A 54,042-nucleotide genomic window follows, 5' to 3' on the forward strand; every position below is an offset into this window, starting at 1 on the left:
TTGCTCCGGTGGATGCCGGCCAGCGGCCGGCACTACCCATCAGGGCAACCGCGGGTTGCCGAATTCGTCGCGCTCTTCGTTGGCGTCATACACCGGCGGCTGTGCAACGATGGGCTGCTCCTCCACCGTGGCGCGCAGCGGCGTCTCGGTGCCACGCACCAGTTCCACGCTGTCCTCGCCGCGCTGCAGGCGCAGCGCATTGGCCAGGCACTGCGCGGCCAGCGCGTGTTCGCCACGCTGGGCGAACACTTCACCCAGCGCTTCCCACGCCGGTGCACCGGCGCCCGCGGCGATGGCCTCGTGCAGGAACGCATCGGCGGCATCCCATTGCTGCTGGCCCAGGGCCACGCGGCCCTGTGCCAGGCGCAGGGCGGCCGAGTCATCGTGCACGTTGCGCCAGCGCGCCAGATTGGCCTGGCGGGTGGCCAGGCGCTCGGCGGGCAGGCGGCCATACAGCGCCACCAGATCGTCATTCCAACGCTGGTCCAGTGCCTGTTCCAGCGCCAGCAGCGCCGGCTCATCCCAGTCCAGCGCCACCGCACGGCTGGCATAGGCGCCCACCACGTCCGGGGTGGGGCGCAGCGCCTTCGGGGTGGCCTCCCACTGTGCGGCCAGCGCGTTGACGTCGGCCGCTTCCAGTAGCGCCTGTGCGGCCAGGCGTGCCTCCAGTTCGCTGTTCGCGTCGGCCGGCAGCACCTTGCTCTGGCGCAGCGCACCCAGCTGGCCATACGCTTCGTGCGCGCGGCCGGCCTGTGCCAGCGCTTCGGTACGCAGCCACAGGCCGCGCGGCGGCAGCGGCTGGATCGCCGCTACGTCCAGCGCGTTGATCGCATCGACCGGCAGATCGCGCGCCAGCAGCTGTTCGGCGCGCAGCAGTGCCTGCAGGGTGGCGTCACTTTCACCCAGGCGCTGCAGCAGCGCGTCTCCGGCGGGGCCGTCGGCCCGTGCCTGCGCGCTGCGCACGGCAGTGGCCAGTGCCACCGCGCTCACTTCCGGGTCCCTGGCGGCGCCGTCCAGCAGCTTCTCCGCACGCTGCCACTGGCCATGCTCGTAGGCCTGCAGGCCGTCGATCAGGCGCACCCGGCCCTGCTTGCGGCGGTAGCGGCCCCAGGCACGGAACGGTGCAGCGATCAGGCTCCACAGCAGCCACAGCACCAGCACTGTGATCACTGCCAGCAGCGCTACCTTCGGCAGGTTGCTGTGATAGTCGTAGCCGCCGTAGCGCAGGGTCACTTCGCCGAAGCGGTTCAGGTCATCGGCGCCGAGCCATTGCGCGGCGACCACGCCGATGGCCACGGCCAGCAACAGCACGACCAGGGATTGCAGGGGTTTCATGCGGGCTTACCTCCGGTCGGTCTGGGTGCGCAGTTGTTGCAGGGTGCTGCCAAGAACAGCGTCGCTGGCCTGCAGCGGAAGTTCGCGCAGGGCCTTCAGTTCAGCACGTTGTGCGCGCAGGGCCGGTGAATCCGGCCAGCGCCGCTGTGCCCACTGCTCCACGCGGTCCAATGCGGTGTTGCGGCCCGCGCTGTCGCCGCGCTCGATCGCGGCACGCGCCAAGGTCAGTTCCAGCTGCAGGGCATCGTCGGCGTTGCGCTTTTCGGCGGCCGTCAGCGGGCCGTTCTGGCGGCTCGGGGTGATGTCCACGAACGGTGCCAGCGTGGCCTGCCACCAGGGCTTGGCGGTGCTGCTGCCGGTCGTGCCGGTGATCTGCGAGGGCAGGCCCTGCAGCGCCCGGGCCACAGCATCCAGGCGCTGCAGCGACTGCACGCGCGGGCCGCTGCCCAGCGCATCCAGTGCCTCGCGCTCCTGCACCAGCGCCTGGCGCAGGTTCAGGCCGTCGGCGTCGGGCAGATCGGCCAGCGCGGTGGCGGCCTGTGCATACAGGCGGCGTGCGCCGTCCACGTCGTCGGCGTAGTTCAGGCGCTGCGCAGCCTGGGTCAGCAGCAGCTCGGCCTCATCGCGCTGCACCGCCTGGCGGCCCTGGTTGGCGCTGTCGGCCAGCTTGGCCAGGTTCTCTTCCAGCAAAGCGCTGCGCTGCGAGAGTCCCAGCATCTCGTCGCGCAGCACGCGGTTGGTGGTCGCCGCATCCTGCAGGCGCTGGCTGGTCGCGCGCTGGTCACGGCGCAGCGCATCCAGCGTGGCCTCCAGGCCCTTCAGCTGTACGGCCGTGGTCTGTGCCTGCGCTTCCTGTTCGCGCTGTTGCTGCTGCCAGACGTACCAGCCGGCATAGCCGCCCGCGCCGAGCACGACCACGGCGGCCAGCGGCAGCAGCCAGCGCACGGGTCGATGGGGCGGGGATGGCGGAGTATCGTTCATCGGGCTTCCTTGTCGGCAACGTCGCCGGTCGGGGGCCGGCAGGCCGCGTTGTGCACAGCATCACCGTTGCCGACGACAGCGGCAAGCGTGACCCACGTCCCTGTTCAGGTCGCTGCCGGGACGGTGAGCGTGGCGTGTGCGGCCGCCACCAGCTGCGCAGCGGTGGGGCCGGCGCTGCGTGTGATGCGCTGCAGGCCGAGCGCCTGCGCCTGTTCGCCGAGGCGGTCACTGGCAACCACCACGCGGGCAGACGCCCGCAGGCGCTGCTGCCCGGCCGGCGGAAGCTGTTGCCAGAAATGCTGCAGCGCTTCGCCACTGCTCACGGCCAGTACCCACGGCTGTGCTGAATGCGCCAATCGCGCCAGCGTTCGCGGGGGCAGTCGCAGCAGGCGACGCTGGTAGACGTCGGCACGTTCGATCGTGGCGCCCGCCGCCTGCAGCTGCGCGGCAATCAGGCCACGCCCGCCGGGGGCGGTCACCAGGCCGATGCGCAGGCCCTGTACGTCGGCCAGCACCGGCAGCGCCAGCAGCCCCTCGCTGTCCATCCGCTGCGGCGCGTGCACCTCGGTGATGCCGTGTGCCTGCAATGCGCGCGCAGTGCCTTCGCCCACGGTCAGCCACGGGCTGCACTGCACGTCGGCCAGCGGCAGCAGGGACGCGGCTGCGGCAACGGCGGCCGGGCTGGTGAATACCACCCGGTCGCAGTTCAGCGCGCGTTGCAGCTGGCGCACCACAGCCGTGCCATGCAGGCGCTGCAGGCGCCAGGGCGCCAGGGCCAGGACATTCCCGCCCAGCCCGGCAACGGCGCGGCGCAGCGCCACGTTCTGGCCCCGCGGGCGCAGCGAGATCAGGGTCCAGCGTGGGCCGGAACGGGTGGCGCCAGTGGGTATCGTATGGTCGACCATTGCCTGCATTATGCGGGCCCTTCGTTGTCGTGGTCGCTGCTCCGATGTCCGTTGATGCCCTGACTTCCTCGTTGGCCGCCCTGCAGGACGTGCTGGACTGCATGCCGGCGGTCCGCGCCATGCAGATCCAGCTCGACGGCTATGCCGATGGCGTGCTGCGCATCACCGCGCCGCTGGCGGCCAACGTCAACGACAAGGGCAACGCCTTCGGCGGCAGCCTGGCCTCGGTGCTGACCCTGTCCGGCTGGGCGCTGGTCAGCCTGCGCCTGCGCCTGGCCGGCCACGATGCCGAGGTCTATGTGGCCGACAGCAACCTGCGCTATCTGGCGCCGGTCTATGAGGACCTGCACGCCCACGCCGAAGCGGCCGAAGCCACCGGCTGGGACGCCTTCCTGAATACCTTCCGGCAGCGCCGCAAGGCCCGCATCAGCATCATCGCCACCCAGCCCGGTGCCGATGGCAAGCCCGCCGCCGAATTCAGCGGTCGCTTTGTTGCCTTCGCCAAAGGGTAGGATGGCAGGCAGACGTTCTGGGGAAACCACCGATGCGCCGCCTCATCCAGTTCCTGATGTATTCCCTGCTGCTGGTCAGCGCCGTGGCCTCGGCCGACGACCTCAGCCGCAAGCAGCGCAAGCTGCTGGAAGAGACCCAGGTCGCGTATGGCGCGACCATCCGCTGGGGCAGCATGGACGATGCCATCGGCTACCTCGACCCCAAGCTGCGCAAGGAAAAGCCGCCGACCGAGTTCGAGCTCAACCGATACGCGCAGCTGCGCGTGTCGTCCTATCGCGAGCGCAGCAGCGCCTCGCTGGACGGTGGCCTGGTCGAGCGCCGGGTCGAAATCGGGGTGATCAACCAGAACACCCAGGCCGAGCGCACCGTGGTCGTGGTCGAGCGCTGGCGCTGGGATCCGGAGGCCAAGCGCTGGTGGCAGACCGCCGGCCTGCCGGACCTGTGGAAGGGGCAGTGACGGGCCGCGTCCGGCTTGTGCGACAATCGGCGCCCGCTTAATCGACCCGTGACCTGAGTGAATTACGAAGAGTTGCTGGCCTTTGCAGGCCGAAACCCGATGCTGTCCGCGGCCCTGGTCGGCCTGACCGTGGCCATCATCGTCACCGAGATCCGCCGCCTGTTCCGGGGCTTCAAGGGCATCAAGCCCGCCGAACTGACCCAGCTGATCAACGCGGGCGGCACGGTGGTGGTCGACCTGTCGGCCAGCGGTGACTTCGAAAAGGGCCACATTGCCGGCAGCCGCAATGCCCAGGCCAGTGCCTTCGGCCCGGAAAACAAGCTGGTGGCCAATGCCAAGCAGTCGCCGGTGGTGCTGGTGTGCCGCAGCGGCAACGCTTCGGAAACCGCCGCCAAGGCGCTGAAGAAGGCCGGTTTCGAGAAGGTCTACGTGCTCGATGGCGGCATTCCCGCCTGGCAGCAGGCCGAACTGCCGCTGGTCAAGGGCCGCAACTGATTGCCGCAGGTGGCGGATCCGGCCTTGTCTGGGCCTGGTCCCGCCCCCATCGCAGTAGTTCGACCATCGTTTTCATTGCATTCACCTGGAGTTACTGGAAATGTCCGAAGAGATCACCAACGGCGCCGCTGCGCCGGTCGATGCCGCTACCGGCCCCGCTTTCACCGTCGAGAAGATCTACGTCAAGGACGTCTCCTTCGAGTCGCCGAACGCGCCGACCATCTTCAATGACCAGGTGCAGCCGGAGCTGCAGCTGAACCTGAACCAGCAGGTGCAGCGCCTGGGTGAGAACGCCTTCGAAGTCGTGCTGGCCGTGACCCTGACCTGCCAGGCCGGTGAGCGCACCGCCTACGTGGCCGAAGTGAAGCAGGCCGGCGTGTTCGGCCTGGTCGGCCTGGACCCGCAGTCGATCGACGTGCTGCTCGGCACCCAGTGCCCGAACATCCTGTTCCCGTACGTGCGCCAGCTGATCAGCGACCTGATCCAGGCCGGCGGCTTCCCGCCGTTCTTCCTGCAGCCGATCAACTTCGAAGGCCTGTACGCAGAAACCCTGCGCCAGCGCCAGGAGCAGGGCGACGCACCGTCGCTGGCTGACTCCGAGCCGGCCGGCAACGCCTGATTCCTGCCGCGACGTCACGGATGAGCACTCCCGCTGACAAGATCGCCGTGCTCGGCGCCGGTTCCTGGGGAACCGCGCTGGCCAGCCTGCTCGCACGGCACGGTCACCCGACCGTGCTGTGGGGGCGCGATGCTGCCGTGGTCGAGGCCATCGACCAGCGCCACGAGAATCCGCGTTACCTGCCGGGCATCCCGCTGCCGGACAGCCTGCGTGCTACCACCGACCTGGTGTCGGCGGTGGAGGGCGCGGCCTGGATCCTGGTGGTGACGCCGTCGCACGCGTTCGGCGAGACCGTGCGTGCGCTGGCGCCGCTGCGTCCTGCCGGTGCCGGCGTGGCCTGGGCCACCAAGGGCTTCGAACCCGGTTCGGGCCGCTTCCTGCATGAAGTGGCGCGCGAAGTGCTGGGTGAGGACGTGCCGTTGGCCGTCGTCACCGGGCCGTCGTTCGCCAAGGAAGTCACCCAGGGCCTGCCGACCGCGATCACCGTGCACGGCGACGTGCCCGAGTTCGCGCAGACGGTGGCCGAGGCGATGCATGGCCCGGCGTTCCGCGCCTACACCGGCGACGACATGGTCGGTGCCGAGCTGGGCGGCGCGATGAAGAACGTGCTGGCGGTGGCCACCGGCGTGGCCGATGGCATGCAGCTGGGCCTCAACGCCCGTGCCGGCCTGATCACCCGTGGTCTGAACGAGATGCTGCGCCTGGCCGCTGCGATCGGCGCCAAGCCGGAAACGCTGATGGGCCTGGCCGGCCTGGGCGATCTGGTGCTGACCTGCACCGGCGACCTGTCGCGCAACCGCCGCCTGGGCCTGGCCCTGGGCCGCGGCCAGACGCTGCAGGATGCCGTGCGCGAAATCGGCCAGGTGGTCGAGTCGGTGCAGACCGCCGACGAAGTGATGCGACAGGCGCGCCGCCATGGCATCGACCTGCCGATCTCCGACGGTGTGCGTGCCGTGCTGCATGGCGAGCAGACCCCGGAAGAAGGCTTGCGCGCACTGCTGGCGCGGGAACAGAAACCGGAGTATCCGGACACGCTGTTCAAGTGAATCGAAAAACCCCGGCCAGGTGCCGGGGTTTTTTTATGTGCGTGCCCTATCCACGCATGGCGTGGATCTACTGCCGAACCCGCTTCTGGTCGCTGCCAACCTTGGTTGGCGCCCGGCGGCAGCAATCACCGCGCCCGCGGCGGCGCGTTGCTGTTGTCCATGTCCGAAAAGATCAGCCACGGCCCATCACGCTCACGCTTCAGCGTGAGCGTGAACTTGCCGGTATCGCCCACGTTGTTGCCGTAGCTGTACGCACCGATGATGTAACCCGTGTTCCCTTCCACCGCATACGCCAAGGCACGCAGCCGCAACGGGCTGCTGCCCTGGCCGGCATACGCGGCCTCGATCGCGCTGCGTCCGCGCACGGGCGGCTGGTTGCTCTGCAGCACAAAGCCATCCTCGGCGAAGAGCGCAGCCAGTGCCCTGGCATCACCCCCGCGCCACGCCTGCTCGTAGTTGCGCAGCACACGGTCCAGCGGTGGGGGCAGGGCTGCGTCCGGGAGAGGCTGCGCAGGCTTCGCGTTTTCTGCATCGTGGGCAATTGCCGGCGATGCCAGCAGCAGGGCACTGCAGAAGATCATGGCGAGTCGTGTGCGGCGCATGCGTCCAGGCCCTGGCGATGATGGGAAGGCTTCAGACGCATCCTAGCGCGCCGCTGGTTAGAATCACGCGGCCGCCGATTCGGTGGATGCAGCGCAGATCAGACAAGGACACGCGATGAAGATGCGAATCACAGGGATGGCGATGATGGCCGCGCTGCTGGCAGCCTGCGGACAGGCACCGGAGAAGACTGGCGAGGCCGCGCCTGCTGCGGCGCCAGCACCAACCACCGAAGCTCCGGCCGCCACGGCCACGGTGGTCGAGAAGGAAACGTCCATCGAAGACAGCGTGGACCCCGCGGTGTGGGACAGCGAGGGCGAACCGGAAGACCCGGGCGCCGGCGGCGAACTGACCTGCGCGGACAATCCGCTGGCGACCCACTTCTTCACCCTGGTCGGCGGCAGTGCCGTGGACGACTGCGGCCGCAAGGACCCGAAGGTGCTGGCCGCGTTCGATGCGCTGATGAAGGGCACGCAGGACGCCGAATCCACTGACAAGGATATGCCGTCGCTGCGCAAGCGCCTGTTGAGCGGACCCAGCGGCCCTGGCGAGCTGGTAGTGCTACAGGGCGAGCCGTGGTGGTTCTACACCGCCTGCCAGGCCCACGACTGCCCCGGCACCGCGTTGGCGATGCTGTACTCACCCACGCAGGCGAAGATGGTCGGCCGTCTTACTGCGCGCTGCCGTGTGTGGTGGCTGGGCGAGCCGACGGCGGAACAGCGTGTGCAGATCGAACAGCGCCAGCCACTGCAGGATGCCGCGCTGAAGGAAGACAGCGCGCTTTGCGAGTGATGTGGCGCGCGCCGCAGCGCCGGGCCGTGCCCGGCGTTGCAGTGAGCGTTGTTCCCCGTGTCACCCTTCCGGGCGCATGCGTGCGCTGACCTGTGCGGTCAGCGACAGACTGGCCATCATCAGGCCCTCCATCACGCGGTCGCCCACGTACTCCTCGTCGGGACCGTTCTGGCGCACGCGCTCGGCAGCCAGCAGCATTTCCAGCGCCACGCGCAGGCCGGTCAATGCGCAATCCGCGTCGGCCAGCGCCATGCGGCGGCCCGGCATCTGATGACGTTCGGGCCAGGGTTGGCCGTCGGCGGCGGCGCCCTTGCCGATGCGGTCGAGGGTGGCGATGAAACCGAGAGGATCCTGCTGGTGCGGTGCTTCCGAAGGCGCGTCCGCGTTGGCGGGCACGTATTGCGTGCGTAGTCGGGAGGATTCGGGTGTGCTCATGGCAATGCTCCGTGCAGGACAGACGGCAGCCGCCACGCAAAGGTGGCGGGCGGAGACGTGGCTCGAAAACCGGGCGCTTGTTGAAACCGGCAGGCACAGGGCCTCCACGCTCCGCCCGCCATAGCCGGCAGACGGATTGCCCGCCGGCGCCACGAGGGGTGACGCCGGCGGGCAAGCGTTGTTAAACAAGCGCACGGGTTTTCGAAGCCCGGCCATCCTTTTTCGATGGCACGTCATCTGTACGCGTGCTGCTGCGCGGTGCCAATCAGAACAGTTGCATTCAACGCTTGATCAAAGACGCTTTTGGCATTTTTGCACGCTGTTAAGCTGTCGCAGACGCAGGCGCCGCAACGGCCGTAGCGGCATGGGGAATATGCGACATGGGTCGAAGTTGATGACGTGGCGTACGGGCACCCCACCAAGTCGATGGCGACAGTGCGGGGCGAAGAACGCAATTCGACTCCCACACACTTTGATCTGTCAGTGCTCTTCGCGTCTCTCGTACCAGGCTTGTGTACGGTTCACGATCCGCACCACGGACAGCATGACCGGTACCTCGATCAGCACACCCACCACGGTGGCCAGCGCCGCTCCCGAGTGCACGCCGAACAGTCCCACCGCTGTGGCCACAGCCAGTTCGAAGAAGTTGCTCGCACCAATCAGCGCTGACGGGCCGGCCACGCAATGCGCCACGCCCAGACGGCGGTTCAGAAGGTAGGCCAGGCCCGAAGTGAAATAGACCTGGATCAGGATCGGCACCGCAATCAGCGCGATCACCAGCGGTTGCTTCACGATCTGCTGGCCCTGGAACCCGAACAGCAGCACCAGCGTCAGCAGCAGCGCGGACAGGGACAGCGGGCCCAGCCGTCGAAGCGCGCGCTGCAGGCCCGCCTCGCCGCTGCGCGAAAGCATCCAGCGCCGCAGCAACGCGGCCACCAGCACGGGCACCACGATGTAGAGGCCAACCGACAACAGCAGCGTGTCCCAGGGCACAGTGATCGCCGACAGGCCCAGCAGCAGCGCAACCACCGGCGCATACGCGACCACCATGATCGCATCGTTCAAGGCCACCTGGCTCAGGGTGAAGTTGGCATCACCGCGGCACAGGTTGCTCCACACGAACACCATGGCGGTGCAGGGCGCGGCCGCCAGCAGGATCAAACCGGCGATGTAGCTGTCGATCTGTGCTGCGGGCAGCCAGTCCGCGAAGGCATGGCGCAGGAACAGCCAGCCCAGCAGCGCCATCGAGAACGGCTTCACGGCCCAGTTGATGAACAGTGTCACGCCGATGCCCTTCCAGTGCTGCTGCAACTGGCGCATCGCAGTGAAGTCGACCTTCAGCAGCATCGGGATGATCATCAGCCAGATCAGCACCGCAACCGGCAGGTTGACTTTGGCCACTTCGGCGGAGGCCAGCACCGCGAAGGCATCGGGCAGGACGTGGCCCAGCAGCGTGCCCATCGCAATGCACAGCACAACCCACAGCGTCAGGTGTCGCTCGAACAGGCTCATGGCAGTGGCACCGTCATTGTGCGCCGTCGGTCGGCAGCAGCTGGCCGATCCGGTCCAGCGCGTGCTGCAGCGCTTCGCGTTCGGACCACACCGATTCGGGCAGTGCGAGCAGCGCACGCAGGCGCGTTTTCACGATGGCATGGGCCAGTGCGAAGGCCGCGGCCTTGTCGGCATCGCTGCCTGCCACGGCGGCCGGATCAGGCAGGCCCCAGTGGCTGCGGATGAAGTCACCGAACACCACAGGGCAGGCTTCGGCAGCGGCCGCGTCACACACGGTGATCACCAGATCCATCGGGGCTGCATCCACGAACTCATCCCACGACTTGCTGCGCAGCCCTTCAACGGGCATTCCTTCGGCCTGCAGCTGGGCGAGCGCGAAGGGATTGATCTGGCCAGTGGGCTGGCTGCCCGCACTGAATGCGCTGAAGTGATCGCCGCCCCAGGCGCGCAGGGTGGCTTCAGCCAGCACGCTGCGCGCGCTGTTGCCGGTGCAGAGGAACAGGACATTGCGGGTCATGTGGCTTCCGTGGTCAGTGAGTGGCTTGGACATGCACAGCGCGCTGGCCGGGCAGAGACTAGTGAACTCGGCAGAGCTGCGGATCGCCTCCGCTATCTGCGCGCGATCGCATCCGGCATAGCCGTGCCGCGCGAACCACGGGCCTGCCGACGTTGTCAGCAGCACCAGTTCCCTGACCTGCATGCGGCGGGCCATGTCCTCGGCCGCTGACAGCAACGCGCGCCCAAGGCCGGTATTGCGTCGGTCATCTGACACCACCAGGGAGCGAAGCAGGGCCGACGCGCCGAAGATCTGCAATCCAACGGCACCCACGGGAATGCCGTCGAGGTCTGCGACGAGAAACGCCACCTCGCTGCTTTCCAGATCGGCCACGGGCAACTGCGCCTGCCGCAGAAGGTCGCGGATGGAGCACAGGTCGTCGCGCGTGCCTGCACGAATCACCGGATCGGGTTTCATCTCAGCACCTGCATGCCGGTTCGGTGACCGCGCACCGCTCATCCGGGGAGCCCGCGCAGCAGTTGTGCGTCAGGTACTGGATCAAGCCGTTCATCGCATCGAAGTTGGCGCGGTAGCAGACGTGGCGGCCTTGGCTTTCGCTCTCCACCAGCCCGGCCTGCACCAGCTCCTTCAGGTGGAAGCTGAGCGTGGCTGGGGGTACCTGCAGGGCCGTGGCGATGTCGCCCGCCATGCGCCCTGCCGGGCCCGCCTCCACCAGCAGTCGGAAGGCAGCCAGGCGGGTGGCATGGCCGAGGGCGGTCAGGGCGGTGATTGCATTCGATGTTTCCATATTTCTAGAATAGTCGAATGAATGAGCCAATCACAAGCCTGGACCTGCCCAACCTGCTGGAATCGTCATTGCCCCAGCCCAATCATCACCAGCTCGCCGCGGCAGATCTGGGGCCGCCACGCATTCTCCTGCTCTACGGCTCGCTGCGGCCCCAGTCGTTCAGCCGCAAGCTTGCGCTGGAAGCCGAGCGGCTGCTGCGCCACCTGGGGTGCGAAACCCGGGTGTTCGATCCGCATGCGCTGCCGATGCTGGACAGCGTGGACAGGAATCACCCCGAAGTGCAGCGACTGCGCGAATGGTCACAGTGGTCGGAAGGGCAGGTCTGGGTCAGCCCCGAGCGGCATGGCACGGTCACCGGCGTGTTCAAGAACCAGATCGACTGGTTGCCGCTGGAAGATGGCAGCGTGCGGCCCACGCAGGGCAGGACGCTGGCGGTGATGCAGGTGAGCGGCGGCTCGCAGTCGTTCAATACCGTCAACACGTTGCGCGTGCTCGGCCGCTGGATGCGCATGCTGACCATCCCCAACCAGTCGTCGGTGGCCAAGGCCTGGCAGGAATTCGATGACGACGGCCGGATGAAACCCTCGCCGTACTACGATCGGGTGGTGGACGTGATGGAGGAACTGGTGAAGTTCACGCTGCTGACGCGGGGCCGGTCGGACTACCTGGTGGACCGCTACAGCGAGCGGAAGGGCGACGCGCACGCCGCGGCATTGGCGCGGGCTGCAGGGGCGACGGCTTCCTGAGTTCCAGCACGCGCGCTACCTGCTCGCGCGCTGCGCGCCCTTGCTGTTCTCGTCCTTTGCATCGCCACGGCTCTGCGCGAACGCCGGGAAGGTCTTCGCGATCGAATCCTTGTCCGGCAGGATGTAGAACACGCCGCCCTTCTCGAACGTGGAGTGCACGATCTGCTCGTAGAACGCCGGCGAGACGTTGATGCAGCCGTGGGTGACGCGGTTGTCGTCCGGCGTCGGCGTCGCCAGTCGTTCGGCGCGCTTTTCCTTCGGGGTGCCCGGCGGCAGCGGATGCATCGACACGGCGGAATCATAGTCCACCCACAGCACGCGCCCGGCATCGTCGGAGGGGCCATAGGCGCCGATGAAGCGGCCCGCAGGCGTGGTGCGGTCGTGGCCGGGAATCGCGCTCAGGGCAAGCTTGGCGACGCCGGGTGCGGAATGATCGCCGATGGCCGAACCGAACAGCGCCGGCGCGGCGCCGCGCAGCTTGCCGTCGCCGCCGAAGACCAGGACCTGCGCCGCGGCCTTGTCCATGATCGCGAACGGATAACCCTGATTGTCCTTGCTGGCGACCACCCAGCCGGCCAGCTCGATCACTGTTTCGGAGACGCTCTGGTCGGGCGGAAGTTCATCAACGGCGGCCGCCGGTGCTGCGGGTGCGTCCTTGTCCCTGGCGTTGGCTGCGCCGCTGCATGCAACGGCCAGTGCCATGGCCAGAGCGGCATGGAAGGCGCGGCGTGCAGGGGAGGAGGAGGTACGAATGGGAAGGCTCCTGGCAATGCAATCCTGGTGGAAGGAGGCCAGTGGCCGGCGAGGGCCACTGGTTCCCGATACAGAGGTGGATCAATTCAAACGGTGAGGGAGCGATCAGCCGCGCGGCTTGCGTCCGACGGGTGCCCTTTCAAGCTGCTGCACGCGGCCTTCGATCTGGTCCAGGCGCTGGTTGGCCTGCTGTGCCGACTGGTTGGCGGACTCGGCACTCTGTGCAGCGCCCTGCACCTTTACATCGAGCTGATCGAGGCGCGAGTTGATGGTTGCGAACTCGTCCTTGTAGGTGGCACAAGCGCCAAGGCTCACGGTGGCGATGAGCGCTACAGCAAGTGCGCGGGCCGTCTTCATGTGTTGCGGGTTCAGGTTCATTGCACTCCCTCCTTCGTCTGGGGAAGCTGGAATATAGCGGCGTTTGTTCCCCATGCTGACAGGCGCTTTCAGCTGAAGTTGGAAGACGTGGAAGGGTTGTGAAATATGTTCATCAGCAAAGCTTAACGAGTGAGATCAGGCGAGCTGATGTGCACAGAGGCGATGGCCTTGCCGTTGCTCGAATCGCCCAATTCATCAGCCTGAAGACGGCTTCATTCCTACCCGTTTTCCACTGGCCCACACGCCGGGCGCCATTCACTTGCGGCGAACAATGCCGGCGCACTTTCCGGACGCACCGTCAGCAGCGTGGCGACGGCACCAGCTTTGTCATCGGCGCGGGCAACGTAGTCAGCGGCAATGCGGTAGCCGATCCAGTAGCCAAGATCGCCGCGGCGCGTTTCGTCGCCCGCTCCGTTGTAGAGCCATTGCGACCGATCAGTACCAGCGCTGTCCCGGGCGAACTGGCGTTCCAGGGCGCATTCGCGGCCCTGCGTCCAACGACGCAGATGCGCGTTGGCCGGTTGCCCCGAGATCAGTTCGCCCACGTACTCGGCGCCGCCTTCAAGCAACGTCTGATAGAGCAGGGTGGGCTGCGCGACATCGACGCTCGCACCGGGCTGCTGCACGTGCACGTACTCATGGGCGATCAGGTGCACGAATCGATCGCCGATGTCGGGCTGCATCCAGTCGGCGTGGCACAGTGCCTCCAGTCCGATCACCACGCCGTCGGGCGTGGTGACACCGCCGCTGTTTCCCCGACCCACCAGCACGGTGACCGGCGGAAAACGTGCGGAGGGAAACAGCGTGCCCAACCGATCGAGTGCCTTGGCAACCCGCTCGCGGATCTCCGGCAGTGCCGTCGCACAGGTACGGGCTTTGGCAAACAGAGCAGGTTTGTGCTGGATCGCATCTGCAAGACGATCCATCGAGCCGATACGGCTGTCAGTGAAGCTGCGTAGTGCATCCGTACCCGCATGCAGATAGCCGCGCTGCAGATCGTCGGCATTCGGCTTCCCTCCGCTTGCATCCAGCACGCTGAAGAAGCGCGTGACATCGTCGGTCTGAATCACGATGCGCCCGGAAGGGCGGGTACGCTCGGCTGCGTTGGCTACCTGCAGCATCATCGGCAGGGCGAAGAGCAGCAAAGCCCACACTGTGCGCCGGGCATGAAGCGGAAACAGCAGTGACGCGACTGATGCGTGCGGCATGAGGAGTTCCCTGAACGCCAGCCTTATTTATACACCAGTCAGTTCAATATTCAGGGTCGATTAGACCCCCTAACGGATAATTCACACCTGTCGACCGCCTCCTCTCTCCCCCCCTCCCGGGAGGCGGCCGACGAAACCAAAATAATTAAAGGTGTGTCCCGATGAACAAGAATTCGCTGCTCGCCCTGGGCCTTCTGGCTGCCCTGCCGTTCGCTGCATCGGCAACCGATGGCCTGTCGTACAACTACGTTGAAGGCGGCTACGTGAACACCGATGCCAAGGGCGGCGACGCCGATGGCTGGAAGGTGAAGGGTTCCGTGGCGGTGCACCCGAACTTCCACATCTTCGGCGACTACAGCGCGCAGGAGACCGACACGTTCAAGAATGACGTCGACCAGTGGCGCATCGGTGCTGGCTACAACTACGGCATCGCACCGAACACCGACCTGGTCGCCCGTGTCGCGTACCAGAAGTTCGACATGAAGCACGGCCTGGACTTCAACGGCTACTCCACCGAAGTCGGCGTGCGCACCGCGTTCAACCCGTACGTGGAAGGCTACGTGATGGCCGGCTACGAGGACTACACCAAGAAGCACGGCATCAACCCGGACGGCGAGTTCTACGGCCGCGTCGGCGCCACCGCCAAGTTCAACCAGAACTGGGGCCTGAGTGGCGAAGTGAAGCTGGCCAAGGCCGGCGACCGCGAGTGGTTCGTGGGCCCGCGCTTCACCTGGTAACAAACGCCCGTCGTTAGAGCGTGTTGTGCTGGCGTGTGACTCTCTCTCTCTCCCACACGCCAACCGAAGCCCGGCCTCGCGCCGGGCTTCTTCTTTTGTGTGCGTCCGGAGAGTGCAGGGCCGCAGCAGTTCCATGTAGCGCGGGAATGCACGGTGCTGCTCGCAGGACGGAACGAGAAACGCTCCGTCGCCGGTCAGGCGGTTCCGCTATGATCCCGGCACGTCGCCATTGACGATGCACCCGCCTCAAGCCAGCAGGAACTGCCGTGAATTCCCAGCCCGCACCGATCACCGCCCTCAACCACACGCTCGACAACGAGCCGCAGCAGATCACCGCACCGCTTACCCATTCGGCGGCGTTTCTGGTGCTGAAGGTGAAGGATGACGAGGCGTCGATCGCCAAGGCACGCGAGGTGCTGGCCAGCACCGATGACCTGATCAAGAACACCGCCATCCGCGAGATCGAGCGCACCTTCACCTGCAACGTGGCCATCGGCCATCGCGTGTGGCAGCCGCTGGTGGGCTCCACGCCGCCACGCGAGCTGAAGCCGTTCCGCGAGATCAAGGGCGCGACCCACACCGCTGTGGCCACGCCCGGTGACCTGCTGTACCACATCCGCGCACGTACCATGGACCTGATCGTGGCGTTCGAGCGCAACCTGCTGATGGCCTTCGGTGATGCGGTGGAAGCGGTCGATGACGTGGCCGGCTTCCGCTACTTCGATGGCCGCGATCTGCTGGACTTCGTCGACGGCACCGCCAACCCGGAAGGACTGTCGCTGCCGGAAGCCACCATTGTTGGCGATGAAGACCCGGAGCATGCCGGCGGCAGCTACGTGGTGGTGCAGAAGTACCTGCACAACCTCGATGCCTGGCGCGCGCAGAAGACCGAGGCGCAGGAGGCGATCATCGGCCGCACCAAGCACGACAACATCGAGCTGGATGATGCGCCGGCCGATGCGCAGAAATCGCACAAGACGCTGTGCACCATCGAAGACGCCGACGGCGAGCACGAAATCCTGCGCGACAACATGCCGTTCGCCAACCCGGGGCGCGGCGAGTACGGCACCTACTTCATCGGCTACACGCGCCGCCTGTGGGTGATCGAGAAGATGCTCGAGCGCATGTTCATCGGCAATCCTGCGCCGCTGCACGACCGCATCCTCGACTTCTCCACCGCCACCACCGGCGTGACCTTCTTCGCGCCCTCGCGCAAGGTGCTGGCCGACCTGGGCGAGTGATCGCGCCGGGCCATCACGGCCCGCCATCTGCCTGTCATCTATGGCGCCGACCATGGCGCGCTGGATGGGAGCGCAGGAGGCAGGCGATGGCCATGGCAGGGAACAGGACCGGCATCCGCCGCTGGTGGCGGCGTCTGGCTGCGGTGTTCGGCACACTGGCACTGGGGAGTGCCGCGGCGTCCGCACACGAAGCCCCTGCGCACTGGATGGCCTACGCCGCCGCCGTGGGTGGCCAGCTGCAGCAGCGCCTGCAGCAGGAACAGGACCCGCAGGCGCAGCGCGTGGTGGAGTGGCTGCGTGCACACCCGGATACACCCACGCCGCTGCCGGTGAGCCTGTGGATTGCGGCGGACGGCCGCATCTCGAAGCTGGAGTTCGACAGCCTGGGTGACCGCGAGGTGGATGCGGACCTGCGCGCGACGTTGCAGGCCGCGCCGTTGCAGGCGGCTCCGCCGGCCGACATGCGCCAACCGCTGCGATTGGGTCTGGTGCTTGACCGGTAGATCCACGCCATGCGTGGATGGGCCTACCGGTGACCCTTCAGCCACGCATGGCGTGGCTCTACTGTGGATGGCCAGCGCACAGCCCGGCCATCCGCATCAACGAACCGGCGCCACCTGCGGTTCGCGCGCGGCCGCGCTCCATGCACGCAGGCCGAACACGGCCAAGCCCAGGAAAAACACGTACAGCGCGGCAGTTACGTGCAGCGACTTGAACAGGTACGCACCCACATAGACTACGTCCACGGCGATCCATACCCACCAGCAGGCGACGTGGCGGCGCGCCTGCCACCACTGGCCGACCAGGCTCAGTGCGGTCAGCATCGCGTCCAGCCACGGCAGCGCGGCATCGGTGAAGGTGTGCATGGCCGCACCCAGCGCCACGCCACCGCACAGGCCGAAGGCCAGGTCGCGCAGCAGCTTGCCTCGCGCCAGTGGCACGAGGCGGATGCTGCCCTCATCGGCGGCGTGCTGGCGCCAGTTGAGCCAGCCGTAGACCAGGAAGCCACCGAAGGCGACCTGCAGCAGCGTGTCCGAGTACAGCTTGGCCTCGGCGAACACCAGGCCATACAGCGTGACCGACAGCAGGCCCACCGGCCATGCAGACAACCGGCGCCGGGCCATCAGCCAGACGCCGAGCACGCTGCACAGCGCGGCGCTCCACTCGAGCATCACGCTGCTCACAGCGCGAACGTCACCGACAGGCGCGCCTGTCGCGGTGCGCCTGGGAACAGGTAATAGTCACCGCCGCTGCTGCCGGTATCGCGCCAATAGAAGCGGTTGAACACGTTGTCCACCGACAGGTTCCAGGTCACCGCACGCTCGTGCAGGCGATGCTGGAAACGCAGGCCGGCATCGAAGACCGAGTAGTCCGGCGCGCGCACGGCGCCGTCGGCGCGTGCCACGTTGGCACCGGCATAGCGCCACCCGCCAGTGACATCCAGGCCCTGCACGAACGGCAGTGCATAGGCCACGTGCACGCTGGCACGCACCTTCGGCACGTTCACCAGCTGATGGCCTTCATAGGTGGGCGTGCCGGTATCGCGCGCGCGCGCCTGCAGCACGCTGGCGCTGGCCACGATCTGCAGTGCATCGGTCAGCTGGCCGTTGGCGGTCAGCTCCAGCCCGGTGTGGGTCTGCGTGCCTTCCTCGACGAAGGTGTAGCCCACATCGCTGTTGTCGGGCTTGGCGTACTGGTACGGCTGCGAAATGCGGAACACCGCCGCACCCAGGGTCAGCGCTTCGACCGGCACGTACTTCACGCCCACTTCCAGCTGGCGCGACTGTACCGACGGCAGGAAGGTGTCGGCGTTGCTGGTCCAGAACGGCGCTTCCTGGCCCAGCGAAATGCCGCGCACGTAACTGGCGTAGGCGTTGAGCTGGTCGGTGGCTTTCCACACCACCGCAGTCTGTGGCAGGAAGCGCGACAGGCGGCTGTGCCGCTGCGGGATGCCGCGCTTGTCGTAGGCGCGCTCGTCCAGGCGGACGAAGCGGCCACCGGCCAGCCACTGCCAGTCGTCACCGAAGCTGATCCGGTCCAGCGCGAAGAACGCGGTCTGGCGACTGTCCAGGCGCCGTGCGGAGGGGCCCGGCATCTTCGGCGACGGCGCGAACACCGGCACCGGTGCCTCGTGGATGTTGCTGGTGCCGACGTACTCGTTGACGCTCGGGCGCCTGTCCACGGTGCGGCGGAAGTAGTCGGCACCGACGGTCAGCTGGTGGCCGATGCTGCCGGTCTCGAAGCGGCCACGCAGTTCGGCACGGGCCTGCTGGTTCTGGCGGGTGTCGTCCGGGCTGCGGTAGTCGTAGATGTCATAGTCGCCGTTGGGTGCGAAGTAGTTGCCCGGCACGCTGCCATCGGCACATTGTGCGGCGTAGTAGCAGCCGTAGGCGAAGGCGACGTTGTCATCGATCACCGAACGGCTATGGCCCACTGATACACGTGATTGCCAGGCGTCGTTGAAGTCGTAGGTATGCAGCGCGGTGATGTTGGTGCTGGCGATATCCACCGGGCGCTGCCACGGCTGGTAGCCGAGCAGATGCTCGCGGTCGACACCGCGCGGCAGGTCACGCGCGCCCAGCAGCTGGTAGCCGGACACCGAGCGCTGCGAGCTGGTCTGGTAGTTGGCATCCACTTCCAGCTTGCCGCGCTCGCCGATCAGCCAGTCGGCGGCCAGCGAGTAGAAGTTGCGGCGGCCATCGGCGTGCTCGACGTAGGAATGGCTGGAATCCCATGCGGCATTCAGGCGCACGCCGAAGCGCGGGGTGATCCAGTGGCCGACATCGACGGCAACGTAGCGCGAGCCTTCCGAATCGGTGCCGAGCGTGGTGGTGCGCACTTCCGCCGGGCGCTTGCCGATGTAATTGATGATCCCGCCCGGCGCCATCACGCCTGCCGCCAGGCCGGCTTCACCCTTGAGGATCTCCACCGACTGCACGTTCTCCAGCGCCAGGCGTTGTTCGCCGGCGATGGACAGCCCGTTGAAGCGGTAGCCGGTGGCCGCGTCCAGTGCGAAGCCGCGGATGGCGATGTTCTGGTAGTAGCCCACCGGCGCGTAGGCATCACCCAGCGAGGCATCGTTGCTGGCCAGCTCGGACAGCGAACGTACCTGGCGGCGGTCGAGGTAATCGCGCTCGAGCACGTTCATCGACGCGGGCGTGTCCTTCCAGCTGCCGCCTCCGAAGGCGTTCACGCGCGAGGTATCGGCCTTCGGCTTGCCGGCTTGCACGCGCACCGCCGCCAGTTCGGTCGGCGAGCGCTCGGCGCCGGTGGCAGCCGCATCAGGGGATGCCTCGGCCTCGCTGGCGTGCAGTGGCAGCGCAGCGCAGAGGGCGAGGGAGAGCAGGGTGGGGCGCAGGCAGCGGTTCATTCGGTTCGTCTTCGGACAACAAGGGAGACGAAGCGACGGCGCGCAGGTGCACTGACCCATGACGGGGGTGTGGCTGCGGCTCAAAGCTCCCTACGCCGGTGCAAACCGGATCAGGTTCCAAGGGACTCTCTCAGCCTGGCAGATCCAGGCACCCCCGCTTCAGGTGAGCATTTCACTACAAATGGTACGGATTTGCGAGCGCCACCCAGGGTCAGATCCCTTTCCTGCGGAAAGGGATCTGACCCCAACGCTGCATCAACTGGATCACGCGGCGGCGTGCAGGGCCTGCAGCAGTGCCTGCCCCGGGGCGGTATGGAACCACGCCGGATGGCCAAGCATGAAGGGCTGCCACGCCACGTCGGCATTGGCGGTCGAGCCTGTGACGCCCTCGAAATACTCCACTTCGGACAGTGCGAAGTCGAAATGCACCATCGGCAGCAGGTCGGCCAGCAGGTGCACGCGTGCCGCCGACAGCGGCAGCACCTGGCGGTAGCCATCGAGCAACGCCAGCGCGATATCGATGCGCACCGCCTCCATGCCGCGCTCCAGCTCCAGCCATGCCACGGCGTTGCGCTCGATTGCGGTAGCCAGGTCGAACAGTGCACTGGTGGGCGAGGCCAGGCCGAAATCCAGCACGGTGCTGACCTGCCCGTCGCGCCACAGCAGGTTGGAGACATGCCAGTCGTTGTGCGCCCACAGCCGTGGTTCGTCGCGCAGGCGCTCGGCCAGTCCCGTGTGCCACGGCAGCACGTCACGCCGCAGCTGTGCTTCCCACGTAATGCGCGCGAGATAGCGGGCCAGGCCGGGGCGCGCGTGCAGACCTGCCTTGATTGCGGCGATCGGATCGTCGGCGCGGATCAGGTCGTCGCGCGCCACCAGCAGATGGGTGCTGCGCTGGGGCGCGTGGTAGCTGGCGGCGGCGCGGTGCAGCTGTGCGAGTGCGCGTCCGGCTTCGTGGGCCTGCGCGACATCGGTCAGCAGCGACCACGACACCGCGTCGCGGTACAGGTCATCGCCTGCGCCGACGTCGTGCAGTTCAAACGTCCAGTCACCGTGTTCGACCGCGGTGTGACCATCGGTCGCTGCCAGCACCTGCGTCACCGGCACGCCAGCAGCGTCGAGATGGGCGATGAAGCGGTGTTCTTCTTCCAGGCAGGCCGCGTTGCGCACGCTGTGGTGATGGCGCTTGATGAATACCGCGCCGCGCGTGCCATCGACGATGGCGGCAGCCGACAGCGGTCGCGGGCTGTGCCAGCGCGGTTGGCTGCCGCTGTCCAGCTGCGGATAGCACTGTCGCAACCACGCGATGTCCGCCGCGCTGATCGGTGGCCAGTCGGCAGCGACCTCGTCGTTGTTGAGGCCCTGCACGCGGTGGGAGGTAGACGTCATGCCGCAGCCCGAGAGGGAAAAGTCACATCCAAGGCTGCGCATTCAACGCCATGCGCGCGGCCAACGCAAACGGGCGGGTCATCGACCCGCCCGCTTCTGCCATCGGCAGAGTAACGCCGCCGTGCCGCTTACCAGCCGCGATGGCGACCGCGGTCGTGGTAGTAGCGGTTGTCGTAGTAACGCTCGCGCTGCCAGCGGCGGTCGTCGCCACGGTTGTAGTAGCCGCTGCGGTAGTAGCCACGATCGTAACGGCGGTCGTAGCGGTTGTCGTAGTAGCGATTGTCGTAATAACGACGGTCGCGGCGGTCGGAGGTGGTCAGATTGCCGATCGCGCCGCCGGCCACGGCACCACCGACGGTGGCGGCAGGATCACCGTTGGAGAGCAGGTTGCCGGCCACGCCACCGACCACGGCGCCGACCAGGGTGCGCTTGTCCTTCCTCGACATCGCGCTGGCATCGCTGACCACGGCGACACCGGCAACCAGCGCCAGAGCCATCGCCAGACCACGGAGGCTGAGTGTGGAAGTACTGAGCATGTTCGTTCTCCTGTGAGGTGCATGCCACGCTGGGCAGGGAGGGCGTGGGGCGCCCCGGCTGCCGTGATGTCCACGCTGGCGTTCCAACATTGCCGGAACATTGCCTGGTGCACCGAGCGGCTTGCGCATTCATCTAGCGGCAGGCGGCATGAAGCAAGGCTGAAAGCGGCTGCGGCCGCTCAGCTGGCGGAAAGGAAAAGGGCCGCGGAGGTGGCCCCTCCCTTCTCTGCCAAGGCGTTGGCATGTCCGACGCCCATCGCTTTCTGGGCCTGCCGCGCCTGCTCCTGCGGGGTCTCCTGCTGCGGCCGCAGCACGTCAGGCGCGCTCTGCACCGCACCGCGGCGAAGCGCCAGGCTCTGCCCGCTGGCGGCCCGCGTCTCCACGGTGACGCGGCTGGCGGCCGGATGCGCCGGTCGATTCCTTCGACCTCGCATTGTTGCCGGTGCGATTATGTGAATCGCGTCTCAAATTTTCCCGTCACGCAGATAGTCGAACAATTCGGCATCGCCCTTCAGCCCCAGCTTGAGCATCGCATCGCCCTTCTGCCGGCTGATGGTGCTGACGCTCTTGTGCAGCAGCAGCGAAATCTCCTTTACCGTCATGCCGGTGCCGAGCAAGCGCAGCACCTCCACCTCGCGCGGGGACAGCGGCTTGCCGTCGCCCTCGCGCATGCGCCAGCTGCCGGCCGCTTCCACCCGCTCGCGCAGGCTGCGGCTGATGTAGGGCTGGCCGCGGTAGACCGACTGGATGGCCTGTGGCAGTTCGTCCATCGACGAACTCTTGTCGACCAGGCCGAGCACGCCGCTGTCGAGCACCATGCGCAGGATCGCCAGGTTGCTGGAGACGCTGAGCATCAGCACCGGCAGGTCGGGATGGCGGCGGCGGATCATGCCGATCATGGCGAAGCCGTCGGCCTGCGGGCTGCCCGGCATGGAGTAGTCGGTGACCAGCAGGTCACAGGGCTGGCTGGCGAGCAGGGTCATCAGCGCCTGCGCGCTGTCGGCCTCGCCGACCACGCGGCCGACGCCGCTCGACTCGATGACGGCGCGGGTACCGATACGGACCACGGGGTGATCGTCTGCGATGATGATGCGCAAGCTCATGCTCTAGTATGGCCATCGGGCACGCCGGACCGCGACCATCGCGGTCCCTGGCAGGATTCTAGGAGATCGACGCAGATGCGTAGGTGGGCTGTTCGCGGGCTGCTCCTGCTGCTGGCGGTGCTGGCGCTGCCCGTGGCCCAGGCACAGCCGGCCCCTGGCCTGCTGCCGCTCAGCCCGTTGCAGCGCGAATACCTGGTGGCGCATCCGACCATCGTTGTCGGGCAGTATGACAGCGGCTGGCCGCCCTTCGAGTCCCTCCGTGATGGCGAGCAGGTCGGGCTGGGACCGGACTACCTGTCGCATCTTGCTCGCCAGCTCGGTGTGAAGGTCGAGGCGCGCCGCTATCCGGACTGGACATCCGTGCTGGATGCGGCATGTCGTGGCGAGATCGACGTGGTGATGAATGTCGGCCTCAGTGCCGACCGCACCCGTTGCATGGTCTATACCGCCGCCTACAGTGAGGCGCCGCTCGCACTGGTGGGCCGGCCCGATGACCTGCGTGCCTCCGACATGCCGGACCTGGATGGGCTGAGGGTGGTGATCGAACAGGACTTCCTGACCGGTCCGCAGGTGCGCGCCCGATTCCCGCGCGCCCGCCAGCTTGTCGCAAATGACACGTTGAGCGCATTGCAGATGGTCATAGACGACAAAGCGGACGTCTACATCGGCAATGCCTTCGTCGCCACCGAGCTGATTGCCAGCCGGCGCCTGCAGGGCGTGGCGCTGTTGCGGCCGAGCGACCTGCCCCCTGAACGGTTGCACTTCGGCATTCCCAACAGCAAGCAACCCCTGGCCGAAGCCCTGGACCTGGCGCTGGCCGCGACCAGCCAGGCCCAGCGCGATGCCCTCGCACAACGCTGGTTGTCACCGCCGCACTGGTCGGCATCGGCGCAGCTGGCGCTGAGCCAGGCCGAGAAGCGTGTGCTGGAGCAGCCGCTGATGATCGGTTTCGCGCCGAATGCCGCGCCCCTGTCGTTCACCGGCGAGGATGGCCGGCCCAGTGGCCTGGCCAGCGAGTACCTGCAGCGCCTGATGCAGGCCGGCGCCAACCTGAAGGTCGAGAACAGCCACGACTGGTACGAGGTGCGTGAGAAGGCCCGCCGCGGTGAACTGCAGGCGGTGATGGGCATACCCGTTGATTCGCGCTACCTGGGCCCGGACTGGGTGTTCAGCCAGCCCTTCATCAGCGTGCCGAACGTGATTGTGGTCAGGAGCGATGGCGAGTCGCTGCTGGGCCTGGCCGACCTGCAGGGCAAGCGCGTGCTGCTGTCCGACCCGGAGCGCGTGCGTGGCTATGTGCAGCAACAGGCGCCGCAGGCCCGGATCATTGCTGCGCGGAGTGCCGAGCAGGCGCTGCAGCGCCTGCTTGAGGGTGAAGCCGATGCCTATGTCGGCAACCTTGCCGTGGTCGATCACCTGCTGCGCAGCCGTTTCCCGGGGCGGATGCAGGTCGCGGCTCCGGCCGGTTTCAACGACCAGCTGGCGCTGGCAGTGGATCGCCGCCATGCGGCCCTGGCCACGACCTTCGATCGCCTGCTGCTGCAGATGACCCCACGCAAGCGCGAGGCGCTGCGCAGCGCCTGGCTGGCGGTGGAGTACCGCAATGGGGTCGACTGGAGCAATCTGCTGCGGTGGGGCGTGCCCGTGCTGATGGTGCTGCTGACCGCACTGCTGGTGCATGGCGTGGGCCATTGGCGGCTGCGCCGTGAGGTGGCAGGACGCCGCCAGCTGGAGCAGCGCCTGGCCGAGGTGACCGACAACCTGCCGGCGGTGGTCTACCAGGCCCGCCGCGATGCCGATGGCACGCTGAGCTTCCCGTTCATCGCCGGCGACCTGCCTGCGTTGTTCGGCATCACCCGGCAGCAGGCCGAACAGGATGCGAGGGTGTTGCTGGAACGCGTCGAGCAGGAGGACCGCGCGCGCATCCTGCATTCCATCGAGCAGGCCGCGCACCAGTTTGCGCCGTTGATCCTGGAGTTCCGCCTGCGCAGCGACGGGGAAGGCGTGCGCTGGGTGCGCAGCCAGGCCCATCCCTACGCCGCCGAAGAAGGCGCGGTGATCTGGAGCGGGTACTGGGTGGATGTAAGCGAAGCCCGGATGCAGGCCGATGCACTGGCGGCGGCGAAGGCGGACGCCGAGCAGGCCGCTGAGGCCAAATCGCGTTTCCTGGCCACGATGAGCCACGAGATCCGTACGCCGATGAGCGGCGTGCTGGGCATGCTGGAGGTGCTGGCGCACTCACCGCTGGACAGCGAGCAGCAGCGCATCCTCGGCGTGATCGAGGATTCGGCGCAGATGCTGCGGCAGATCCTCGACGACATCCTCGATTACTCGCGGCTGGAAGCGGGTGCACTGCGCCTGGAGCCGGTGCCGCAACCGCTGCGGCCCCTGCTGGAAAGCGTGTGCCGGTTGATGTCGGCGCAGGCCAGTGCACGCGGGCTGGAGCTGCACGTGCAGATCGACCCTCAGCTGGCGGCAGCGCACGAAGTGGATGGCGTGCGCCTGCGCCAGATCGTGTTCAACCTGCTCAGCAATGCCATCAAGTTCACTGCACGCGGCGAAGTGCGGCTGCAGCTGGAGGTACTGGGCCCGACCGCCGAAGACGGCAGCCAGCCGCTGTGCCTGAGCGTCACCGACACCGGCACCGGGATCGCACCGGAACAGCTGCGGCACCTGTTTGCGCCGTTCACCCAGGCCGGTGCCTACATCCAGCGCGACCATGGTGGTACCGGCCTCGGCCTGAGCATCTGCCAGCGCCTGGTGCAGATGATGGGCGGCGAGCTGGAGTTGCACAGCACGCTGGGCGAGGGCACCCGCGCCGAGGTGCGGCTGGCGCTGGTGGAGGCAGGCAGGGGTGACGTTGAAGCGCTGGTTGCGGAGCAGGAGCAGGCGGCGCTGCTGCCGCCGGCGCTGCGCGAGGCACGCGTGCTGGTGATCGAGGATCACCCGACCAACCAGGCGATGATGGCGTGGCGGCTGCAGCAGCTGGGCGTACCCCATGTGCTGCTGGGCGATGGCCAGCAGGCACTGGACCGCTTGTCATCGGAGGCCTTCGATCTGGTCATTACCGACTGCCGCATGCCGGTACTCGACGGCTTCGGTTTCACCCGCCTGCTGCGCGAGCGCGAGGGCCGTACCGGCCAGCCGCGGCTGACGGTGCTGGCGCTGACCGCCAGCGTGCTGGACGACGATGCGCGCCGCTGCCGCGAGGCCGGCATGGACGAGGTGCTGGCCAAGCCGCTGTCGCTGGCCACGCTGCGCACCGCGCTGCTGCGCTGGCTGCCGCAGGCACAGGGCCAGTCGTTCGATGCGCCCGTGCAGGAGACTGTCGCCGACGACGCTGAAGTGCTGCCTGATCTGGCCACCCTGCAGCAGCGCTATGGCTCGCGCGCCGTGGCCGAGCAGCTGCGCGACAGCCTGCTGCAGGCCAGTGAAAGTGATCTGGCGGCGGTGCAGCGCGCCGTGCGGGCCGGTGACCGCGAGACTGCGGCGCTCCACCTGCATCGCCAGGCGGGCGGTCTGGGGGCGATCGGGGCAAGCGCACTGGCCGGGCAGGCCAACGCGCTGGTCGAGCGCCTGCAGGATGCGACCGAGGCCGATCCGGCACCGGTGTTCGCCGCTGTAACGGCGTTCGTGGAGCGCCTGCAGCACCAGCTGCAGCGATTGGGTCACTGAGCCGACTGCTGTTGCAGGTAGGCGATCACCAGCGCGCGGCGTTCGGCGCTGGGAAAGGCGTTGTACATGCGCGTGCCGGGCACCACGTGGGTGGGCGACTGCAGGAACGCGTCCAGGGTCTGCGCGCTCCAGGTGATGTCGGCGCGGCGCATGCCGTCGGAATAGCCGTAATCGGGCAGGCTGCCGGCGCGACGGCCGATCACGCCGTGCAGGTTGGGGCCGAAGCGGTGGATGCCGCCAGGCTGCACGGTGTGGCAGCCTGCGCACAGTTCGAACGCGCGCTGCATGGCCTGCTGCCGGGCCTGTTCGGGCGTCGCCGGCGCCGCAGGCGGGCGCTGGCAGGCCGTGGCAAGCAGGGCCACGGCAACGGTGGTGAGCAGGCGGGAGGCACGCATGGGCGGGCAGGATAGCGGTGCGGTGGAGCGGCCGGGCTGCGACACGTGGTCGCAGCCCGTGGCGATCACATGCCCGAGTAGTTCGGGCCGCCGCCGCCCTGCGGGGTCACCCAGACGATGTTCTGGGTCGGGTCCTTGATGTCGCAGGTCTTGCAGTGCACGCAGTTCTGCGCGTTGATCTGCAGGCGCGCGTTGTCGGCGTCGCCGACGAACTCGTACACGCCGGCCGGGCAGTAACGGGCTTCGGGACCTGCGTACTCGGCCAGGTTCACCTTCACCGGAATGCTCGGATCCTTCAGCGTCAGGTGGCTGGGCTGGTTCTCGTCGTGGTTGGTGCTGCTCAGGAACACCGAGCTGAGACGATCGAAGGTCAGCACGCCATCGGGCTTGGGATAGGCGATGCGGCTGTGCTGCGACGCCGGCTCCAGGCAGGCGTGGTCCGGCTGGGTGCGGTGCAGGGTCCACGGCGGGTTGCGCACGCCCAGCTTCGGCAGCAGCCACTGCTCCACGCCGGTCATCAGCGTGGCAACGGTCTGGCCCTTCTTGAACCACTGCTTGAAGTTCTTTGCCTGCTGCAGTTCGGTGAACAGCCAGCTGGCTTCGAACGCCTTCGGGTAGGCGCACAGTTCATCGTGCTGGCGATCGGCGGCCAGCGCGTCGAACGCGGCGTCGGCGCACAGCATGCCGGTCTTGATCGCGGCATGGCTGCCCTTGATGCGGCTGGCGTTGAGGTAGCCGGCTTCGCAGCCGACCAGCGCGCCCCCGGGGAACACCGTCTTCGGCAGCGACAGCAGGCCGCCGGCGGTGATCGCACGGGCGCCGTAACCGATGCGGGTGCCGCCCTCCAGGTGCTTGCGGATGGAGGGATGGGTCTTGAAACGCTGGAACTCCTCGAACGGGCTCAGCCACGGGTTCCTGTAGTCCAGGCCGACCACGTAACCAATGGCGACCTTGCCGCCGTCGGCGTGGTACAGGAACGCGCCGCCGTAGGTGTCGCTGTCCAGCGGCCAGCCAGCCGCATGCACCACCAGGCCCGGCTCATGCCTGGCCGGGTCGATCTGCCACAGCTCCTTGATGCCGATGCCGTAGGCCTGCGGGTCCTTGCCTTCGTCCAGTTTGTAGCGGGCGATCAGCTGGCGACCGAGGTGGCCGCGCGCACCTTCGGCGAAGATCGTGTACTTGGCGTGCAGCGCCATCCCACGCTCGAAGGCCGGACCGATGCTGCCGTCCTTCTCGATGCCCATGTCGCCGGTGGCCACGCCGATGACCTCGCCGTTGTCGCCGTACAGCACTTCTGCAGCGGCGAAGCCCGGGAAGATCGCAACCTCCAGCGCCTCGGCCTGCTGCGCCAGCCAGCGGGTCACTTCGCCCAGGCTGATGATGTAGTTGCCTTCGTTGTGGAAGCACTCCGGCAGCAGCGCGTTGGGGGTGCTGCGCGCGCCGGTCTCGCTGAGGAACAGGAATTCGTCGCGGGTGACCTTCTGCTTCAGCGGAGCGCCGCGCTCGGCCCAGTCCGGGAACAGCTCGGTCAGCGCGCGCGGATCCATCACCGCGCCGGACAGCACGTGCGCGCCCGGTTCGGAACCCTTCTCCAGCACGCACACCGACAGCTCGCGGCCGGCTTCGATCGCGCGCTGGCGCAGCCGGATCGCGGTGGCCAGGCCGGCGGGGCCGGCACCGACGATCACCACGTCGAATTCCATTACTTCACGCGGGGGCAGGGCGTTGGCTTCAGCGCTCATCGATTGCATGACTCGTGGGTAGGGCCGGCATCGGGGCCACCGGCGGTGCCTGGGAATCGCGCGTGCGGCCACGGGCGAAACGGTTGTTTGAATGTGTCAGGGTACCGGGCCGCGCGTGATCGAGCTAGATCGGCCATGTTCACGTCATGATTGCTGCATTGCAGCGTAGCGGTGCATCTCTGGTGGGTGCCGACCTTGGTCGGCACGCTCTGCCCGGATGACCGACAATGGCCGGGTCCTGACTGCGTGTGAGTGCCATGGCTTTGCATCCGTACGATCTGTTCGATGTCCGTTCCCTGCTCAACGAGGAAGAGCGCGCAGTGCAGGAGAGCGTCGCCCGCTTCACCAACGAGCGCGTGCTGCCGATCATCGGCGATGCTTTCGACCAGGCCCGCTTCCCCGACGAACTGGTGCCGGAGATCGCCTCGTTGGGCCTGCTGGGCGCGACCCTGCCGACCGAGTACGGCGGCGGTGGCCTCGGCGCGGTCAGCTATGGCCTGATCTGCCAGGAGCTGGAGCGCGGGGATTCGGGCCTGCGCAGCTTCGTTTCGGTGCAGAGCTCGCTGTGCATGTATCCCATCTACGCGTACGGCAGCGAGGAACAGCGCCAGCAGTGGCTGCCGGCGATGGCACGCGGCGAACTGATCGGCTGCTTCGGCCTGACCGAGGCGCACGGTGGTTCCGACCCGGCCAGCATGAAGACCCGCGCGGTGCGCGACGGCAGTGACTGGCGCATCAGCGGCAGCAAGATGTGGATCACCAGCGGCCCGGTGGCCGACCTGGCCATCGTCTGGGCGCAGACCGAGGATGGCATCCAGGGCTTCGTTCTGGAGAAGGGCATGGCCGGGTTCACGACGCAGGAGATCAAGCACAAGATGAGCCTGCGCGCGTCGCTGACCGGTGCGCTGTTCTTCGATGACGTGCGCGTGCCCGACAGCCATCGCCTGCCGAACGTGAAGGGCCTGAAGGGGCCGCTGGGCTGCCTGACCCAGGCCCGTTACGGCATCAGCTGGGGGCCGATCGGTGCGGCGATTGCCTGCCTGGATGAAGCGCTGGGCTATGCCAAGGAGCGTGTGCTGTTTGGTCGTCCGCTGGCGGCCACGCAGAGCGCGCAGATCAAGCTGGCCGAGATGGCCCGCCGCATCACCACCGCGCAGCTGCTGGCCTTGCAGCTGGGCCGCCTGAAGGAAGCCGGCCAGCTGCAGCCGCAGCAGGTCAGCCTGGCCAAGTGGAACAACTGCCGCATGGCGATTGACATCGCCCGCGAGTGTCGCGATCTGCTGGGTGGGGCGGGCATCACCACCGAGCACGTGGCGATCCGTCATGCGCTGAACCTGGAATCGGTGATCACCTACGAGGGCACCGAGACCGTGCACCAGCTGGTGATCGGCCGCGAACTGACCGGCATCAACGCGTTCTGAGTGCACCGGTAGTGCCGGCCGCTGGCCGGCATTGCCGGGTAGGGTGGGCGGCAACGGACGCCTATCCGGAGATGCAAACTGAATGAAGAACAATTCCACTGTAAGACTGCTGTGCCTCCCGCTGCTCTTCGAAGCCTCCGTGCTGCAGATGGCATGGGCAGGCAACAGGGATGATGCGGCATGGGCAGGCAGCTATTTGCAGGCGAGCGATCTGTGTACCGAGCCGGGCAGCGGACGCAGTTGCCGCGATAGGTTCAGGGACAGCCTGTCGATTGTCGAAGAATCACTGGGCTATAGGGTTGAGCTGCACAGTACCCAGTCGATGCAGCACGTCTGCTCCTTCGTGCTGCATATGAAGCCAGAAGGCGGAAAACTCATTCATCAGTCCGAACTGGGCACAGTGGCTATCGAGAAACATGCAGGTGCGCTGAGAGTCTCATCCGGCGGGATCGACCCGACGGTAACGGGCTTGGGCATATGCGGTGCGCATGCCGATATTGATGGCTTGGAGTTTTCTTCTGTGGGCAATCGCACGCGTTCCGGGCAACGCGATGGCGCGCGCCCCTGATTGATCCAGGCGGAACGCATCCACGCATGGCATGGATCTACTGCGCGGCTGTCGGGTCCGCCTTGAAGCGGGCCGAGGAGCGCAGGGTACCGGCTCGCCGATGGCGGCGCGTTTCTTTGGTTACTTTCTTTGCGCGAGCAAAGAAAGTGACACACGTGAGCTACGCCCCACCGGCAAACCCATGCTGCCGCCACGCCTCGTACATCACCACGGCAACGGTGTTGGAAAGATTGAGGCTGCGGTTGTCCGGCCGCATCGGCAGGCGCAGGCGGCGGCCGTCGGGCAGGGCATCGAGCACCTCCTGCGGCAGGCCACGGCTTTCCGGGCCGAACAGGAACGCATCACCGTCTTCAAAGGCCACGCTGTCGTAGCGCACGCTGGCGCGGGTACTGAGTGCGAACAACCGATTCGGTGCGATCCGCGCCAGCGCGGTGTCCAGGTCGGGGTGCACCTGCAGGCGCGAGTACTCGTGGTAGTCCAGCCCGGCGCGCTTGAGCTGCTTGTCTTCCAGTGCGAAGCCAAGCGGCTCGACCAGGTGCAGCTGCGCGCCGGTGTTGGCACAGAGCCGGATCACATTGCCCGTGTTGGGCGGGATTTCCGGTTGGAACAGGATCACGTGGAACTGGGGCGCGGCATTCATCGGCGCAGTGTACCTGCGACGACCGCCGCCTTTACGGCGCACGCCCTGCGCGGGGCAGGGCGGCACCGGTTACGGGCGCAGCAGGACCTGGGCGGTTTCGGTGGCCAGGGCCTGCAGGTCGGCGGCGCTCGGACGCACCTGCAGGGCCGGCAGGTTGACGATGACCGAGTTGGCGACGTTGGTGGCGGCGGCAGCCAGGGTCGCGGCGTAGCGCTGGGCTTCCAGTTCGGAGGCCAGGGCGACGCGCTGTTCCAGGCTCGGGCGCACTTCCACCGAGGCCAGCGTGGTGATCGGCATCGCGGCGGCGACCGGGGCGGCGACGTAGCCGTTGCGCTCAGCCAGCTGGTCGGCGCTGGGGCGCACTTCCACGGTGGCCAGGGTCGGGATGCCGCTGGCCTGTTCCCAGGCCTGCTGGGCCAGCTGGTCGGCGGCCGGGCGAACCTGCACGGTGGACAGGGTCTTGATGGATTCGGAGGCCTGCACCGACGAAACAACCGCGGTGCCGGCGATCAGGGCGATGGCGATGGCAATGGTCTTGGCGTTCATGACGGGGCCTGTTTAGTGTTGGTGAGAAGTGGTGTGGTAGTAATGTAGTACACCAGTTCTGGGCATGCAAGAGAAATTTTCGATTTCCTGCATTTGTTCAGTCTTCAGTCAGCTTTTGTCTGAAGCCCTTCCTGGCGCAGGAAGTACCAAGCAATCCGCGTGCCAACTTTTAGTTGTTGATTTGCAAGGCTTTTATGTGGTCCCGAAAGTGTCCGGTGGGCGGACACCTGTCCATTCGATAAGCCGCGGACACTGTCCGGACGCCTTCAGCCGGCGTCTGTGACGTTTCAAGAGCGCCCGTGGGCGTCGGGCAGGATGGCCATCTGGGCAAACACCCCCAGTGACTGGCGACCGATTCCGGCCGCCGCGCGCGCAGGCTAGGATCGGGGTTCACCTTCGTGACCAAGGATCCGGATATGTCTCTCGCCCTTCGCCCGCGCGCTGCACTGCTGGCTGTCGCCCTCAGCACCGCCCTGGGCACGCTTGTGCCTTCCCATGCGCTGGCGGCCAAGCCGGCCGCCCCGGCCAAGGTCGATATCCCGTACGAGCAGTTCACCCTGCCCAACGGCCTGCGCGTGATCGTGCATACCGATCGCAAGGCGCCGATCGTTGCGGTCAACGTCTGGTACCACGTGGGCAGCAAGGACGAGCCGGCTGGCCGTACCGGCTTCGCGCACCTGTTCGAACACCTGATGTTCCAGGGCAGCGAAAACCACGACGGCGAATTCTTCGAACCGTTCAAGCAGGTGGGTGCCACCAACCAGAACGGCACCACCAACACCGATCGCACCAACTATTTCGAAAACGTGCCGACCACCGCGCTGGACATGGCGCTGTGGATGGAATCGGACCGCATGGGCCATCTGGTCGGTGCGATCGACCAGGCCGCGCTGGACGAGCAGCGTGGCGTGGTGCAGAACGAGAAGCGCCAGGGCGAGAACCAGCCCTACGGCCAGGCCTGGGACCAGCTCAACAAGGCGCTGTACCCGGTGGGCCACCCGTACCACCACGGCGTGATCGGATCGATGAACGATCTGAACGCGGCGTCGCTGGATGACGTGAAGACCTGGTTCCGTACCTGGTACGGCCCGAACAACGCGGTGCTGGTGCTGGCCGGCGACATCGACCTGGCCACCGCCAAGGAAAAGGTCGCCAGGTACTTCGGCAGCATCCCGGCCGGCCCGACCATGGCGCAGCCGGCGGTGAACGTGGCCAAGCGTAGTGCCGACACGCGCGAGACGATGACCGACAAGGTGCCGCAGGCGCGCATCTACCGCGCCTGGAACGTGCCGCAGGTCGGCACCATCGAGGTCGATCAGCTGCAGTTGTTCGCGCAGGTGCTGGGCGGTGCGAAGTCTTCGCGCCTGAGCCAGCGCCTGCAGCACCAGGACAAGCTGGTGGACAGCATCGCGTCGGGCCTGTCGACCTCGCAGTTGGGCTCGAACTTCGTGATCATGGCGACGGTCAAGCAGGGCCAGGACCCGGCCAAGGTCGAGAAGATCATCGACGAGGAACTGGACCGGCTGATCAAGCAGGGCCCGACCGCGGCCGAACTGGAGCGCGCCAAGACCGGTGCACGCGCCGGTTTCATCCGCGGCATCGAGCGCATCGGTGGCTTCGGCGGCAAGGCCGACGCACTGGCCGAGTGCGCGGTGTTCACCGGCGACCCGGGTTGCTTCCGCACCTCGCTGGCCAACATCGAGAAGGCCAGTGCCGCTGATCTGAGCCGGCTGGGCGCGCAGTGGCTGGACAAGGGCAGTCACACCCTGGTGATCGCACCGGGTGAGCGCGTGGCGCTGAAGGAAGACCCGAGCCAGGCGCCGAAGCCGTTCACCGTGCCGGCGGTGGACCCGAAGTACAGCACCCTGCCCGAGCAGGTCGACCGCAAGGCCGGCGTGCCGCAGACCCGCGAGTTCCCGCAGCTGAAGTTCCCGGCGCTGCAGCGTGCCACGCTGAAGAACGGCACCCAGGTGATCCTGGCCGAACGCCACGAGATTCCGGTGGTGCAGTTCAGCTACCAGTTCCCGGGCGGCTTCAGTGCCGACCAGGGCCGCAAGCCGGGCACCGCCAACTTCACCATGAGCCTGATGACCGAAGGCGCCGGCAAGCTGGGCTCGCTGGCCTTCGCCGATGCCGCCGACGCACTGGGCGCCAGCCTGGATGCCTCGGCCGGCCTGGATTCGATGAGCGTGGACCTGTCGGCACTGAAGGAAAACCTGGCACCGTCGCTGGCGCTGTACCGCGACCTGCTGCGCGAGCCGCGCTTCGAGCAGGGCGAGATCGACCGGGTCAAGGCGAGCTGGATCGCTGGCATCCAGCAGGAGAAGGTCAACCCGGGTGCGGTGGCGATGCGCGTGCTGCCCCCGCTGCTGTATGGCAAGGGCCACCCGTATGCCATTCCGTTTACCGGTAGCGGTGACGAGGCGGCGATCAACGGCCTGACCCGCGAGGACCTGGTCGACTTCCACCACGACTGGCTGCGCCCGCAGAACGGCACCCTGATCGTGGTCGGCGACACCACCCTGGCCGAGATCGTGCCGCTGCTGGACAAGCAGCTGGGCGACTGGAAGGCCAGTGGCGAGGCCCCGCAGGTGAAGGCGGCCACCGACGTTGCGCTGCCGAAGGGCCCGCGCGTGTTCCTGATCGACCAGCCGGGCGCGGTACAGGCCAACCTGTTCGCCGGCCAGGTGGTGGCACCTTCCAGCGCCACCAGTTCGACCCGCTTCGACATCGCCAACGGCGTGATCGGCGGCGACTTCACCTCGCGCCTGAACATGAACCTGCGCGAGGACAAGCACTGGTCGTACGGTGCGCGCAGCAGCGCGGTCAATTCGGTGGGCCAGCGCCCGTGGATGGCCAGCGCGCCGGTGCAGATCGACAAGACCGGCCCGGCACTGGCGGAAATGCGCAAGGAAATCGCCGCGTTCGCCGATGGCAGCAAGCCGGCCACCGCTGCCGAGGTCAACCGCATCCGCAACATCCAGACCCTGAGCCTGCCCGGTGCCTACGAGACCGCCAGTGCGGTGGCGTCGACCATCGGTTCGATCGTGCAGTTCAAGCGCCCGGACGACTATGTGCTGCGTCGCAAGGCCGAGATCGAGGCGATGACCCCGGCGCACGTGCAGCAGGCCGCCGCCGAGATCAAGCCGCAGGCTCTGACCTGGGTGGTGGTGGGTGACCTCAAGCAGACCGAAGCGGCCGTGCGCGCGCTGAACCTGGGCGAGGTGACGGTGATCGACGCCGAAGGCAACCCGGTCAAGAAATAAGGGATGTGCCTGCCAGCCCCCGGCGGGCAGGCCTCCCCAGGGTGCCCGCCGCTGGCCGGCAACCCCGTCATGCATCCGGGGTCAGAGCCCCCTGCGGGGGATCCGACCCCTCTGCCGATCTGGGGTCGGATCCCCCGCAGGGGGCTCTGACCCCGGCCCCGGCTACCCCCGATTCAGGCTGTTCAGGCAGAATCCCCCCATACCCTTCCAGGATCTGCCCATGCGCGTTCTGCTGCTTTCCTCCCTGCTGCTCACCGTCACCGCCTGTACCTGGGTGCCGATCGAACCGGCCGGCAAGGCAACCCGCGTGCTGCCGGCAGGGCCGGTTCCTGCCGGCTGCATCGCCAAGGGCGAGGTGGTGGTCACCGTGAAGAGCAAGGTCGGCTTCTACAACCGCAACCCGCTGCGGGTGCAGGAAGAGCTGGAAACCCTGGCCCGCAACGAGGCCCCGAGCGCCGGCGCCAATGCCGTCCAGGCCGCTGCGGCCCCCGCCGATGGCAGCCAGCGCTTCGCCGCGTTCCAGTGCCCGCCGCGCTGAACGCTTCACCATACGGCCGAGGCTGAATTCGTAAAGATGCGGTGAAAGCGCGGGGGTTATAGAATAGCGCCCCCTTTTGCCTGAGCCTTGGCGCTAACCTCGATGCTCTTCAAGAATGTCTCGATCGCCGGCCTGGCACACGTCGACGCACCGCATACGCTGACGACCAAGGAAATCAACGAACGCCTGCAGCCGACGCTGGATCGCCTGGGTATCCGCACCGATGTGCTTGGCGACATCGCCGGCATCCACGCCCGCCGCCTGTGGGACAACGGCGTGCTGGCGTCGGACGCCGCCACCATGGCCGGCCGCAAGGCACTGGAAGACGCGGGCATCACCGCGACCCAGGTCGGCCTGCTGGTCAACACCTCGGTCAGCCGCGACTACCTGGAGCCGTCCACGGCCTCGATCGTGTCGGGCAACCTCGGTGTCAGCGACGAATGCATGACCTTCGACGTCGCCAACGCCTGCCTGGCCTTCATCAACGGCATGGACATCGCGGCGCGCATGATCGAGCGCGGTGATATCGACTACGCGCTGGTGGTGGACGGCGAGACCGCCAACCTGGTGTACGAGAAGACCCTGGAGCGCATGACCGCCCCGGACGTCACCGCCGATGACTTCCGCAACGAGCTGGCCGCGCTGACCACCGGGTCGGGCGCCGCCGCGATGGTGATGGCGCGCGCGGAGCTGGTGCCGGACGCGCCGCGCTACAAGGGCGGCGTGACCCGCTCGGCCACCGAGTGGAACCAGCTGTGCCTGGGCAACCTGGACCGCATGGTCACCGACACCCGCCTGTTGCTGATCGAAGGCATCAAGCTGGCGCAGAAGACCTTCAGCGCCGCCAAGATCGCACTCGGCTGGGCCGTGGAAGAGCTCGACCAGTTCGTGATCCACCAGGTCAGCCAGCCGCACACCGCCGCGTTCATCAAGAACTTCGGCATCGACCCGAAGAAGGTCATGACCATCTTCGGCGAGCACGGCAACATCGGCCCGGCCTCGGTGCCGATCGTGCTGAGCAAGCTCAAGCAGCTGGGCAAGCTGAAGAAGGGCGATCGCATCGCGCTTCTGGGTATTGGCTCGGGCCTGAACTGCTCGATGGCTGAGGTGGTCTGGTAAGCAGCCCGCTGCCCGACCTCCTGTAGAGCCGAGCCATGCTCGGCTCACGCGCGCAGCGCGGCTCTTCCGCAGCGGACCGGAGAGCAGCCGAGCAACGGCTCGGCTCTACATTGCGCCGCGACTCTCCTTAGGTGCTCCGCATGCGCGATCTTCCCGGTTACCCCGCCCACCCGCAGCGCTTCGAGGTCCGCCCCGGCCTGTCGATGAACTATCTCGACGAGGGCCCGCGCGATGGCGAGGTGGTGGTGATGGTGCACGGCAACCCGTCGTGGAGCTACTACTGGCGCACGCTGGTGGCCGGCCTGTCGGACACCTACCGCTGCATCGTGCCGGACCACATCGGCATGGGCCTGTCGGACAAGCCGGACGACAGCCGCTATGAGTACACGCTGCAGTCGCGCGTGGACGATCTTGATGCGCTGCTGAAGCACCTGGGCATCACCGGCCCGGTGACCCTGGCCGTGCACGACTGGGGCGGCATGATCGGGTTCGGCTGGGCGCTGTCGCACCACGAGCAGGTGAAGCGCCTGGTGGTGCTCAACACCGCTGCCTTCCCGATGCCGGCGGCAAAGAAGATGCCGTGGCAGATCGCACTGGGTCGCCACTGGAAGATCGGCGAGTGGATCATCCGCACCTTCAACGCGTTCTCGTCCGGTGCCTCTTGGCTTGGGGTGGAGCGCAGGATGCCGGCCGATGTGCGCCGCGCCTACGTGTCGCCGTACAACAGCTGGGCCAACCGCATCAGCACCATCCGCTTCATGCAGGACATCCCGCTGTCGCCGGCCGACAAGGCCTGGTCGCTGCTGGAACGCGCCGGCAAGGCGCTGCCGTCGTTCGCCGACCGTCCCGCCTTCCTCGGCTGGGGCCTGCGCGACTTCGTGTTCGACCATCATTTCCTGAAGGGCTTCCAGGCCGCGCTGCCGCAGGCCCAGGTGCATGCCTTCGAGGACGCCGGCCACTATGTGCTGGAAGACAAGCACGAAGTGCTGGTACCGGAGATCCGCGCGTTCCTGGACGCCAACCCGATCTGAGCGGTGTGCCGACCAACGGTCGGCACCCACAAGTGGAAGGTATGGGTGGGTGCCGACCGTTGGTCGGCACACCGGATTATGCGGCGACCGGTGCCTGCGGCGGCGAGGACGGGCTGTTGCCGTTGTCGTCCGGATGATCGTCGTCATTGTCGGCGTCATCGCGCCAACGCCAGTCGGCCGGCGTCAGCGGATCCAGGCCATAGGCAATGCGCGCCTTGTCGCACTGCGGGCTGGCCTTGCCGTATTCCCACGATGCATCCACCTCACGGCACACGCTGGGCCGGTTGGGGTGGATCGTGCAGCGTGAATACACGCCGATCTGCGCATCCAGCGCGACGCAGCGCACCGGCTTGGAATGGGTGCCGCGCATGCACAGGCGATGCGGGTCCAGCACCTCGGTAAGCTGGTGCGGCACGCCGCCGGGGGTGACCTCGTCCGATTCCATCCAGTGGAAGGCCACGCGGTACTGGGTGCAGCAGGCGCCGCAGGTCATGCAGGGATGTTGCATGGGCAAGCCGCCTCGGGCGGCAGTCGGAATCGGGAACGAGGGTGCGGATTTTCCACGAAGTGGGCCGCCGCGCAAGAAATTCCGTAAGCGGCGACAATGAACGGATGAACCGACCCTGCAACATTGCGGCCCGTTTGCCTGAACTGGCGCGTGAACGCCCCGACCAGATCGCCATCCGCTGCCCGGGCCGCCGCGGCGCCGGCAACGGCATGGCCGCCTACGATGTCACCCTCGATTACCGTCAGCTGGACGCCCGCAGTGATGCCATGGCCGCCGGCCTGGCCGGCTACGGGATCGGCCGTGGCGTGCGCACGGTGGTGATGGTGCGGCCTTCTCCGGAGTTCTTCCTGCTGATGTTCGCGCTGTTCAAGCTGGGCGCAGTGCCGGTGCTGGTCGATCCGGGCATCGACCGGCGCGCGCTTAAGCAGTGCCTGGACGAGGCGCAGCCGCAGGCCTTCATCGGCATTCCGCTGGCGCATGTGGCGCGGCTGGTGCTGCGCTGGGCGCCGTCGGCCACCCGGCTGGTGACGGTCGGCCGACGCCTCGGCTGGGGCGGTACCAGCCTGGCCGCGCTGGAACGTGCCGGTGCCAAGGGGGGGGCCATGCTGGCCGATACCGATGGCGAGGACATGGCGGCGATCCTGTTCACCAGCGGCTCCACCGGCGTGCCCAAGGGCGTGGTCTACCGCCACCGCCACTTCGTCGGCCAGATCCAGTTGCTGGGCAGTGCCTTCGGCATGGAAGCGGGTGGGGTGGACCTGCCGACCTTCCCACCGTTCGCGCTGTTCGACCCGGCGTTGGGCCTGACTTCGGTGATCCCGGACATGGACCCGACGCGGCCGGCGCAGGCCGACCCGGGACGCCTGCACGATGCCATCCAGCGCTTCGGCGTGACCCAGCTGTTCGGCTCGCCAGCGCTGATGCGGGTGCTGGCCCGGCACGGGCGGCCACTGCCGACGGTGACCCGGGTGACCTCGGCCGGGGCACCGGTGCCGCCGGACGTGGTCGCCACCATCCGCAGCCTGCTGCCGGCCGATGCGCAGTTCTGGACCCCCTATGGCGCCACCGAGTGCCTGCCGGTGGCGGTGGTCGAAGGCCGCGAACTGGAGCGCACCCGTGCGGCGACCGAGGCCGGTGCCGGCACCTGCGTGGGCAACGTGGTGGCCCCCAACGAGGTGCGCATCATCGCCATCGACGACGCACCGCTGCCGGACTGGTCGCAGGCGCGCGTGCTGGCGGTGGGGGAAGTGGGGGAAATCACCGTGGCCGGGCCGACCGCCACCGACAGCTACTTCAACCGCCCGCAGGCCACCGCGGCGGCGAAGATCCGCGAGACGCTGGCCGATGGCAGCACCCGCGTGGTGCATCGCATGGGCGACGTCGGTTATTTCGATGTGCAGGGCCGCCTGTGGTTCTGCGGGCGCAAGACCCAGCGCGTGGAAACCGCGCGCGGGCCGCTGTACACCGAGCAGGTCGAGCCGGTGTTCAACACCGTGGCCGGCGTGGCGCGCACGGCACTGGTCGGCGTCGGCGCCGCCGGCGCGCAGGTGCCGGTGCTGTGCGTGGAACTGCAGCGCGGCCGGTCCGACAGCCCGGCGCTGCAGGAAGCGCTGCGTGCGCACGCGGCCGCCCGCCTGCCAGAGGCCGGCCTGCAGCACTTCCTGGTGCATCCGGCGTTCCCCGTCGATATCCGTCACAACGCCAAGATCGGCCGCGAAAAGCTCGCCGTCTGGGCCAGCGCCGAACTGGAGAAGCGCGCATGAAGATCCTGGTCACCGGTGGCGGTGGTTTCCTTGGGCAGGCGCTGTGCCGCGGGCTGGTCGAGCGTGGCCACCAGGTGCTGGCGTTCAACCGCAGTCATTACCCGGAACTGCAGGCGATGGGCGTGGGCCAGATCCGCGGTGATCTGGCCGATGCGCAGGCGGTGCTGCATGCGGTGGCCGGCGTCGATGCGGTGTTCCACAACGGCGCCAAGGCCGGCGCATGGGGCAGCTATGACAGCTACCACCAGGCCAACGTGGTCGGCACCGACAACGTCCTCGCGGCCTGCCGCGTGCATGGCATCAACCGGCTGGTCTACACCTCCACGCCCAGCGTGACCCATCGTGCCACGCACCCGGTGGAAGGCCTCGGGGCTGACGAGGTGCCGTACGGCGAAGATTTCCAGGCGCCGTATGCGGCCACCAAGGCAATCGCCGAACAGCGCGTGCTGGCCGCCAACGATGCGTCGCTGGCGACGGTGGCACTGCGCCCGCGGCTGATCTGGGGCCCCGGTGACCAGCAGCTGGTGCCCAGGCTCGCCGAGCGTGCGCGGCAGGGACGCCTGCGCCTGGTCGGCGATGGCAACAACAAGGTCGATACCACCTACATCGACAACGCCGCGCTGGCGCACTTCCTCGCCTTTGACGCCCTGGCACCGGGCGCTGCGTGTGCGGGCAAGGCCTACTTCATCTCCAACGGCGAGCCGTTGCCGATGCGCGAGCTGGTGAACAAGCTGTTGGCTGCGGTGGGTGCGCCATCCGTGGACAAGGCGATCAGCTTCAAGACCGCCTACCGCATCGGCGCCGTCTGCGAGCGGCTGTGGCCGCTGCTGCGCCTGCGCGGCGAGCCGCCGCTGACCCGCTTCCTGGCCGAGCAGCTGTGCACGCCGCACTGGTACAGCATGGAACCGGCGCGCCGTGACTTCGGCTACGTGCCGCAGGTCAGCATCGAAGAGGGGCTGCGCAGGCTGAAGGCTTCATCTGCTGCATAGATCGCCATCACTGGTTGCACACCGCAGGACCGGGAGGATGGACCCACGCCATCCAAGGCTCGACCACCCGCGAGGAGCGCCATGCTGCACTACGCCATCATCTTCTTTGTCATCGCCATCATCGCCGCCGTTCTGGGTTTCTCCGGAATTGCCGGCGCCGCAACGAACATCGCCTGGATCCTGTTCGTGGTGTTCCTGATCCTTGCGGTGATCTCGATGTTCCGCAAGCGAGGCTAGCTGGTAGTGCCGGCCGCTGGCCGGTATCACTTTCGGCAGAGTCGAGCCATGCTCGACTCTGCGGGCGACAACAACGCTATACAGCGCTCTGCAGTTCGCGATCAGCTTCATGGCGCTCCAGCGCCAGCTCGATCAGGCGGGTGATCAGCGTGGTGTAGTCCACGCCGCTGGCACCCCACAGCTTCGGGTACATGCTGATGCGGGTGAAGCCCGGCAGCGTGTTGACCTCGTTGATGGTGATGTCGCCGCCCGCGGTGAGGAACACATCCACGCGCGCCATGCCGGCACACTCCAGCGCCTGGTAGGCCCGCAGCGCGATCTGCTGGATCCGCGCCTGGGTTGCAGCATCGATATCCGCGGGTACCACCACTTCGGCACCATCGGCGTTGATGTACTTGGTGTCGTAGGCGTAGAACTCGTCGTGCACCACCACCTCGCCGCACAGGCTGGCCTGCGGATGTTCGTTGCCCAGCACCGCGCACTCGATCTCGCGGCCGATCACCGCCGATTCCACCAGCACCTTGTGGTCGTAGTGCAGCGCCAGTGCCAGCGCTTCGGCAAAGCCCGCCGCATCCTTGACCTTGCTCACGCCTACCGACGAGCCTTGGTTGGCCGGCTTCACGAACAGCGGCAGGCCAAGCTGGGCGATCACCGCATCGACATCCACTTCCGCCACCTGGTGGCGGCGGATGCACAGCCACGGCGCCACCTGCAGCCCCGCGTCGCGCAGCAGGCGCTTGGTCACGTCCTTGTCCATCGCCACTGCCGAGCCCAGTACCGGCGAACCGACGAAGGGCAGGTTGGCCATGCGCAGCAGGCCCTGCAGCGCGCCGTCCTCGCCCAGCGGCCCGTGCACGATCGGCAGCACCACATCGACCTGGCCGAGCGCGTAGGCCGCATCGCACGGCTGCAGCTGCCCCTGCTCGGCGCCCGGGCGCACCACCAGCGACGTGCCGGAGCGATGCAGCGCGATGCGCGAGGGATCTTCGGCATTGATCAGGAACGTGTCCGGCTGGCTCAGGTGCCACTGCCCCTGCTTGTCGATGCCGACCAGCACCGGCTCGAAGCGCTCGCGATCGAGCGCATCGAGGATGTTCTTCGCCGACTGCAGTGAAACTTCGTGCTCGGAAGACTTGCCCCCGAAGATGATGCCGACCCGGGTCCGTGCCATGGGGAATGCGATGTCCTGTGCGTTGCGTGGCCTCATAGCATGAACCTTCATCAGCCCTCCGCGTGAGGCACAGATGAACCGGATATCCATCCACGCATGGCGTGGATCTGCCGTGTCGACCAAGGTCGACACCCACCAACAGCAACACAGAACGCCGTCCCGACAGATCGCAGCAAGCTGTCGAAGGCGGGGTGGGTCCGGTTGCGGGGGCGTGAGCGCCATGGATGGCGCGACCGAGCTTACATGGACGTACTTGCAGCGTCCCCCGCAACCGGACCCACCCCGCCATCCCACGGATAGCCAGCTTTTGATGTTGCCCTGGCTGTTGCATCTGCGGGTGCCGGGCGGCAGCCCGGCCCAAGCCCCCCACCCACGCAGGTAGAATGCGCCCATGGCTCTTTCCCTGCTCAAGTCCCTCAAGCCGGTCGCTGGCCGCGCCCTGCAGATCGCCCTGAACCGCGCGCTGGCGCTGGATCCGGATACCCGCCATGCCCTGGCCAGCCTCGATGGCCGGCACATCGACCTGACCCTGGAAGCGCCGTCGCTGGCGATGCGCATCAGCGTCGACGGCGACCAGCTGGGGGTCGGCCCGGTGGATGCGCAGGAAGCCGACCTGGCCGTGCGCAGCAGCCTGGCCGGCGTGCTGGCGCAGCTGCCGCTGCTGGCCAACGCACGGCGCGGCGAGTCCAACAACAAGGGCCGTGTACGCGTGGCCGGTGACGCCGAACTGGCGCGGCGCCTGCAGCAGCTGGCCAAGGGCTTCGACCCGGACTGGCAGCAGCCGTTCGTCAGCGTGTTTGGCGAGGTACTGGGCGTGCAGGTCGCCAACACCCTGCGCAGCGCCCTGCAGCACGCGCGCCAGGGTGCGATCGACCTGGCCCACAGCGCCGCCGAATTCATCACCGAGGAATCGCGCGACGTGGTGCCGCGCGCCGAACTGGATGCCTTCCACGATGATGTGGACGTGCTGCGCGATGACGTCGAGCGTCTTGGCGCGCGGGTGCAGCGCCTGCGGGGTGCCGCATGAAGGCCGTGCTGCGGGCGAGCCGCATCGGCCGGGTGATCCTGCGTTACCGCCTTGACGACCTGCTGCAGGGCACGCCGGCCGAGCGTTGGCTGCGCCTGGCCAAGCCGTTCGTGCCGCGTGCCTCGGCCGACATCGCCGCACAGTCGCGCGGTGCGCGCCTGCGCCTGGCGCTGCAGGACCTCGGCCCGATCTTCGTCAAGTTCGGCCAGATCCTGTCCACCCGCCGCGACCTGGTGCCGCCGGACGTGGCCAACGAACTGACCCTGCTGCAGGACCGGGTCAAGCCGTTCGACGGTGACACCGCGCGTCGCATTGTCGAGGAAGCGCTTGGCTTGCCGGTCAGCGAGGCGTTCGCCAGCTTCGATACCGAACCACTGGCCTCGGCTTCGATCGCGCAGGTGCATGCGGCTACGCTGGCCGATGGCCGCCAGGTGGTGGTCAAGGTGCTGCGCCCGGGCATCGAGAAGCAGATCGATGCCGACATCGCCCTGCTCAACTCGCTGGCCGCGCTGGTCGAGCGTACCCATCCGCGTGCCGACAAGATCCGACCGCGCGAAGTGGTGGCCGAAGTCGAGAACACCCTGGCCGCCGAGCTGGACCTGCAGCGCGAAGGCGCCAATGCCAGCGTGCTGCGCCGCTTCTGGGAGAACAGCGACGACCTGTACGTGCCGGAAGTGATCTGGAGCCATACCGCCGAGCGCGCGCTGACCCTGGAGCGCGTGTGGGGCATCCCGTCCGACGACATCGCTGCGCTCGACAAGGCCGGCATCGACCGCAAGGCACTGGCCGCCAAGGGCGTGCGGGTCTTCTACACCCAGGTGTTCCGCGACAACTTCTTCCATGCCGATGCGCACGCCGGCAACATCTGGGTCGACACCGATCCGGCCCGCCGCGCCAACCCGCGATTCATCGCGCTGGACTTCGGCATCATGGGCCAGCTGTCGCAGGAGGATCAGTACTACCTGGCCGAGAACTTCATGGCCATCTTCAACCGCGATTACCGCCGCATCGCCGAACTGCACGTGCAGGCGCGCTGGATGCCGGACAACGTGCGCATCGATGATCTGGAAGCGGCCGTGCGTTCGGTGTGCGAGCCGTACTTCACCCGCCCGCTGTCGCAGATCTCGCTGGCCGAAGTGCTGATGAAGCTGTTCCGCGTGGCGCAGCGCTACCAGCTGACCCTGCAGCCGCAGCTGATCCTGCTGCAGAAGACCCTGCTGAACATCGAAGGTGTCGGCCGCCAGCTGGATCCGCAGATCGATATCTGGGCGGTGGCCAAGCCGGTGCTGGCGAAAATCCTGCGCGAGCGCTACAGCCCACGCCGGGTCGTGCGCGAGATCGGCAAGCGGTTGCCGGAAATCATGACCCACGCACCGGACATGCCGCGCCTCGTACACGCCTGGCTGACCCAGCAGGTGGAGGGGCGCCACGAGCTGGCGATGCGCTCGCGCGATCTGGTTGCGCTGGATGCCAGCGTGCAGCGCCTGCAGAAGCGCGCGGTCGGCGCGATCACCGGCGTCGGCCTGCTGGCCATCGCTGCGCTGATGTACGTGCTGCAGCCGCCGGGCTGGTACTGGGGCGACCTGCCGATGTGGAGCTGGGTGTCCGGTGCCGTTGGCGCGGCGGCGCTGGCGCGCGCGTGGTGGCGCTGATCCCTGTTTATCCACAGTCGGCGGCGTCACACGCCGCCGACCGGCCACGGCTCTACCAGTGATAGCCCAGGCCCAGGTGTGACTGCACGCTCTGGAAGCGGTCCAGGCGTGTCCTGTGCCAGGTCTTGCCGATGCCCATGTCCACCACCAGATGCTTACCCAGCGGCTGGCTGCGGCGCAGGAAGGCACGACGTGCATCGTGTTCGCGCAGCAGCAGCGGATCGGAATCGGCGGTGTAGCCGGAAGTACCGCTGCCCAGCCACAGCTGGGTCGAGCCACGGCCCTGCGCATCCTTCAGGCGCAGTGACAGCGTGGTGCCATGGCCGTCGGGCCCATTGGACTGGCGATGCCGCTCGTGGCGCAGTGAGGCGGTCACGCGCGGGAAGTAATGCGCTGCGCCCACCGACCAGCCACTCACGTACGCGCCTGCATGGTACTGGGCGTACTTGCCGCCCACGCTCAGTACGGTCTGCGGTGCCACGTGCCACTGCAGGTCCTGGTTGACCTGGCGGTTGACGAATACCGGGTCATCGTTGGAGGCAGTGAAGGCAGTACGGGTCGAGACGCGAGGACTCCAGCGCTGGTGCAGCGAACCCTGCACGCGATTGCCGCCGAAGCGCTTGCTGCCGTAGTCGCGTTCGCCATGGGCCAGGCCCAGATGCCAACGGCTGTCACCGCTGCGGCCGGCCACGTCCACGGTCTGTACGTCACGCTTGCCGAAGCCGTCGGTGTAGTCGGCATGGTCCAGTTGCACCGAGACCCGGTCGATGCCGGCGTGGGCGCTGGACACAGCCAGTAGCAGGGCACACGGCAGTGCGCCACGGATGATCAATCGCATGGGGTTACTCCAGGGGTTGGGAATGCAGCGACTGCAGCAGCCGGTAGCGACCGGGCGGCAGGTTTCGTTCCACGGTGATGCGCGGTCCGAACTGGCTGCCCGGCGCGACGATGCGACCGGGCAGGATGATCACGCCGACACCCAGCGCGGCGCCCTCACCGATCCAGGCGCCGAGCTTGTCGCGCTGGCTGTCGATGACGGTATTGCCGATGTGGACGGCGACCGTCGCACCATCCAGGCGATGGTTGCTGGTGCGTACCAGCGCGCCCAGGTAGGCACGGGCGTCGACGCGGCTGTCGGCGATGAAACATTGCGGGCCGATGCAGGCGCCGTCGCCGATCAGTGCGTTCTTCAGTTCACCTGCAAAGCCGATGCGCACGCCGTCACCGATACGCAGTGGGCCGCGCAGCAGCGCATTGTTGCCGATCAGGCAGTCGCGGCCGATCGATACCGGCCCCTGCAGCTGGGCGCCGTCGCAGATGCGGCTGCCGGCGCCGATCCTCACCTTGCCCTGCACCATCGCGCGCGGCGAAACCTGTGCAGTGGAATCGACGTGCGGTGGCAGCGTCGAAAGCGCGGCGGCCATCGCGGCCAGGTCATTCCACCACATGCGGATACCTGGTCGGTTTGTCGCGCAGCGGTTCGCGTCCGGTGAACAGCCCGGCCACGCCGTGCATCAACCAGATCGCGTAGGCGAGCAGCACGTACAACATCGAGAACGCGGCGGCGGGTACCAGCCACGCCCGGCGGTGGTGGATCGCACTGATCACCGCCAGCAACATGACGATGCCAATCCAGAACAGCGGCATCACAGACAGGGCGAGGCCACCCGGCCCATGCAGCTGGGCCGCACCGAACCAGACCTGTAGGGTCAGCACGATGCCGGCCAGCGCGAGCAGCATCATCGGCAGGATGCTGAACAGGCCGAATCGGGTCAGCAGCAGGCCGCGATGCAGGCGCATGCACACCGCATAGCCGACGATCCAGCGCCGCCAGCGCCGCCATTCCTCCACCAGCGTGTTGCATTCCTGCGGGTAGACCACGCAGCGCACGCTCTGGCGGACGCGGTACCCCTGCGCGACCAGCGACCAGGACATGTCCAGGTCTTCCACGCGGGTGCGGTCGGAGAAGCCGACCTTGCGCAGCACCGAGGTACGGAACAGGCCACACGAACCGGAGACAATGAAGGGGGCGCCGCCCAGCCACTGCTGGAAGCTGCGCTTGATGACGATCATCGGCAGCTTCAGGCTGGCGCGCACATGCGGCAGGAAGCCGGCACCCTGCAGGCTGGACGACGGCACGCCACCGACCGCATCGGCACCGCGCTCGATCTCGTCCAGCAGGTGGCCCAGGCCGTGGCCGCGCGGATCGATATGGGTGTCGGCGTCGGTCAGGAACACCTGCTCGGCGGTGGCGTGCTGCAGGCCATGCATCAGCGCGCCGCCCTTGCCGGTGTTGGACTGATGCACCGCCACCAGGCGCCCGGGCCAGTGCGCCTGCAGCGCATCGAGCACCTGCGCGGTGTTGTCGGTGGAACCATCGTTCACGCAGATCACCCGCGCCACGTAGGGGTTCTGCAGCAGGCTGGTCAACGAGCGCTCCAGGCAGGGGGCTTCGTTGTAGGCCGGCACGATCGCATCGATGCTGTACAGGCGCGTGCTGGGGCGGCGCAAGGCCTGCACACACACACGCACCAGGATGAAGGCACACATGGCCAGGAACAGCAGCGTTTTCATCACAGCACCAGCCGGTAGGGCACGAAGCCTTCACTGGGGCCGATGCCGATCTGCTGGCCGCGGAACTGCGCATGGCAGCGCAGGTGATCCTCCTGCATGTAGTGGCGATCGCCCTGGCTGGCATGCTCGCGCAAGGCATGGATCTTCAGGTCCAGCTGTGCGCTGATGTCCTCGAATACCTGCGGTGCGAACTGTGGCAACGTGCTGGGGCTCTCGTAGCAGAGGATCTGCGGGATGCTGCGGCAGGCGATGATCGACGCTTCGTGGACGGTGCGATGGTCCTGGTGATGGTCTTCGCCGCACATCGTGTAGACGCGATGCGGTGTGATCTGCGCGCAGGCCTGCTCGATCGCCGCGACGATGTCGTTGCGGCAGGCAGGAAAGCGGGTATCCGGGAAGTCTCGCTGGATCACCTCGGCCACACCCAGGCGCCGCAACGCGCGGTGCGATTCGTCGCCGCGGTCGATGCCGGCATGACAGCCACGGCCACCACGGCTGAGCACCAGCGCATGGATGCGTGCACCGGCGCGGGCCAGTTTGGCCAGGCTGCCGCCGCAACCGAGTTCGATGTCGTCGGGGTGGGCGCCGATTGCCAGAATGTCGAGAACCATGGCCGTGTCCTTGCGGAAACCAAGAGGGCAGCGGGCGGGTGCACCGTCCCGCGTGAAGAAGGCGGGAACTATCGCAACGTGAACGCGGCGCGGGGCTAGGAGGAATACGAAATGTGGCCGGACAGGCCACAATGCTTACCCTTGCTGCGGCAATTGAAAGAAGCGATGACGATGCGGCTTTCGGAATTGAAGAACGAACTGATGCACTTCGGTGCTGAAAACGACGCGCATGAAACCGAGCGCGCTCGGCGCATGCTCAACATCACGCCGGATACCGGTGAATTCCTGTCGGTGCTGGTGCGTTTCGGCACCGCGCGACGGGTACTGGAAATTGGCACCTCCAATGGCTACTCCACGCTGTGGCTGGCCGAAGCCGCCGCCGCCATCGACGGTCACGTGACCACGCTGGAATTCGCCGAGGACAAGGTGACGATGGCGCGCTCCACGTTCGCGCGCAGCGGGTTGGCCGCGCACATCACGCTGGTGCATGGCGATGCCGGGCAGTGGTTGGCAGGGGCCGCCGAAGGCAGCATCGACCTGCTGTTCCTCGATTCGGACCGCGGGCAGTACGCCGGCTGGTGGCCGCAGCTGCGCCGCGTGCTGCGACCGGGGGGCCTGCTGGTGGTGGACAACGCGACCTCGCACGCGGAAGAGATGGAACCCTTGTGCCTGCTGCTGGATGCCGATCCGGACTTCAGCACCAGCGTGGTGCCGGTGGGCAACGGCGAACTGCTGGCCGTGCGCAACGCCTGATTGCCACGCCACAGACCCGGGGTCAGATCCCTTTTCCCGTGGAAAAGGGATCTGACCCCATACAGGGCACCCTTATAATCCCGCGGTGAGTACCGAACCTGACACCCTCGCCGCGGTCGAGACTGAAACCGCGCCCCTGCAGCTGCTGCACCTGGATGAGCGCCTGGCCGTGGTCAACAAGCCTGCCGGGCTGATGGTCCACGACAGCAAGCTGGCCCGTGGCGAAGATGATTTCCTGGCCGACCGCCTGCGTGAGCAGCTGGGGCGGCCGATCTTCCTCGTGCACCGCCTGGACCGGGCCACCAGTGGCTGCCTGCTGCTGGCCTTCGACCGCGAAACCGCCAGTTCGCTGGGCAAGGCACTGATGGGTGGCGAAGTGGCCAAGGACTACCTGACGGTCTGCCGAGGCTGGCCGGCCGAGCTGTCCTGGCGGGTGGACCATGATCTGGACGGCGGGCCGGGCAAGCCGGTGAAGAAGCCGGCGATCACCGATTTCCAGCGCCTGGCCACTGGCGAGCTGTCGGTGCCGGTGGGCGAGTTCAGCAGCTCACGCTACGCGCTGCTGCGCTGCCAGCCGCAGACCGGGCGCTTCCGGCAGATCCGCCGTCATCTCAAGCACCTGTCGCATCACATGATCGGCGATACCAGCCACGGCGATGGGCGCCATAACCGCATCTTCCGCATGCAGGGCGTGCACCGCATGCTGCTGCACGCCGAGCGCCTGCGTTTTCCGCATCCGGAGGGCGGCAACGTGGATGTCAGTGCGCCGCTGGACCGCCAGTTCCAGAAGGCACTGGACCTGTTCGGCTGGCAGGTGGACGCAGTTTGACGGTAGTGCCGGCCGCTGGCCGGCAGCTGCGTGATTCCAGGTGTACTGGGGAGCCGGCCAGCGGCCGGCACTACCTCATTCTCGTTTCTTTTCCGGCTCGTTGACGATCGCTTCCAGGTCTTTCTGCAGGTCCGCAAACAGCGGCTGCATGCGCGCCTGGATGGCCACCATCACGTTCTGCATCAGTGCCGGGGTCTTGTCCAGCAGGCTCTGGCCTGCCGCGCTCTCGTAGAACTCGGCCATCGCCAGCACGTCTTCCTTGCTGAACGTCTTCTTGTACAGGTCCACGTACATCGGCCGCAGCTGCTGCCACGACATGGCCTGGCGCAGGGTCTGGCTGGTCCGCGCCTGGATCCGCTTCAGCTGTTCCTGCTGCTGGGCGGTGAGCTGGCGCTGTGCGGCCACCTGCTGGAACTGCTGCTGCTGCATGGCTTCGATCTGCGGCACCATGGTGTCGATCATGCTCTGCGCGCGCGAGGCCGACAGCAGGCGGTTGATGTCGCCGTCGGTCGGCGGGGCGGCCAGGGCCGGGACGCTGGCCGTGGCCAGTGCCAGCAGCAGGGCGGCGCGGCGCAGCAGGGACGGCAGGGCGGGTGCGAAGCGGGTCATGCGGGCTTCCTGCGGTACATGGGACCGCCAGCATACCTGCAGCCCAGGCGAAGGCGGCGTGTTCGGCGCCTGATCGGCGGCATACGGGGCGCGATGGCGCACTCCACCACGTGGCTGCCGCTACAATGCGCGGATGGGCAGTGGACCGGTCACCATCAGCGCGCAGCTTGAAATCCCCGACGGCGAGATCGTCGAGCGGTTCGTGCGCGCCAGTGGCGCCGGCGGCCAGAACGTCAACAAGGTGTCCACTGCGGTGGAACTGCGTTTCGACGTGGCCAACTCGCCCTCGTTGCCCGAACCGTTGCGCGCGCGGCTGTTGGCGCGGCGTGACCGGCGCATGACCGGCGAAGGCGTGCTGGTCATCGACGCGCAACGTTTCCGCACCCAGGATCGCAATCGCGAGGATGCGCGCGAGCGGCTGGCGGCCTTCATCCAGGCCGGGCTGAGCGTGCCCAAACCGCGCAAGGCCACCAAGCCGACCCTCGGGTCGAAACTGCGTCGTCTGGACGCCAAACGCGGGCGCGCGCAGATCAAGCGCGGGCGCTCATCACGTGACTGGGAGTGATTGCTTGAACAACCCGACTTCGTTGCTGCCGGCCGTGCCGCCGCAGATGCCGCAGGTCAAACCCAACGCCTTCCTGCGCTGGCTGGCGCGCTGCACCCTGCGCATGGGGGGCTGGAAGGTGACCGGCACCCTGCCTGATATCCCCAGGCTGGTCTTCATCATCGCCCCGCATTCGTCCAACTGGGACGGGCTGTGGGGCATGGCGGCGAAGATCGCGCTGGGCATGAAGGTGAAGGTGCTGGGCAAGGCGTCGCTGTTCTGGTGGCCGCTGGGCCCGTTGCTGCACCGGCTGGGCGTGATTCCGCTCGATCGCAGCTCGCCACAGGGCACGGTGGGCCAGGCGGTGGACCTGCTGCGCAACAACGAGAAGATGTGGTTCGCCATCACCCCCGAGGGCACCCGCAAGGCGGTGAAGGACTGGAAGGCCGGCTTCCTGAAGATCGCCCGGATGGCCGACGTGCCGATCCTGACTGCGTATTTCCACTATCCGGAAAAGACCATCGGCATCGGTCCGTTGTTCACCCCGAGCGGCGACGATGTGGCCGACATGGCTGCCATCCGCGAGTTCTACCGGCCCTGGATCGGCAAGACCCGCGGCACGGTCTGAGCCGGCCGCAGGGCGCCGCATAGACGCCACGTCCGGCACATGCCGGGCGAGCGCGACAGGAGTAGGGTGGAGGGCTGGTATCCATACCGTCTGCCCAAGGAGCGTTTTTACATGTCGCGTACCGTAGTCCTGGCCGCCGCCATCAGCCTGGCGCTGGCGGCCTGTTCCGGCAAGGAGTCCACCCCCGTGTCCGATGCCCAGAAGACCCCGGCCCAGCAGCCGGCCGAAGCCTCCACCAATCCGCTGCTGAGTGCCAGCACGCTGCCGTTCCAGGCCCCGCCGTTCGACAAGATCAAGGACAGCGACTACCTGCCGGCGTTCGAAGAAGGCATGCGCCAGCACCTGGCCGACGTGCGCAAGATCGCCGACAGCAGCGAGCCGGCCACCTTCGACAACACCATCGTGGCGATGGAGCGCAGCGGCGAGACCCTGACCCGCGTGTCGCGCATCTTCTTCGGCCTGGTCCAGGCCGACACCAACGATGCGCGCCAGAAGATCCAGGAAGAAGTGGCGCCGAAGCTGGCCGCGCACCAGGATGAGATCAACCTCGATCCGAAGCTGTTCGCGCGCGTGAAGTCGCTGTACGACCAGCGTGACACGCTGGAGCTGGACCCGGTTCAGAAGCGCCTGGTCGAGCACTATTACGATGGCCTGGTGCGCGCCGGTGCGCAGCTGTCCGACGCTGACAAGGCGACCCTGCGCAAGCTCAACGTGGAAGAGACCACGCTCTCCACCCAGTTCCACACCCGCCTGGTGGCCGCGACCGCCGCTGCGGCTGTTGTCGTTGACGACAAGGCCAGGCTGGCCGGCCTGGACGAGGGCGCGATCAACAATGCTGCGGCCGCCGCCAAGGACCGCAAGCTGGATGGCAAATTCCTGCTGCCGCTGCAGAACACCACCCAGCAGCCGGTGCTCGGCTCGCTGAGCGATCGCGACCAGCGTGCCGCCGTGCTGAAGGCCTCTGAAACCCGCGCCGAGCGCGGTGATGCCAACGACACCCGGCAGACCGTGCAGCGCCTGGCCCAGCTGCGTGCGCAGAAGGCCAAGCTGCTCGGCTTCGACACCTTCGCCGACTACCAGCTGGGCGACCAGATGGCCAAGACTCCGGCGGCCGCGCTCAAGCTGCTGACCGACACCGTGCCGGCCGCCACCGCCAAGGCGCGCGCCGAAGCCGGTGAGATCCAGAAGGTCATCGACGCGCAGAAGGGCGGATTCCAGGTCGCCGCTTCGGACTGGGACTTCTACGCCGAGCAGGTGCGCAAGGCCAAGTACGATCTGGACGAGTCGCAGATCAAGCCGTACTTCGAACTGGACAACGTGCTGCAGAACGGCGTCTTCTACGCCGCCACCCAGCTGTACGGCATCACCTTCAAGCCGCGCACCGACATTCCGACCTACAACCCGGACATGAAGGTGTACGAAGTGTTCGACAAGGACGGCACCTCGCTGGCCCTGTTCTACACCGACTACTTCAAGCGTGACAGCAAGTCCGGCGGCGCCTGGATGGACGTGTTCGTCGAGCAGGACGGCCTGACCGGTGCCAAGCCGGTGGTCTACAACGTCTGCAACTTCACCAAGCCGGCCGCCGGCCAGCCGGCGCTGATCAGCTTCGACGACGTCACCACCATGTTCCATGAGTTCGGCCATGCGCTGCACGGCATGTTCTCGAACGTGAAGTACCCGTCGATCGCCGGCACCGCCACCTCGCGTGACTTCGTCGAGTTCCCGTCGCAGTTCAACGAGCACTGGGCACTGGACCCGAAGGTGTTCGCCAACTACGCCAAGCACTACAAGACCGGCGAGGCGATGCCGCAGGAACTGGTCGACAAGATTCTCAAGGCGCGCAGCTTCAACCAGGGCTATGCGACCACCGAATACCTGTCGGCCGCGCTGCTCGACCTGGCCTGGCACACGCAGAAGGCCGACGCACCGCTGCAGGATGTCGGCGCCTTTGAAGCCAGCGCGCTGAAGAAGTTCAAGGTCGACCTGCCGCAGGTGCCGCCGCGTTACCGCACCACCTACTTCGACCACATCTGGGGTGGTGGTTACTCGGCCGGTTACTACGCCTACTTCTGGGCCGAAGTGCTGGACCATGACGCCTACCAGTGGTTCACCGAACACGGTGGCCTGACGGCGGCCAACGGCCAGGAGTTCCGCGACAAGATCCTCTCGCGCGGCAACAGCGTGGAGTTGTCGACCCTGTACCGCGATTTCCGCGGCAAGGACCCGTCGGTGGAACCGCTGCTGAAGTTCCGCGGGCTGAAATAAGAAAGCGAAAACGGCGGGGGCGACCCCGCCGTTTTTCTTTGTGTAGAGCCGAGCCCATGCTCGGCTGGCTTTTTCTGGAGACGCAGCCGAGCATGGGCTCGGCTCTACACAAGCGGATCACGTCCCCACGTGCACCCGGTTGGCCTGCTCGGCCAGGCCCAGGTGATCGAGCGCGATATCCAGCGCCAGCACATAACTCTGCGCACCATACCCAGCAGCGATGCCCAGGCGCTGGCCGACACCGGCCGGCAGGCACGGTTCGGCCACTGCGCCGTCGTCATGCACCTCTACGTACGCGTTGTGCAGATAGGGCAGCAGCCGCTGCAGGCGCAGACTGTTGGCACACGCACCCGGATCGAGCAGCGTCACCTCGCCGCGGCTGTGATCGGCCACACGCAGCGCATCGAGCAGTTCCTGTTCCGAGCCACAGGCACGGATCGCCACGCTGGTTCCGGCGTCGATCGCGCGATGCACCAGCGACTT

Annotated in this window: 55 protein-coding genes, 1 pseudogene and 1 riboswitch (1 of these 57 only partly in view); of the genes and pseudogenes, 27 read left to right on the forward strand and 29 right to left on the reverse strand. The window is 67.3% G+C overall.

Annotated features, from left to right (window positions below; translation table 11 throughout):
* Window positions 1-39: 39 nt before the first annotated feature.
* The 3 genes from ACM0PK_RS14035 to ACM0PK_RS14045 all read right to left on the reverse strand — a co-directional run bounded on the left by ACM0PK_RS14035 (window position 40) and on the right by ACM0PK_RS14045 (window position 3,230).
* Window positions 40-1,335, reverse strand: a complete 1,296-nt coding sequence (locus tag ACM0PK_RS14035; protein ID WP_065178705.1) for a heme biosynthesis HemY N-terminal domain-containing protein — start codon at window positions 1,333-1,335, stop codon at window positions 40-42.
* A 6-nt stretch (window positions 1,336-1,341) separates the two neighbouring features.
* Window positions 1,342-2,316 (reverse strand): uroporphyrinogen-III C-methyltransferase, encoded by a 975-nt coding sequence (locus tag ACM0PK_RS14040; RefSeq protein WP_414607892.1) that lies wholly within the window; start codon window positions 2,314-2,316, stop codon window positions 1,342-1,344.
* A gap of 104 nt (window positions 2,317-2,420) precedes the next feature.
* The gene (locus tag ACM0PK_RS14045; RefSeq protein WP_188239532.1) at window positions 2,421-3,230 is read right to left on the reverse strand and encodes a uroporphyrinogen-III synthase; all 810 of its coding nucleotides are present in this window, start codon (window positions 3,228-3,230) and stop codon (window positions 2,421-2,423) included.
* A gap of 35 nt (window positions 3,231-3,265) precedes the next feature.
* Here ACM0PK_RS14045 and ACM0PK_RS14050 point away from each other — a divergent pair, with 35 nt between their 5' ends.
* The 5 genes from ACM0PK_RS14050 (at window position 3,266) to ACM0PK_RS14070 (ending at window position 6,351) form a co-directional block, all read left to right on the forward strand.
* Window positions 3,266-3,733 carry a YiiD C-terminal domain-containing protein gene (locus ACM0PK_RS14050; protein ID WP_005407593.1) on the forward strand — a complete coding sequence of 156 codons (468 nt, stop codon included), beginning with the start codon at window positions 3,266-3,268 and terminating at the stop codon, window positions 3,731-3,733.
* Window positions 3,734-3,765: 32 nt separating this feature from the next.
* Window positions 3,766-4,191 (forward strand): hypothetical protein, encoded by a 426-nt coding sequence (locus tag ACM0PK_RS14055; protein ID WP_065195989.1) that lies wholly within the window; start codon window positions 3,766-3,768, stop codon window positions 4,189-4,191.
* A gap of 57 nt (window positions 4,192-4,248) precedes the next feature.
* Entirely contained in the window at window positions 4,249-4,686 is a 438-nt protein-coding gene (locus ACM0PK_RS14060; RefSeq protein WP_049416566.1) for a rhodanese-like domain-containing protein, read from the forward strand.
* A gap of 100 nt (window positions 4,687-4,786) precedes the next feature.
* Window positions 4,787-5,305 carry a protein-export chaperone SecB gene (gene secB / locus ACM0PK_RS14065; RefSeq protein ID WP_005407596.1) on the forward strand — a complete coding sequence of 173 codons (519 nt, stop codon included), beginning with the start codon at window positions 4,787-4,789 and terminating at the stop codon, window positions 5,303-5,305.
* A 20-nt stretch (window positions 5,306-5,325) separates the two neighbouring features.
* A complete protein-coding gene (locus ACM0PK_RS14070) occupies window positions 5,326-6,351 on the forward strand; it encodes an NAD(P)H-dependent glycerol-3-phosphate dehydrogenase (protein ID WP_414607891.1) in 1,026 nt (341 codons plus the stop codon).
* 125 nt (window positions 6,352-6,476) lie between these two features.
* Here ACM0PK_RS14070 and ACM0PK_RS14075 read toward each other — a convergent pair whose 3' ends face one another.
* Window positions 6,477-6,932 carry a YybH family protein gene (locus tag ACM0PK_RS14075; protein ID WP_414607890.1) on the reverse strand — a complete coding sequence of 152 codons (456 nt, stop codon included), beginning with the start codon at window positions 6,930-6,932 and terminating at the stop codon, window positions 6,477-6,479.
* Between the two features lie 136 nt (window positions 6,933-7,068).
* Between ACM0PK_RS14075 and ACM0PK_RS14080 the strand changes: the two genes are divergently transcribed.
* Window positions 7,069-7,743: an Ivy family c-type lysozyme inhibitor gene (locus ACM0PK_RS14080; protein WP_111201240.1), complete on the forward strand. Its 675-nt coding sequence runs from the start codon at window positions 7,069-7,071 to the stop codon at window positions 7,741-7,743.
* Between the two features lie 60 nt (window positions 7,744-7,803).
* Here ACM0PK_RS14080 and ACM0PK_RS14085 read toward each other — a convergent pair whose 3' ends face one another.
* The 5 genes and pseudogenes from ACM0PK_RS14085 to ACM0PK_RS14105 all read right to left on the reverse strand — a co-directional run bounded on the left by ACM0PK_RS14085 (window position 7,804) and on the right by ACM0PK_RS14105 (window position 10,994).
* Window positions 7,804-8,178, reverse strand: a complete 375-nt coding sequence (locus tag ACM0PK_RS14085; protein WP_053497779.1) for a hypothetical protein — start codon at window positions 8,176-8,178, stop codon at window positions 7,804-7,806.
* A gap of 480 nt (window positions 8,179-8,658) precedes the next feature.
* On the reverse strand, window positions 8,659-9,690 hold the full coding sequence (gene arsB, locus ACM0PK_RS14090; protein WP_088496693.1) for an ACR3 family arsenite efflux transporter: 1,032 nt from the start codon (window positions 9,688-9,690) through the stop codon (window positions 8,659-8,661).
* A 13-nt stretch (window positions 9,691-9,703) separates the two neighbouring features.
* On the reverse strand, window positions 9,704-10,207 hold the full coding sequence (locus tag ACM0PK_RS14095; protein WP_043034987.1) for an arsenate reductase ArsC: 504 nt from the start codon (window positions 10,205-10,207) through the stop codon (window positions 9,704-9,706).
* 36 nt (window positions 10,208-10,243) lie between these two features.
* A pseudogene (gene arsN2 / locus ACM0PK_RS14100) lies at window positions 10,244-10,705 on the reverse strand (arsenic resistance N-acetyltransferase ArsN2); the annotation flags it as partial.
* Window positions 10,665-10,994: an ArsR/SmtB family transcription factor gene (locus ACM0PK_RS14105; protein WP_111201237.1), complete on the reverse strand. Its 330-nt coding sequence runs from the start codon at window positions 10,992-10,994 to the stop codon at window positions 10,665-10,667. The pseudogene arsN2 and the gene ACM0PK_RS14105, both read right to left, overlap by 41 nt.
* A 17-nt stretch (window positions 10,995-11,011) precedes the next feature.
* Between ACM0PK_RS14105 and arsH the strand changes: the two genes are divergently transcribed.
* The gene (gene arsH, locus ACM0PK_RS14110; protein ID WP_065185559.1) at window positions 11,012-11,740 is read left to right on the forward strand and encodes an arsenical resistance protein ArsH; all 729 of its coding nucleotides are present in this window, start codon (window positions 11,012-11,014) and stop codon (window positions 11,738-11,740) included.
* Between the two features lie 15 nt (window positions 11,741-11,755).
* Here arsH and ACM0PK_RS14115 read toward each other — a convergent pair whose 3' ends face one another.
* The 3 genes from ACM0PK_RS14115 to ACM0PK_RS14125 form a co-directional block, all read right to left on the reverse strand.
* Window positions 11,756-12,442 carry a L,D-transpeptidase family protein gene (locus ACM0PK_RS14115; RefSeq protein WP_088496695.1) on the reverse strand — a complete coding sequence of 229 codons (687 nt, stop codon included), beginning with the start codon at window positions 12,440-12,442 and terminating at the stop codon, window positions 11,756-11,758.
* Window positions 12,443-12,598: 156 nt separating this feature from the next.
* Entirely contained in the window at window positions 12,599-12,871 is a 273-nt protein-coding gene (locus tag ACM0PK_RS14120; RefSeq protein ID WP_005420910.1) for a hypothetical protein, read from the reverse strand.
* Window positions 12,872-13,089: 218 nt separating this feature from the next.
* A complete protein-coding gene (locus tag ACM0PK_RS14125; RefSeq protein WP_414607889.1) occupies window positions 13,090-14,079 on the reverse strand; it encodes a DUF2268 domain-containing putative Zn-dependent protease in 990 nt (329 codons plus the stop codon).
* 161 nt (window positions 14,080-14,240) lie between these two features.
* Here ACM0PK_RS14125 and ACM0PK_RS14130 point away from each other — a divergent pair, with 161 nt between their 5' ends.
* The 3 genes from ACM0PK_RS14130 to ACM0PK_RS14140 all read left to right on the forward strand — a co-directional run bounded on the left by ACM0PK_RS14130 (window position 14,241) and on the right by ACM0PK_RS14140 (window position 16,560).
* Window positions 14,241-14,816 (forward strand): OmpO family porin, encoded by a 576-nt coding sequence (locus tag ACM0PK_RS14130; RefSeq protein WP_049465985.1) that lies wholly within the window; start codon window positions 14,241-14,243, stop codon window positions 14,814-14,816.
* Between the two features lie 266 nt (window positions 14,817-15,082).
* Window positions 15,083-16,057, forward strand: a complete 975-nt coding sequence (locus ACM0PK_RS14135) for a Dyp-type peroxidase (RefSeq protein WP_088496696.1) — start codon at window positions 15,083-15,085, stop codon at window positions 16,055-16,057.
* 86 nt (window positions 16,058-16,143) lie between these two features.
* On the forward strand, window positions 16,144-16,560 hold the full coding sequence (locus tag ACM0PK_RS14140; RefSeq protein WP_111201234.1) for a hypothetical protein: 417 nt from the start codon (window positions 16,144-16,146) through the stop codon (window positions 16,558-16,560).
* A 96-nt stretch (window positions 16,561-16,656) separates the two neighbouring features.
* On the opposite strand, the gene pnuC is transcribed toward ACM0PK_RS14140, so the two are convergent.
* The 5 genes from pnuC to ACM0PK_RS14165 form a co-directional block, all read right to left on the reverse strand.
* A complete protein-coding gene (gene pnuC, locus ACM0PK_RS14145) occupies window positions 16,657-17,229 on the reverse strand; it encodes a nicotinamide riboside transporter PnuC (protein WP_111201259.1) in 573 nt (190 codons plus the stop codon).
* Between the two features lie 8 nt (window positions 17,230-17,237).
* Window positions 17,238-19,427 carry a TonB-dependent receptor gene (locus ACM0PK_RS14150; RefSeq protein WP_111201233.1) on the reverse strand — a complete coding sequence of 730 codons (2,190 nt, stop codon included), beginning with the start codon at window positions 19,425-19,427 and terminating at the stop codon, window positions 17,238-17,240.
* A 70-nt stretch (window positions 19,428-19,497) separates the two neighbouring features.
* A riboswitch (TPP riboswitch) is annotated at window positions 19,498-19,593 on the reverse strand.
* A gap of 98 nt (window positions 19,594-19,691) precedes the next feature.
* Window positions 19,692-20,816 carry a phosphotransferase enzyme family protein gene (locus ACM0PK_RS14155; protein WP_111201232.1) on the reverse strand — a complete coding sequence of 375 codons (1,125 nt, stop codon included), beginning with the start codon at window positions 20,814-20,816 and terminating at the stop codon, window positions 19,692-19,694.
* Between the two features lie 128 nt (window positions 20,817-20,944).
* Window positions 20,945-21,352 carry a glycine zipper 2TM domain-containing protein gene (locus tag ACM0PK_RS14160; protein WP_414607888.1) on the reverse strand — a complete coding sequence of 136 codons (408 nt, stop codon included), beginning with the start codon at window positions 21,350-21,352 and terminating at the stop codon, window positions 20,945-20,947.
* Between the two features lie 464 nt (window positions 21,353-21,816).
* The gene (locus tag ACM0PK_RS14165; RefSeq protein ID WP_005420808.1) at window positions 21,817-22,455 is read right to left on the reverse strand and encodes a response regulator; all 639 of its coding nucleotides are present in this window, start codon (window positions 22,453-22,455) and stop codon (window positions 21,817-21,819) included.
* Between the two features lie 75 nt (window positions 22,456-22,530).
* Here ACM0PK_RS14165 and ACM0PK_RS14170 point away from each other — a divergent pair, with 75 nt between their 5' ends.
* Window positions 22,531-26,130, forward strand: a complete 3,600-nt coding sequence (locus ACM0PK_RS14170) for an ATP-binding protein (protein ID WP_111201229.1) — start codon at window positions 22,531-22,533, stop codon at window positions 26,128-26,130.
* Here ACM0PK_RS14170 and ACM0PK_RS14175 read toward each other — a convergent pair.
* Both ACM0PK_RS14175 and ACM0PK_RS14180 read right to left on the reverse strand, forming a co-directional pair.
* Window positions 26,124-26,525 carry a c-type cytochrome gene (locus ACM0PK_RS14175; RefSeq protein WP_053497753.1) on the reverse strand — a complete coding sequence of 134 codons (402 nt, stop codon included), beginning with the start codon at window positions 26,523-26,525 and terminating at the stop codon, window positions 26,124-26,126. The genes ACM0PK_RS14170 and ACM0PK_RS14175 overlap by 7 nt on opposite strands.
* A gap of 65 nt (window positions 26,526-26,590) precedes the next feature.
* Window positions 26,591-28,267, reverse strand: coding sequence for an electron transfer flavoprotein-ubiquinone oxidoreductase (locus tag ACM0PK_RS14180; RefSeq protein ID WP_414607887.1), 1,677 nt, complete (start codon window positions 28,265-28,267; stop codon window positions 26,591-26,593).
* Between the two features lie 257 nt (window positions 28,268-28,524).
* On the opposite strand from ACM0PK_RS14180, the gene ACM0PK_RS14185 reads away from it, so the two are divergent.
* Complete coding sequence (locus ACM0PK_RS14185; RefSeq protein ID WP_024956299.1) at window positions 28,525-29,688, forward strand: acyl-CoA dehydrogenase family protein; 1,164 nt, start codon at window positions 28,525-28,527, stop codon at window positions 29,686-29,688.
* 82 nt (window positions 29,689-29,770) lie between these two features.
* The gene (locus tag ACM0PK_RS14190; RefSeq protein ID WP_111201226.1) at window positions 29,771-30,256 is read left to right on the forward strand and encodes a hypothetical protein; all 486 of its coding nucleotides are present in this window, start codon (window positions 29,771-29,773) and stop codon (window positions 30,254-30,256) included.
* Window positions 30,257-30,416: 160 nt separating this feature from the next.
* Here ACM0PK_RS14190 and ACM0PK_RS14195 read toward each other — a convergent pair whose 3' ends face one another.
* Both ACM0PK_RS14195 and ACM0PK_RS14200 read right to left on the reverse strand, forming a co-directional pair.
* A complete protein-coding gene (locus tag ACM0PK_RS14195; protein ID WP_005420795.1) occupies window positions 30,417-30,896 on the reverse strand; it encodes a tRNA (cytidine(34)-2'-O)-methyltransferase in 480 nt (159 codons plus the stop codon).
* Window positions 30,897-30,965: 69 nt separating this feature from the next.
* Window positions 30,966-31,442 carry an XAC0231 family protein gene (locus ACM0PK_RS14200; RefSeq protein ID WP_111201225.1) on the reverse strand — a complete coding sequence of 159 codons (477 nt, stop codon included), beginning with the start codon at window positions 31,440-31,442 and terminating at the stop codon, window positions 30,966-30,968.
* A 416-nt stretch (window positions 31,443-31,858) separates the two neighbouring features.
* On the opposite strand from ACM0PK_RS14200, the gene ACM0PK_RS14205 reads away from it, so the two are divergent.
* From ACM0PK_RS14205 to ACM0PK_RS14220, 4 genes are all read left to right on the forward strand, one after another.
* Window positions 31,859-34,708 carry a M16 family metallopeptidase gene (locus ACM0PK_RS14205; RefSeq protein ID WP_111201224.1) on the forward strand — a complete coding sequence of 950 codons (2,850 nt, stop codon included), beginning with the start codon at window positions 31,859-31,861 and terminating at the stop codon, window positions 34,706-34,708.
* A gap of 220 nt (window positions 34,709-34,928) precedes the next feature.
* Window positions 34,929-35,246 carry a DUF4156 domain-containing protein gene (locus ACM0PK_RS14210; RefSeq protein WP_005407628.1) on the forward strand — a complete coding sequence of 106 codons (318 nt, stop codon included), beginning with the start codon at window positions 34,929-34,931 and terminating at the stop codon, window positions 35,244-35,246.
* Window positions 35,247-35,348: 102 nt separating this feature from the next.
* Window positions 35,349-36,365, forward strand: coding sequence for a 3-oxoacyl-ACP synthase III (locus ACM0PK_RS14215; RefSeq protein ID WP_005420782.1), 1,017 nt, complete (start codon window positions 35,349-35,351; stop codon window positions 36,363-36,365).
* 140 nt (window positions 36,366-36,505) lie between these two features.
* Complete coding sequence (locus tag ACM0PK_RS14220) at window positions 36,506-37,396, forward strand: alpha/beta fold hydrolase (RefSeq protein ID WP_111127447.1); 891 nt, start codon at window positions 36,506-36,508, stop codon at window positions 37,394-37,396.
* A 76-nt stretch (window positions 37,397-37,472) separates the two neighbouring features.
* Here ACM0PK_RS14220 and ACM0PK_RS14225 read toward each other — a convergent pair whose 3' ends face one another.
* Complete coding sequence (locus ACM0PK_RS14225) at window positions 37,473-37,904, reverse strand: YkgJ family cysteine cluster protein (protein ID WP_005407630.1); 432 nt, start codon at window positions 37,902-37,904, stop codon at window positions 37,473-37,475.
* 104 nt (window positions 37,905-38,008) lie between these two features.
* Here ACM0PK_RS14225 and oleC point away from each other — a divergent pair, with 104 nt between their 5' ends.
* The 3 genes from oleC (at window position 38,009) to ACM0PK_RS14240 (ending at window position 40,893) form a co-directional block, all read left to right on the forward strand.
* Window positions 38,009-39,667, forward strand: coding sequence for an olefin beta-lactone synthetase (oleC, locus tag ACM0PK_RS14230; RefSeq protein ID WP_414607994.1), 1,659 nt, complete (start codon window positions 38,009-38,011; stop codon window positions 39,665-39,667).
* Complete coding sequence (oleD, locus tag ACM0PK_RS14235; protein ID WP_072167323.1) at window positions 39,664-40,656, forward strand: 2-alkyl-3-oxoalkanoate reductase; 993 nt, start codon at window positions 39,664-39,666, stop codon at window positions 40,654-40,656. Before oleC ends, oleD begins: the two co-directional genes overlap by 4 nt.
* 81 nt (window positions 40,657-40,737) lie before the next feature.
* Window positions 40,738-40,893, forward strand: a complete 156-nt coding sequence (locus tag ACM0PK_RS14240) for a DUF1328 domain-containing protein (protein WP_005407633.1) — start codon at window positions 40,738-40,740, stop codon at window positions 40,891-40,893.
* A gap of 76 nt (window positions 40,894-40,969) precedes the next feature.
* Here ACM0PK_RS14240 and ddlA read toward each other — a convergent pair whose 3' ends face one another.
* Window positions 40,970-42,064 (reverse strand): D-alanine--D-alanine ligase, encoded by a 1,095-nt coding sequence (ddlA, locus tag ACM0PK_RS14245; protein ID WP_414607995.1) that lies wholly within the window; start codon window positions 42,062-42,064, stop codon window positions 40,970-40,972.
* A gap of 391 nt (window positions 42,065-42,455) precedes the next feature.
* Between ddlA and ACM0PK_RS14250 the strand changes: the two genes are divergently transcribed.
* Together ACM0PK_RS14250 and ubiB are read left to right on the forward strand one after the other, a co-directional pair.
* Window positions 42,456-43,091, forward strand: coding sequence for a ubiquinone biosynthesis accessory factor UbiJ (locus ACM0PK_RS14250; protein ID WP_088496705.1), 636 nt, complete (start codon window positions 42,456-42,458; stop codon window positions 43,089-43,091).
* Window positions 43,088-44,743, forward strand: a complete 1,656-nt coding sequence (gene ubiB / locus ACM0PK_RS14255; protein ID WP_134971948.1) for a ubiquinone biosynthesis regulatory protein kinase UbiB — start codon at window positions 43,088-43,090, stop codon at window positions 44,741-44,743. The genes ACM0PK_RS14250 and ubiB overlap by 4 nt, the downstream gene beginning before the upstream one ends.
* A 52-nt stretch (window positions 44,744-44,795) precedes the next feature.
* Here ubiB and ACM0PK_RS14260 read toward each other — a convergent pair whose 3' ends face one another.
* From ACM0PK_RS14260 to ACM0PK_RS14275, 4 genes are read right to left on the reverse strand one after another with little or no spacing between them, the layout of a single operon-like run.
* A complete protein-coding gene (locus ACM0PK_RS14260) occupies window positions 44,796-45,581 on the reverse strand; it encodes a YaiO family outer membrane beta-barrel protein (RefSeq protein WP_049439153.1) in 786 nt (261 codons plus the stop codon).
* A gap of 4 nt (window positions 45,582-45,585) precedes the next feature.
* On the reverse strand, window positions 45,586-46,191 hold the full coding sequence (locus ACM0PK_RS14265; protein WP_069138105.1) for an LbetaH domain-containing protein: 606 nt from the start codon (window positions 46,189-46,191) through the stop codon (window positions 45,586-45,588).
* Complete coding sequence (locus ACM0PK_RS14270; protein ID WP_180884861.1) at window positions 46,178-47,317, reverse strand: glycosyltransferase family 2 protein; 1,140 nt, start codon at window positions 47,315-47,317, stop codon at window positions 46,178-46,180. The genes ACM0PK_RS14265 and ACM0PK_RS14270 overlap by 14 nt, the downstream gene beginning before the upstream one ends.
* A complete protein-coding gene (locus tag ACM0PK_RS14275) occupies window positions 47,317-47,928 on the reverse strand; it encodes a PIG-L deacetylase family protein (protein ID WP_049413625.1) in 612 nt (203 codons plus the stop codon). Before ACM0PK_RS14275 ends, ACM0PK_RS14270 begins: the two co-directional genes overlap by 1 nt.
* Window positions 47,929-48,093: 165 nt before the next feature.
* Here ACM0PK_RS14275 and ACM0PK_RS14280 point away from each other — a divergent pair, with 165 nt between their 5' ends.
* Together ACM0PK_RS14280 and ACM0PK_RS14285 are read left to right on the forward strand one after the other, a co-directional pair.
* Complete coding sequence (locus tag ACM0PK_RS14280) at window positions 48,094-48,681, forward strand: O-methyltransferase (protein ID WP_134971944.1); 588 nt, start codon at window positions 48,094-48,096, stop codon at window positions 48,679-48,681.
* Window positions 48,682-48,766: 85 nt separating this feature from the next.
* Window positions 48,767-49,510 (forward strand): pseudouridine synthase, encoded by a 744-nt coding sequence (locus ACM0PK_RS14285; RefSeq protein ID WP_005420759.1) that lies wholly within the window; start codon window positions 48,767-48,769, stop codon window positions 49,508-49,510.
* A gap of 75 nt (window positions 49,511-49,585) precedes the next feature.
* On the opposite strand, the gene ACM0PK_RS14290 is transcribed toward ACM0PK_RS14285, so the two are convergent.
* Window positions 49,586-50,119: a DUF2059 domain-containing protein gene (locus tag ACM0PK_RS14290; RefSeq protein ID WP_005420757.1), complete on the reverse strand. Its 534-nt coding sequence runs from the start codon at window positions 50,117-50,119 to the stop codon at window positions 49,586-49,588.
* A 133-nt stretch (window positions 50,120-50,252) separates the two neighbouring features.
* Between ACM0PK_RS14290 and arfB the strand changes: the two genes are divergently transcribed.
* The 3 genes from arfB (at window position 50,253) to dcp (ending at window position 53,559) form a co-directional block, all read left to right on the forward strand.
* Entirely contained in the window at window positions 50,253-50,684 is a 432-nt protein-coding gene (gene arfB, locus ACM0PK_RS14295) for an alternative ribosome rescue aminoacyl-tRNA hydrolase ArfB (RefSeq protein ID WP_005420755.1), read from the forward strand.
* 4 nt (window positions 50,685-50,688) lie between these two features.
* Window positions 50,689-51,291, forward strand: coding sequence for a lysophospholipid acyltransferase family protein (locus ACM0PK_RS14300; protein ID WP_049413619.1), 603 nt, complete (start codon window positions 50,689-50,691; stop codon window positions 51,289-51,291).
* A gap of 111 nt (window positions 51,292-51,402) precedes the next feature.
* A complete protein-coding gene (gene dcp, locus ACM0PK_RS14305; RefSeq protein ID WP_134971942.1) occupies window positions 51,403-53,559 on the forward strand; it encodes a peptidyl-dipeptidase Dcp in 2,157 nt (718 codons plus the stop codon).
* A gap of 117 nt (window positions 53,560-53,676) precedes the next feature.
* Here the strand turns inward: dcp and ACM0PK_RS14310 are convergent, their stop codons facing one another.
* A protein-coding gene (locus ACM0PK_RS14310; RefSeq protein ID WP_004153636.1) for a 3-dehydroquinate dehydratase crosses the window boundary here: on the reverse strand, window positions 53,677-54,042 show its 3' portion. The gene runs 81 nt beyond the window's last position; the window shows 366 of its 447 coding nt (coding positions 82-447); the start codon falls outside the window, past its right edge; its stop codon occupies window positions 53,677-53,679.

The sequence above is a fragment of the Stenotrophomonas sp. FR010 genome (assembly GCF_047520755.2).
In the GTDB taxonomy this organism is placed as follows: domain Bacteria; phylum Pseudomonadota; class Gammaproteobacteria; order Xanthomonadales; family Xanthomonadaceae; genus Stenotrophomonas; species Stenotrophomonas sepilia.

Coding starts and splice junctions, on each gene's coding strand:
- ACM0PK_RS14035 (WP_065178705.1), bottom strand. CDS start 1,335: ATGAAACCCCTGCAATCCCTGGTCGTGCTGTTGCTGGCCGTGGCCATC.
- ACM0PK_RS14040 (WP_414607892.1), bottom strand. CDS start 2,316: ATGAACGATACTCCGCCATCCCCGCCCCATCGACCCGTGCGCTGGCTG.
- ACM0PK_RS14045 (WP_188239532.1), bottom strand. CDS start 3,230: ATGCAGGCAATGGTCGACCATACGATACCCACTGGCGCCACCCGTTCC.
- ACM0PK_RS14050 (WP_005407593.1), top strand. CDS start 3,266: ATGTCCGTTGATGCCCTGACTTCCTCGTTGGCCGCCCTGCAGGACGTG.
- ACM0PK_RS14055 (WP_065195989.1), top strand. CDS start 3,766: ATGCGCCGCCTCATCCAGTTCCTGATGTATTCCCTGCTGCTGGTCAGC.
- secB (WP_005407596.1), top strand. CDS start 4,787: ATGTCCGAAGAGATCACCAACGGCGCCGCTGCGCCGGTCGATGCCGCT.
- ACM0PK_RS14070 (WP_414607891.1), top strand. CDS start 5,326: ATGAGCACTCCCGCTGACAAGATCGCCGTGCTCGGCGCCGGTTCCTGG.
- ACM0PK_RS14075 (WP_414607890.1), bottom strand. CDS start 6,932: ATGATCTTCTGCAGTGCCCTGCTGCTGGCATCGCCGGCAATTGCCCAC.
- ACM0PK_RS14080 (WP_111201240.1), top strand. CDS start 7,069: ATGAAGATGCGAATCACAGGGATGGCGATGATGGCCGCGCTGCTGGCA.
- ACM0PK_RS14085 (WP_053497779.1), bottom strand. CDS start 8,178: ATGAGCACACCCGAATCCTCCCGACTACGCACGCAATACGTGCCCGCC.
- arsB (WP_088496693.1), bottom strand. CDS start 9,690: ATGAGCCTGTTCGAGCGACACCTGACGCTGTGGGTTGTGCTGTGCATT.
- ACM0PK_RS14095 (WP_043034987.1), bottom strand. CDS start 10,207: ATGACCCGCAATGTCCTGTTCCTCTGCACCGGCAACAGCGCGCGCAGC.
- ACM0PK_RS14105 (WP_111201237.1), bottom strand. CDS start 10,994: ATGGAAACATCGAATGCAATCACCGCCCTGACCGCCCTCGGCCATGCC.
- arsH (WP_065185559.1), top strand. CDS start 11,012: ATGAATGAGCCAATCACAAGCCTGGACCTGCCCAACCTGCTGGAATCG.
- ACM0PK_RS14115 (WP_088496695.1), bottom strand. CDS start 12,442: ATGGCACTGGCCGTTGCATGCAGCGGCGCAGCCAACGCCAGGGACAAG.
- ACM0PK_RS14120 (WP_005420910.1), bottom strand. CDS start 12,871: ATGAACCTGAACCCGCAACACATGAAGACGGCCCGCGCACTTGCTGTA.
- ACM0PK_RS14125 (WP_414607889.1), bottom strand. CDS start 14,079: ATGCCGCACGCATCAGTCGCGTCACTGCTGTTTCCGCTTCATGCCCGG.
- ACM0PK_RS14130 (WP_049465985.1), top strand. CDS start 14,241: ATGAACAAGAATTCGCTGCTCGCCCTGGGCCTTCTGGCTGCCCTGCCG.
- ACM0PK_RS14140 (WP_111201234.1), top strand. CDS start 16,144: ATGGCCATGGCAGGGAACAGGACCGGCATCCGCCGCTGGTGGCGGCGT.
- pnuC (WP_111201259.1), bottom strand. CDS start 17,229: ATGCTCGAGTGGAGCGCCGCGCTGTGCAGCGTGCTCGGCGTCTGGCTG.
- ACM0PK_RS14150 (WP_111201233.1), bottom strand. CDS start 19,427: ATGAACCGCTGCCTGCGCCCCACCCTGCTCTCCCTCGCCCTCTGCGCT.
- ACM0PK_RS14155 (WP_111201232.1), bottom strand. CDS start 20,816: ATGACGTCTACCTCCCACCGCGTGCAGGGCCTCAACAACGACGAGGTC.
- ACM0PK_RS14160 (WP_414607888.1), bottom strand. CDS start 21,352: ATGCTCAGTACTTCCACACTCAGCCTCCGTGGTCTGGCGATGGCTCTG.
- ACM0PK_RS14165 (WP_005420808.1), bottom strand. CDS start 22,455: ATGAGCTTGCGCATCATCATCGCAGACGATCACCCCGTGGTCCGTATC.
- ACM0PK_RS14170 (WP_111201229.1), top strand. CDS start 22,531: ATGCGTAGGTGGGCTGTTCGCGGGCTGCTCCTGCTGCTGGCGGTGCTG.
- ACM0PK_RS14175 (WP_053497753.1), bottom strand. CDS start 26,525: ATGCGTGCCTCCCGCCTGCTCACCACCGTTGCCGTGGCCCTGCTTGCC.
- ACM0PK_RS14180 (WP_414607887.1), bottom strand. CDS start 28,267: ATGAGCGCTGAAGCCAACGCCCTGCCCCCGCGTGAAGTAATGGAATTC.
- ACM0PK_RS14185 (WP_024956299.1), top strand. CDS start 28,525: ATGGCTTTGCATCCGTACGATCTGTTCGATGTCCGTTCCCTGCTCAAC.
- ACM0PK_RS14190 (WP_111201226.1), top strand. CDS start 29,771: ATGAAGAACAATTCCACTGTAAGACTGCTGTGCCTCCCGCTGCTCTTC.
- ACM0PK_RS14195 (WP_005420795.1), bottom strand. CDS start 30,896: ATGAATGCCGCGCCCCAGTTCCACGTGATCCTGTTCCAACCGGAAATC.
- ACM0PK_RS14200 (WP_111201225.1), bottom strand. CDS start 31,442: ATGAACGCCAAGACCATTGCCATCGCCATCGCCCTGATCGCCGGCACC.
- ACM0PK_RS14205 (WP_111201224.1), top strand. CDS start 31,859: ATGTCTCTCGCCCTTCGCCCGCGCGCTGCACTGCTGGCTGTCGCCCTC.
- ACM0PK_RS14210 (WP_005407628.1), top strand. CDS start 34,929: ATGCGCGTTCTGCTGCTTTCCTCCCTGCTGCTCACCGTCACCGCCTGT.
- ACM0PK_RS14215 (WP_005420782.1), top strand. CDS start 35,349: ATGCTCTTCAAGAATGTCTCGATCGCCGGCCTGGCACACGTCGACGCA.
- ACM0PK_RS14220 (WP_111127447.1), top strand. CDS start 36,506: ATGCGCGATCTTCCCGGTTACCCCGCCCACCCGCAGCGCTTCGAGGTC.
- ACM0PK_RS14225 (WP_005407630.1), bottom strand. CDS start 37,904: ATGCAACATCCCTGCATGACCTGCGGCGCCTGCTGCACCCAGTACCGC.
- oleC (WP_414607994.1), top strand. CDS start 38,009: ATGAACCGACCCTGCAACATTGCGGCCCGTTTGCCTGAACTGGCGCGT.
- oleD (WP_072167323.1), top strand. CDS start 39,664: ATGAAGATCCTGGTCACCGGTGGCGGTGGTTTCCTTGGGCAGGCGCTG.
- ACM0PK_RS14240 (WP_005407633.1), top strand. CDS start 40,738: ATGCTGCACTACGCCATCATCTTCTTTGTCATCGCCATCATCGCCGCC.
- ddlA (WP_414607995.1), bottom strand. CDS start 42,064: ATGGCACGGACCCGGGTCGGCATCATCTTCGGGGGCAAGTCTTCCGAG.
- ACM0PK_RS14250 (WP_088496705.1), top strand. CDS start 42,456: ATGGCTCTTTCCCTGCTCAAGTCCCTCAAGCCGGTCGCTGGCCGCGCC.
- ubiB (WP_134971948.1), top strand. CDS start 43,088: ATGAAGGCCGTGCTGCGGGCGAGCCGCATCGGCCGGGTGATCCTGCGT.
- ACM0PK_RS14260 (WP_049439153.1), bottom strand. CDS start 45,581: ATGCGATTGATCATCCGTGGCGCACTGCCGTGTGCCCTGCTACTGGCT.
- ACM0PK_RS14265 (WP_069138105.1), bottom strand. CDS start 46,191: ATGTGGTGGAATGACCTGGCCGCGATGGCCGCCGCGCTTTCGACGCTG.
- ACM0PK_RS14270 (WP_180884861.1), bottom strand. CDS start 47,317: ATGAAAACGCTGCTGTTCCTGGCCATGTGTGCCTTCATCCTGGTGCGT.
- ACM0PK_RS14275 (WP_049413625.1), bottom strand. CDS start 47,928: ATGGTTCTCGACATTCTGGCAATCGGCGCCCACCCCGACGACATCGAA.
- ACM0PK_RS14280 (WP_134971944.1), top strand. CDS start 48,094: ATGACGATGCGGCTTTCGGAATTGAAGAACGAACTGATGCACTTCGGT.
- ACM0PK_RS14290 (WP_005420757.1), bottom strand. CDS start 50,119: ATGACCCGCTTCGCACCCGCCCTGCCGTCCCTGCTGCGCCGCGCCGCC.
- arfB (WP_005420755.1), top strand. CDS start 50,253: ATGGGCAGTGGACCGGTCACCATCAGCGCGCAGCTTGAAATCCCCGAC.
- dcp (WP_134971942.1), top strand. CDS start 51,403: ATGTCGCGTACCGTAGTCCTGGCCGCCGCCATCAGCCTGGCGCTGGCG.